The following is a 56,814-nucleotide window of genomic DNA, read 5'->3' on the forward strand; positions in this document are numbered from 1 at the left end:
AACTCAATTTTAAAGGTTCTTTTTCTTTTTGTCTTTTTTCTGAAATCAAAAAGCGATCACTCTTTCGAGCTACCGCCAATTATTTTACACTTATAAGAAGTAAGACTCACAGTTTAACAACCCAATCATTCTAAAATCTGATAAAATAGGGTTAAAATATTATTAGAACGTCAAACTTAAGTTCAACTTGCTTGGCGCTGTATGGAGGACAAATGCCACATCTTTACCAAGACGATAGTTTAGCTTTGCACACGGATTTGTACCAAATCAATATGATGCAAACCTATTTTGAACTGGGACGACACCAACGTAACGCAGTTTTCGAAGTTTTTTTTCGAGACATGCCTTTTGACAATGGCTATGCAGTTTTTGCAGGGCTTGAACGTATGGTGGATTATCTGAAAAATCTCGCATTTTCTGAGACAGACATTGCATATTTACGTGAACTTTCTTACCCAGATGCTTTTCTGGATTATTTGAAAAATCTTCGGTTTACGGGAACTGTCCGTGCAATGCAAGAAGGCCAACTGGTTTTTGCTAATGAACCAATTGTGCAAATTGAAGGTTCATTAGCTGAATGTCAATTGGTCGAAACGGCGATTTTAAACATTATCAACTTCCAGACATTAATTGCGACCAAAGCTGCCCGGATTAAATCGGTAATTGGAGATGATCCCTTACTTGAATTTGGAACGCGGCGTGCGCAAGAAATGGATGCGGCAATTTGGGGGACACGTGCAGCCATTATCGGAGGAGCTGATGCCACGTCTAACGTTCGTGCGGCCAAAATTTTTGGGCTTAAGGCAAGTGGCACACACGCTCACTCATTAGTACAAAGTTATGGTAACGATTATGAGGCCTTCAAGGCCTACGCAAGCACACATCATGATTGTGTATTTTTGGTTGATACCTACGACACCTTACATTTTGGTGTACCTGCGGCAATAAAGGTGGCACGTGAATTTGGTGACAAGATTGATTTTCAGGGAGTGCGAATTGACTCGGGGGACATGGCTTATATTTCTAAGAAAGTTCGTCAACAATTAGATGATGCCGGATTTATGGATGCAAAAATCTATGCATCAAATGATTTGGATGAATCCACGATTCTCAGCCTGAAAATGCAAAAAGCAAAGATTGATGTTTGGGGGGTAGGAACAAAACTTATCACGGCTTATGATCAACCTGCTTTGGGTGCTGTTTATAAACTTGTTTCAATTGAAGATAACAATGGTATCATGCAAGATACCATTAAACTTTCAAGCAATGCTGAGAAAGTTTCAACGCCTGGTAAAAAACAAGTATGGCGAATTACTAAAAAAGCTGATGGTAAGTCAGAGGGAGATTATGTTGCATTCAGTGACGAAAATCCTGATTTGGATGAGGAAATATATATGTTCCACCCACTCTATACTTATATCAATAAAAATATTCGAGAATTTAATGCAAAAGCACTTTTAAAGCCAATTTTTGTGAAAGGAAAGTTGACCTATAAATTGCCTACCTTGCAAGAAATCAAAGATTTTGCAAGAGAAAATTTGAATGAACTTTGGGATGAATATAAACGTGATTTGAATCCTCAGCCTTATCCCGTGGATTTATCACAAAAGTTATGGGATCACAAAATGGGGTTAATTTCAGAGTTACGACAAGCAGTGTCAAAGATAAAACTGGATTGAACATTGTCATAGATATGAGCAAACTTGAATTATTCAGCTGACAAATGGACTATTAACTAGCAAGGATTTATCAAAGAAATTTGGAGAAAGAATGAGCTTACAAGAGCAAATTATTAAGGAACTCGGTGTGAAATCCGAGATTGATGTGAAGGCTGAAATCCGTGTATCGATTGACTTTTTGAAAAGTTATTTAAAAAAATATCCTTTCTTGAAGGCTTTTGTTTTGGGAATTTCAGGTGGCCAAGATTCAAGTCTGACTGGACGTTTGGCTCAGCTTGCAATGGAAGAAATGCGAGATGAAACGGGTGATGTGGCTTATCAATTTATAGCTATCAGATTACCTTATGGTGTTCAGGAAGATGAAGTTGATGCGCTACGAGCCCTTGATTTTATTAAGCCTGATAAGAGTTTAACCGTCAATATTAAAACTGCAGTTGATGGGCAAGTTGAAGCTTTGAGATTAGCTGGAATTGAAATTTCCGATTTTAATAAAGGAAATATCAAGGCACGTCAAAGGATGATCACACAGTATGCAGTGGCTGGGGAATACAAAGCAGCTGTACTTGGCACTGATCATGCGGCAGAAAATATCACAGGTTTTTTCACAAAGTTTGGGGACGGCGGGGCTGACTTGTTGCCAATTTTTAGATTGAATAAACGGCAAGGAAAAGCTTTATTGGCAGAATTGAGCGCAGATTCAGCAATTTATGAAAAAATTCCGACGGCGGACCTTGAAGATGGTAAACCGGGCTTAGCTGATGAGGTTGCACTAGGTGTGACATATCAGGAGATTGATGATTATACTGAGGGAAAAACTGTTACTCCTGAATCTCAAAATAAAATTGAGGCATGGTGGAATAAGACTCAACATAAGCGTCATCTACCAATTACTATTTTTGATGATTTTTGGAAATAAAGCAATATTATATAATACATTAATCTTTTATACTGTGTTTAAACTTTTGCTACAAATCTTTGTTTTCAATGTGTTGTTTTCTCAGCAAGCCTTATTGTGCAGTTGAAGGATGTTAAAAACCTTTAGAGAAATTATCCATTTCTTCACTTAAGATTCAATTATATTTGAAAAAATTAATTGTTAACGCAATCATAGAAGGAGAACTGCTCGCTGGCGACAAAATAAGTTTATTATATCTGTCAGGTTGGCTATATGCTATAATGTACGAATGGAAAAACAAAAACTGTAGAACATCTGTGTAAGGTATTCTACAGTTTTTGTTTTTCTTATATAACTTAAAAGGGGCAAAAAAGGGGCAATTTAATTTAAGTTATCAAGTGCCTCGATCACGCTTTTCTTTGCTTTTTGGGTTACGTGATTGTAAATTTCAAGCGTCGTCTTTGAATTTGAGTGACCAACTCTTTCCATAATTGCCTTGATTGGAAGATTCAGCTCAGCTAAAAGCGATACATGTGAGTGTCGGAAAATGTGAGTTGAGAGATTCTTATCTATTTTTAGATTTTTCCCAGCTTTTTTTAAAGCCAAGTTAAAAGCTTGCATTGAAATTGGAATCTTAGACGAGTGTGAAATAAAAATATAGTCGTCACCATTAACACTTTTATGATTCAAAGTATCTTTTTTTTTAACCTCTTCAAGTAGCTCAATTGCTCTTTTAGAAAGATCAACTGTCCTAAATGATGAACTATTTTTCGGCGATTGTTTAACATGTCTTTCTAAGTTCTTGATATATGGCCCTAATGTTCCTGTAACCTCTATAGATTTCCCGTTAAAGTTTGACCACTGAAGTGCTTGGAGTTCTCCAAATCGTAACCCCGTTAGATATAGAAACTCTGTAATCAAAGCGTACATGATTGAGTTTCTGCTATTAAAATAATTAACGATATCTAGTACTTCATAGCGTTCAAGATAGTCCGCATGCACTTTTTTATCTGAACTTTTCCGTTTAAGCGTTATTTTTTCAATTGGGTTTGAATCAATATACTCGCGTTCAACAGCATAGTTAAACATATTTGAGAGCATTGCTTTAATTAAATTAGAATAGTTTAAAGAGTAGGTTCCGAGAGTGTAAATTTTATCGAAAAAATTCAAAAATGCTTGTTTATCTGCTTGCTTAATTAATGTATCTTTATCAATAATTTCGAAGACCTTTTTGAAAGAAGTCTTGGCTGAAACAACACTACGAGGTTTCGAAGTTTGCTCATATCTTAACAGCCATTCATTGTATAGCTGCTCTAATGTCATCTTAGCAAGATTAGAAGTGCTAGTCGAATACTTATCTATTTTCACATTTAATAGTGCTAGCGCTTGTTTCTTTGCTTGTGGTGAATCCTTTTCTAAAGTAACAGATACTTTCCTTGCTTTATCTGTATATGGGTCAATCACTCGCTCAACGTATTTAAATTTTCCATTTTCTAGCTTTTCAATCCACATATTTTTACCTCGTTTTGTGATAAAATAAGTACAGTAAAACGCACAGCCATGTGTGTGATACGTACCATTAGGTGAAACCGCTCTCCGTCTCTAAACTGAAGCGGTTTTTATATTACCAATTGCCTTGCTTATACTTTGCATCGACAGAAGTTAACCCATCAATATGTAAAGCTAATGAATCTTTTATTGGATGACCAAGAGGATCTAACACAAAATCTATTCCTTCTCGTCTCGCAAGCTTTGCTGCTGGGACAAAATCACTATCACCAGCAATCAGAATAATTTTGTCAACTTGATGTTTTAAACTTAAAGTTGCTATATCAAGTCCGATACGCATATCTACGCCCTTTTGTTGTACACTAAAAGATAGATTCTTTTGTTTTAAATCTTCTATTTTTATATGACCATTAAATAAAGCTTTTGTAGTGTCTTTATTTATAGAGTAACCTGCATTACCGTCACTTAGTTCTCCAAATCTTAGCGCAACTTTTCTTTTGTGTGCCAGTTCTTCGAAGAAGTCTCTTGCCCACTTACTACTCTCTAATTTTAAAAAGTCAACATTTTCATGGGTTAATGGGTTATAGATTACCTTATCACTAGGTTGGCAGTCATAATAAAAAATTCGATATAACTCATCATAAGTTTTTATACCATAGTTTTTATCAGATAAGTGTCTATTACAGTAACTATAAAGTTCGTCTGCTCTCCCAGATGAGCTCTTAGGCCCCATTACTTTATTAGAAACTTTTCTATAAAATCCGCCATCAATTAATATTGCCACTTTTTTCATTTTATCTCCATGTATAAAAAAATCTCTTGACCTTAACTGATCCCATAAAGTGGGGAGTTGACTATCAAGAGATACTTTAACATATTAAGCATACTTTGTATGCTTTTATATTCTAACAACTCTTGATTAATTTGTCAAACAAAAAGGTTGATTTTTTTTGCTATTATTCTTTAAATCGTTACTTTAAGTAATATCTTGCAACAAAATATTACTTGTTTTTTAAAAACAACTTATTGGACTAATATTTCATAATTCGTCGTTTCAAATTTAAGCCAATTTTTTACATTCTTTCAAAAACTAGTGTAGCTTGGATACGATCACCACCACCAAAGCCCTTGCTTCCACTACTTGTCGTTGAAATAGTATGTAATCTATAACCTTGTGCTGCTTGCTTATTCAAGATATCTTCAAGCTCACCAAGATTTTTTGAGCCTTTTCCGATAAGTTGCTCTTTTAAAACAACTTGTAAAACTTTGTAATCCATTTTTATATCTCCTAAGCTTTTATCGTGAATCCAGTCTGCACGTTTTTAACTAAAGTTATAATTTTCAACCCACTTTTCCTCTAAGGCTGCACGGATTTTTAAAATAGAAGTTTTTATCTATGGTTGAGCATACTCATTACCTTTTGGTGCGAGTTGGTATCCAGATGTTTCAGCGTCACTTTGGCTCATGTAACCATAATTACCTGGATTAGTAACTTTCGAATAGTACAATCTACTTGTGCTTTTAGTAAATACCATACCATTTCCAGCTGTTGACCAACCATCACTAATAGTATATGAATTATTTGCAGGATCCGGAGCAGCGGCTGGAGCTGGATCCGGAGCAACAGTAACAGCGGGTGAAACAGTTGCCGCTACAGGATCTGAGCTAGGAATAGTTGTTGAACTAGGTGCAGGTGCAGAAGAAGTTGAAGATTCTGATGATGAGGTACTTGAACTAGCCTCAGAACTTGAACTACTTGAAGAATGCTTAATTTTAGAGCTAGAGCTAGAACTTGATACTTGTGAACTTTTAGCGGATGAATTATTTTTCCCATTAATGGTACTAGCATATCCAGAAAATCCAATTATGGAAAGCAAAACAAGTGGAATAATGGCAATAAGCCATAGCTTATTGTTGGTTTTTCTATAATTAACAATTACTAAATAGACGCCAACTAGACATGTAATTGGGAAAAAAATGATAGCTAAAACCCAAAACCACCACTTTTTATTGATCGGTGTTTTTTTCATAAATTACTCCTTGCCATTTTAGTGGTGGCAAACACATGTTATACATAATCAAGACTATAAAAGCTTTATGCTAATATTTCTCTGATTATCACCAAGTAAGATAATTTTATCAAGGTTAAAATTAAAACTACTTAGCTCCTCCTAATTAAGAATAGTTCCTCCTAGCCAACCAAGGATTGGTTGAATTTATTTATTTTTATTTAAACTACGAACAACCGTAGTTGTAATAACACCATTAATATAGCCAATTGTGGCAACTCCTATAATCATTAGAAATATTCCTAATATCTTTGTTGACGCATGAGTTGGAGTGATGTCTCCGTATCCAACAGACGTCATTGTCTCAACGAGCCAATAGATGCCATCAATAATAGACTTATGCTCAATCTCATCAAATATATATACATTAGCAATAAAGTAAATTAATAAATAAATGGCAAGCTGTTTGATGGTACCTATGCTGAAGAAGTTCTCAACATTTATCTTGGCTGAAGTTTCTTCAAGTCGTTTTAGCTTGACTAGACGTGAAACTCGAATTAATCGAAATATTTTAAGAATTCCAAAATTTGCCACTGGAATACAAGCAATAATATCAAGAGTGAAATGCTTAAAATAATTATTAATTGATTTTTTATCTTCTGAATTTATCCAAATTCCGGTACCTACAACCAAATCAAAGATAAATACTCCATATACAGACCAATCTAAAATTCCTGGTAGCTGCTCAAAAAGTGAAATTAAAGCGAGAATAACAACTGAAATGATGTAATAGGGACTATTATAAATTTTTGTAATCATGCGACCACCATATCTCTAACAATCTCAAGCGGATTGTGAATGTCATAATCACAAATTCGATGACTATCTTTGAAATAAACTTGAAGCGGATTTTTTATTACATTTTTTCAAAGACCATCGTCGCTTGGATACGATCACCACCACCAAAGCCCTTGCTTCCACTACTTGTCGTTGAAATAGTATGTAATCTATAACCTTGTGCTGCTTGCTTATTCAAGATATCTTCAAGCTCACCAAGATTTTTTGAGCCTTTTCCGATAAGTTGCTCTTTTAAAACAACTTGTAAAACTTTGTAATCCATTTTTATATCTCCTAAGCTTTTATCGTGGATCCTTTCTACACGTTTTTTAACTAATTAGTAATTGCTTAAACTCTCGTTCAGCAAGTTCGTAAAAATTAACATCAAGATTGAAGTATTTAAGGAAACTCTCAATGTTAATCGAATCTGGTTTATTGTCATATGCAGACAAGTAAGCCTCACAACGTTTATGAATCATGTATTGGTTAGCTTTAGCTTCCTGAATCATTTTCAAATGCTCGGAGGATAACTTTGTAAGAATATCTTTATTTAAAGCATGAGCGGTTTCATGTAAAATAAAGTTAATAGTCTCCTTTTCTGTTAAGTTATCAGATAGGAAAATAATCTTATACTTGTCTATGTAAATGCCAAATTTTTCATCCTCAAAATGGCACCAAAATATTTTTACTCCTAAAAAATTGAGTAAATCCTTATACGTCATAACATTCCATTCTCCAAAAGTGATTGTAGTTGGTCTTTGACAACTTTTTTAGCACCTTCTGATAATTTATTTCCTTGCCACGCGACATTACGATCTAAAACATCATCAATTTCAAGAAGTTTATCTTGGCTAACTTTAATTTTTCCATAGACTAAAGTGTCCATTTCAACATCTAAAACTTTGGCAAGTTGCTCAATTTCTTCAAGTTTTGGAGAATTTATACCACTCTCCCATTTAGATATTGCTGACTCTGACTTTCCCATTTTTAAACCGAGCTCTTTTTGAGTAAGTCCTGCTTTTTCTCTGTAGAATTTAACGTTTCTATCAAAAATCATTTTTCTTTGTTCTTCTGTCATGAAATTATTATATTCTTAACTTGATTTATTTGCAATAAAAAAGTTGCGAAAATATCACTAAAAATAAAATATCTTGATTTTATTGCAACTTTTGACTTGCGAAAAAATCAAGTTTATGATAACATTAATTCATCAAGCTAAACAGCTTTCTTAGCAAATCGGTAGTTCGACTGCAAATAAGATGACATATAAGGTTTCTTCGGAGTAAAAGTGCCCTTTGCTAATAACTTGAAATAATAAAGAACCGAGGAATGCGATGAGCAAGACTTACAAGCCTTTAGACGACCTTCTAGGTGAGTCTGGAATGAAATTTACGACCATTTCAGAACGAATCGGATTAACTTCTAATGCGTTTTACAGGGTTCGCGTGAATCCACGCAAGTTGACTCTTGAAAAAATCCAGCGTCTAGGATCTGTTACAGGTATAGATCCCGATAGGATTTATCAAGTATCAAAAAATTTTACAGAATAACTTGATATTATCGCAAGTTATAAAAGATAAATATGATAAACCCAAAAGAACCTAATATCGAATGTACCCAAAAATGAACAATAGAAAGGAAACGAAAAGAAGCCCGATTTTTGGGCTTCAAAAATACGAAAATAATTACATTAAGAATGAAAGGAAGAAAAAACTATGTCAATTAACTTATATGAGCTTAATTCAGACGATTGGGCAAGCGATTCAAGGCTAGCTGAAACATTCGGTGTAAAGATAGACACCATGCGAAAAAAGGTTAGAGCATTCGAAGCAAACGATCCAGAGCATGTCATTAAGATAGGCAGTCGGCTTACATTCGTTCCAGCGTTCATCGCTTGGTCGGAGTACGAAAGGAAATATCGAAATGTATCACGAAAGCCTAAGTTTGAGTTTGAAAAATGACAACAAAAAAAGCACCTCTGCAAAGGCGCTTCAAAAACAACTAGATAAGGATATTTTAACAGAAATGAGAAACATTATCAAATCAGACAAGGACTTCATGAAGAACCTTGTTAACGAATATGCAGAAAGCCTAATGGCTCACGGTATGACTTATGAATATGCAAAGAATGCAGCTCGACTAAAGTATTGGTACGCATGTGAATTCTATGATGGCTTAAAGTATTGGCAGAAGAACAATACCGCTCAACTAAAACAAGACATTCGCCGAATTTTCATGGGCGAACAAAAAATATTAAAACGTGAATTGATAGGAGCTTAAAATGGCAAATGAAATTGATATTTATGATGCAAAACAGCTAAACACTGCAACAATAAAGAAATTCTTAAAAGGTGGCGGGAATGCTAGTGACGAGGAACTTGCAATGCTATTAGCAATTTCTAGAAATCAAAACTTGAATCCATTCATGAAAGAAGTCTACTTTGTTAAATATGGTTCTTCTCCAGCACAAATCATAGTGAGCCGTGATGCTTATCGAAAACGTGCGCAAGCTAATCCAAATTATAAGGGGTCAGAAGCAGGTGTGATCGTACTTTCAGAATCAGGCGAAATTAAGGAACGAAATGGAGCATTCAAAGCACCTAATGAGGAACTGATTGGTGCTTGGTCAACTGTCTATTTGGCAAATGCGGACATACCTATTCATGTGGCTATCTCTTATGATGAGTACGTTCAAATGAAAGACGGTAAACCTAATTCAATGTGGGCAAATAAACCAATGACAATGCTTACTAAAGTTGCAGAATCACAGGCATTACGCATGGCGTTCCCGAGTGAATTCTCAGGTACGTATGGAGAAGAAGAGTTTGACATTCCAAAAGATGTTACGCCTACAGATGACGATCGTTACAATCGTATGGAAGAAATTAAGAAAAATCTTTCAAATGCTAAAACACTTAAAGATTTAAATGATTTTCATAAAAGCTTAACAAAGCAAGAAAAATCTACTTACGATTCTCGATTCGAAGATGCAAGAGAAAGAATATTGAAAAGCTCAGAAGTTCTAAGTGGAGAAGTTATTGATTCAGATTCTGATGTTCTTAATGTGGAGGACTTCTAATGCAAGAAATAGCAGTGAATTATATTGCAGCAAAGATTGATGTTGTTGACCGTGAAAGTTTTGAAAAACAGATAAATGAAATAGTCAAACGATACAAAGGTTACCAAGTATCAGTCGAATCAATCAAAGATGATAAGGCTACTCGAGCAACGCTCAATAAGTTAATTAAACAAATCAGCGATCGACGAATTGAAATTAAAAATGAATTTAATATACCACTTAAAGATTTTGAATCATGGGTAAAAAAAGCAACTGATCCGCTTGAAAAAGTAGTTGAATCAATTAATTCGGGAGTGAAAGAAGTTGAAGAAAATATTCGACAACTTTTGACAGGTATTATCCGCGCTCAATTTGAGATTGCTACGAAAGATACACAGATTGACCCTAGAATCTTTGAAATAAACATACCAACGCTTTGTAAGTCAAGCTATTTTAATAGTTTAAACGAGCCAAAACAAGCCTTATTGGATGAAATCAAAGTGTTAGTTGACCGCGAAAAAGCAAACATGGCACGTTTAGAATCAGATAAAAATACAATTACTAGTTTTGCCTTTGATAATAACTTACCTGATACGCCATATCTGACAATGCTTGATCAGGGTGAAGAACTAAACTTCATTCTTGAAATTTTGCAAAAGGATATCAAGGCTGAAAAAGCTAAGAAGGAATCAGAGGAAAAGAGAGCAGTTGAAGAGGCAAAGCGAAAAGCTGAACTGTTAGCAGAACAAGAACGAGAATATGTAACAAAACAGCTTGAATCTGAAATGGGAATGGTTCCAGAAGAATCCGAAAATGATGTAAAAAATGCCGAATTCAAAGAAATTGTACCTGAAAACGACCCAATCGTTTCAAAAAGTATTGAAAAATACCATTGCACAATTGACATCATTTTCGATTCAATTGAAGAAAAAAATCGGTGGAAAGAAGTAATGGTCGCAAATGGTTTTGGAGACTTCCATGCCTTGAAATTTGAGAAGGTACAGGTAACTGAATGATTAATAATGTAACGCTCGTTGGACGATTAGTAAGAGATCCAGAGCTTAAATACACAGCTTCTAATATCGCTAACACAAAAGTAACACTTGCGGTTAACCGAAGATTCAAAAATGCGACAGGTGAACGTGAAGCTGACTTTATCAATCTTGTTTTGTGGAAGCAGAACGCTGAAAACTTTGCGAATTGGATGCATAAGGGTGGACTTGTCGGAATAGTCGGATCTATCCAGACTCGAAATTATGAGAACCAGCAAGGTCAAAGAGTTTACGTGACAGAGGTACTCGTAGATCACTTTCAAAGCCTTGAAAGTCGTCCTGAAAATCAATCTAATCAACAACATCCTAGGCAACCAGCACCAGTACAAAGTCGACAGGAAAATCCATTTTCAAACAGTAAGCCTATGGATATCTCAGATGACGAGCTTCCCTTCTAATAATTTTTGATAGGAGAAAATATGAATTACCAAAAATATAAAGAAATAATTTCTACACACAATAACTATGCACAGCCAATTATCTGCCTTATTCACCTGACAGCTCATGAGAAAACAAGTGCTTATGAATTAAGAGAACTATATGGATTCCTTGACCCAGCAAAGCAGATAAGCATTTTGAAGACTGCTTATGGGATCAAAATTTATAAACACAATATTCAAGTGGTAAACCGTTTTGGACGTAAGGTACATACAAAGGAATACTCACTTGAGCAACTTGATGGATTCACGGAGGACATAAATGGTTAGGCCTGAAAAAATTGGCCTTGACTATTTCCCGCTTGATGTTGATATATTTGATGACGAAAAGATAGAAGCTATTGCTGGGGAGTTTGGCTCAAAAGGTGAAATTGTAGTTGTAAAGCTGCTGTGCGCGATTTATAAAAAAGGATATTTCGTACAGTGGAGTGATTTAACACAAGCTCAACTTTTAAAGCGACTCCCAGATATTACAGATGAATTGCTAAAAAAGATAGTGAACCGCTTGGTTAAATGGGAGTTCTTTGATAAGGACCTGTTTGACTCGGAGAACGTACTAACAAGTTTGCATATTCAAGCTAATTTTTTCGAAGCAACAAAGAGAAGAAAAACACCAAGACCGACTCAATATATCATTAATGTTAACAATAATTCAGTTAATGTTAACAATAACCACGCTACAACTGGGGTTAATGTCAACATTAGTACACAAAGTAAAGTAAAGAAAAGTAAAGTAAATAAAAGTAAAGAGAAAGAAGAAGAACCTTTAAAAACAAACTCGCTCTTTTCAAATTATTTTGACTTATTTACTTCTCTTTCGAAAAAAAATCTAAGTAAAAGAGCAATGGCTACGCAAGAGTTTTTGAAGCTCCCTAGCTTTGATCAAAACTTTGCAGTAACAGGAGCTAGAAATTATTTGACTTGGTACTTGAAATCAAATCCTGATGATGTAGACGGTACGTATAGTATTAATGCTTACCAGTTTATTAAAGAGATGGAATTCAAAAATTATCAGACAATACCCGAGATTAAGAAAAAAAAGACCGGCTACGATTCTGCACGTGAGAAAGTGATACCAGTACCTGAATGGTCAAATCCAGACTATGCTGAAGAGGCAACAGATGAAGAAGTAGCAGAATTTAAGCGTCAACTTGAAGCGCTAGGAGATAAAAATGAAAGCAAATAAAAAAATCACAGGTGAATTTACACAAGGATACCCCGAGGCTGTCCGTCCGATGGCCGAGTGGCTGATGGATAATGACTTTGCGTTTAAAGTAGACGGCCTTAAATTTACCGTCGCAAACATGTCAGATACTACTTTCGATAAAGTTTACTCAAAAGGTAAGGAATTTGACAATTCTGCAAGTCCACAAATGGATTTATTTGAACAATCTGAACCAAAGGACGTTACACCAGAACTAGAATTACTTGAAACTTCTGACGATACGATTGATGGAGATTTTGAGGAGGTCGAATGAATAGACCTGATATTACAAAAAGTCTGAGTGATCTTGTGAGGACTAGGTTGAAAAATACATGCAACTTTTGGGCAGAAGAAGTGAATTTAGATTATTCAACTAAAAGAGTTGATTTTGTTGGGTTTTCTGCAAGAAATGGTGTATTTGCAAGAGTTTCAGAAATTGAACATGGGGCTTTTGATTTTTATGAAGTAAAAAGTTCCATGAATGATTTTAATTCAGGACACGGAAAAAATTGGGAAGGTGATCGTAACTACCTTGTTTGTGAGAGAGAATTAGCAGATGAACTTTACTCAAAAATGCTTTTACCACAAAATACAGAAGTCCTTTGTCCTAACAAGCCTCGTACAGCTCTGGTTACAGCTTACAAAGATTATCAATCATCAAAACGAACAAAAGCAGCAAGTGAGATCCTTTGGAATATGATATGCGCTAGAAGTAGTAACAAGATTGAGGTGGTCAAGTGAAATTTACTTTTAAGCTCTACCGTGCGACAAGCAAATCGAAGGACGTGCCAAGAAGCCAAAAACTAATTCTTAACTCAAACGACCGCATGCACTTTCATCAAAAAGCTCAAATCGTATCAAAGGTAAGGCAGATAGCAAAGCACGAAGTAGAAAATACTATTTTGCTAGATCTTGGAGACAAAACTAAAAATATAAATGTAAAAAATCACTTTAGCGAGAATAATCCATGCGGAGTAACGTTAACAGTTTTCACCCCAACGAAGCGCAGAAGTGATCCAGATAACTTGCAGCCTACACTAAAGGCAATCATGGACGGATTTACAGAAGCGAAATTATGGACGGATGATAATCACGATGTCGTGAAGTACACAAAATATCAATTTGGTGGGTTATCTGAAACTAAAGCATACCGACTTGAAGTAGATGTAGAGGAAATAAACTAAGGAGAGCGAAATGGATTTTGCAAAAAATAAAGCCCTACAGCTAAATGAAGAGCTGAAGGACTTGTAAGCTAAAAATTAAAATCTTGGCAATCTTAGTAGATTATCTTGCGTAGTAAAATTTTTGACGGTACGAATGAATGGAGCGCGATTTGTTGGATGGACTGACTCAACATTTGCCCTTATTCCATAGGTATTTGTGTAGTAATATTCCATATGACCATCAATATATTTTACTACTTGTGGGACAGTTTCAACCGTTCCGTCTTCAAGTTTTACTTTTTCAATTTTTTCAGTTGAAGTAGCATTGTGATCAATTAAATGAATATGTGTAATTCTGTATGACATACTTTTTCCTTTCTAATTTATTTCAATAGTCTCAGAGCTTGATCGTTTGCGAATCTGGGTTAAGGGGTGAGTCGCTTTGATAAGAACATAATATCATAAAGTGTCTAGATAGTCAAGAGGATAGTACTATATATAGTCAAAATTAATTTAATCAGTAAAGGAAAGCACAACATGTGGTCAAAAATTGAAAAAATAATAAAAGCTAAGAATATAAGCGTTTACCAGTTAGCTAAAATGACAGGAATTAGTCGTCAGGCATTATCTCAGATGAAGCTAAAAGAAATAAAAAATCCTAGTTTTGACAAAATGGTTAAAATTGCAGACGCACTAGATGTAAGTCTAGATGAGTTTAGATGAAAAAGGAGAAACAAAATGGATAAAGAATTTAATGACTTTGTAAAAAATGAAATAGCTTTTAGACTTAGCTGTAAACCAGAACATGTTTATACAGTATGGCAATGCAAGACATTGCAAAACATCAAGGGGCTGTTTTCAAGTGATGTAGAATCTGCAAAAGGATTATATTTTGAAGCGACTTACAACGGAGATAAAGAAGAACTTTATCTTGATATGTATTCAAAAGTTAGCAATGAAGCAATTGAAGTAACTTTTTAAGATTTAATACATCTCGGTGCTCGCGCGGAAATCGAGTTAAATGACTGATCGAGCATGACTCAACCAGCACAGCCGAGACAGCGCACAGTAAATAGTCAGGCAGGAAGAGCCTAAATCTATCCAAAAGGTCAGTTTAGACCAAATGACTATTTACTGTATTTAAAAAAGGGAAGCCAGAAAGTGAATCATTTGAAGAGGTCATCAAATGACAGATAAAGATAAAGTCATCTTTAAATAACAAAAAAACTCCGATGTGCTCGAAGTTGTCCTAACTCTATTTTAGCACATAGGAGGTGCATTTGTGGCAAGTAAAATTGACATTTTACTCGAAAATTATTTTTTAGGAAACATACAAAAATGGATAGATGCACGTATCCACCAGATAACATACAAAGAAAAAATGGATAATCTTGGAATCAAATCTCAATCGACTGGAATATCACCTCAAGAGTCTCAACTAATGGCTAAAGAAGAGTTGGAGAAAAAGATAAATAGTGATGTTGATATTATGAGATGGCGTGATCAGATCTATTGGATTGAGTATTGGTTACCGAGTTATCCAGACGTTGAAAGGATATATCGAACGTATTATTCTAAACAAGAGAAATACTTAGGTGTCTCATTAGATCTTGATATGAGCGAGCGTTCAGTTTACTCACGTCGCAGTCTCTTCAAGGAGACTCTGTGCCAGTGGATTAGGTGAAATGCTCCCCGATTTTGTGCAGTTTTTGTGCAGTTTTGTTTCCGATTGTTTGCCGATTCTTTGCAGTTTTTAAGCAGAAAAGATTGGTACACTATTAACATGGATTAATTTAAAAAGCGTTTGTCACTGACAGGCGCTTTTCTTGTTGGTGTGGCGAATGAAGTCCATTAAATGCAGAGAGGGATGCAGCCAATATATAGGAGTTTAGATCAACGGTAGATCAACAGTCTCCAAAACTGTTAATGCAGGTTCGAATCCTGTGATTCCTGTTGGGACGTTGGACAGAAATATTTATACATTCAGCACATTTAGATGTGGCGGAAACTTATTAATTTGATCTTACGAGTTCGATTCTCGTAGTCCCATTAGTTTAGAAGTTTAGAAAGTGAGGTGTCTCATGCCAATGACTGGCAGATGTCGTGAACCAAATTGTCACAATCTGGTTATTAGGCCACTCCACTATTGCAATACCCATGCTGATAAAGAAGTGGCATATCAAGAGAGTAGGCAACGGTGGGCGAATCAAGACAATAGTAAACGATATAAAGATTACGACAGGAAACGCAATGAAGATCCGTTGAAATCTGAACAACATAAGTTCTACCAGACAAAGCAATGGAAGTCATTAAGACGTGTCGCAATCGCTCGTGACAATGGTCTGTGTCAGTACTGTCTCTCACGAGGTAGGGTAAGGACAGGTAAGATAGTAGATCACATCGTGCCTTACGAGATACAACCATCTAATCGATCTAACTTAGACAACTTAGCATACTGTTGCAGCTACTGCCACAAACATAAGACTGAATGGGAACAGATTTATTATGGCACGGGATTTGGGAACAAACATAAGGATGTCGTTTTAGTTAGAAAAGTTAGTGACATCCCTGACTTAAAAACGCCCTGATATTTTGCACCCCCGGGTTACTAATACTATGGAGAAACCACGCACATAAGGGTCATCTTACGAAAGACTTCATTTTTTTATTTTTTTTACTAGGGGGGGTACCCCAAAACAGGAAAGGAGAGCTATGACTAAAAAAATGTTTAAAGATATCAACGACGGGCATTTAAGCTATCAGCCTCCAGACCACCTTGGTAGGAAAGCAAAAGCGATTTGGCGTAAAGTTGTCCTTTTTTTAGAAACACAAAAACCAATTGAGCGAATAGATCAGACACTGGTTGAAATGTATTGTACTCAATATGAAATCTATCGAAATTCTTATGAACACATAAAAGAGCATGGCGAAGTTCAAGCAATGTATAAACCTATTCAAGATATGACTGGAAAAATAATTGATAAGTCCTTCCAAGGATATAAACGAAATCCAATGACTCAAATTTACTCTGACTCAATTAAGAATCTGGCAAAGATTGGATCTGAACTGGGCTTGTCTCCTAAATCACGTTCGGAATTAATGGGATTGAATGTTCAAGAAGACAATGAAGAAGATGATGGAATGGGTGCGTTCTTTGATGACTAAGAAGATTGATTTAACACAAACACATGATGTCTTAGGCGATTATCATTCAATTGACTATTCTGGATTAAAAGAAAAATATCCTGATCCTGGTACGAAATATGCTTTTGATGTTTTAGATGAAAAAATAGTGACTGGATATTTAATGAAGCTTGCTTGCTTCAGGCATTTACAAGATTTGAAACGAATAGGCAGCAGTGATTTCCCATATGACTATTCATTAAAACATGTTAAGCGTTTAATGATGTTTGCTAAAATGTCTCCAAACGTAGACACGATGGAGCCGACAAAATTAATGCCATGGCAAGAGTTTATGCTCTCATCATTAATTGGTTGGCGAAACAAAGAAGGCAGTAAACGATTCGGCCGTGCGGTTATTTCAGTTGGTCGTGGTCAAGGTAAAACGTATATGCTAGCCATATTAATGGCTTACTCATATTTTGTAGAAAGTCGTGGTTTAAGTAACCAGGACTTTTTGGTTTCTTCTATTAATGCCAAACAAACTGGTAAGCTTTACGGCTATTTAAAATCAATGATCAATGTGATTCAAACAATAAATCCATGGAAAAAAATAGCAGATAAGAATGATTTGAGTTTGCAAGCCGATAAGATCATTATGCGAAACACAAACAATGTGATTCGACCTATTTCTTATGAGTCTGGCCAATACGATTCTTACCATTTCACAACCGCTATTTTTGATGAAATCGGAGAAATTAAAAGCCGAGAAAAGATATCTAAGATTGTTTCTGGTCAAGTCAAAGTGCCTAACCGACAGTTCATTCAGATTTCAACTGCTTATCCAGACCCTACAGTGCCTTTTCACGAAGATGAAAGAATGTTACAGCAGGCAATGGAACAAGATTGGAATAGAGATGCAGATACTTACCTTTGCTTAATCTGGTCAAATGACAGCCTTGATGAAACTTATAAGCCTGAAACGTGGGTAAAATCAAACCCATTATTAGACTTGCCAACTGAACATGACAATCTCATGCAGGGGTTGCTTGATAAACGAGATACCGATTCAATGACGGGTGCGATTGCAGACTTTCAATGTAAAAATCTTAATATGTGGCTGTCTTCGGATGTAGATAGTTATTTGAATCTTGCAGACGTAGAGCGTGCAGTCATACCAGAATTCAAAAAATATGGTCGGAAAGTATACATTGGCATTGATTATTCAATGTTTTCTGATAACACAGCGATTTCTTCTGTTTTTCCCTATCTGGATGAAGAAGAAAAGCCAAAATGGCACGTTGAAGAACATTCATTTATTCCGTGGCAGGCAGCAGGCTCTATTGAAGCTAAGGAAAAGCAAGACGGAATAAACTACCGGGAACTTGAAAAGCAAGATTTTTGTACGATTACAAGTCATCCACAAGGCTTGATTAATGATGATGAAGTCTATGAATGGATAGTTAACTATATTGAAGATAATAACCTTGATGTGATTTTCTTTGGTTATGATGCCATGGGAATTACAAAAGTGATTCAAATGCTTTTAAACAATACCGGATTCAATTTGAATCCAATCCGGCAACGGACAAGCGAGTTAAAAGACCCCACGAAGTTTTTACAGAAAATATTTGTTGAAAGCACAATTAGCCGACTGGATGATCCAATCATGGAAAAAGCATTGCTACACGCTGTTTTAAGAGAAGACTCAATCGGAATCCAAGTAGATAAGCGTAAAGCAACCTTAAAAATAGATGTAGTTGATGCGATTATTGATGCACTGTATCAAGGCATGAATCATTTTGAGGACTATGGCATGGCAAATGACAAGAGTTGGCAAGTTGAACATATGACACCGCAAGAAGTTTTGGACTGGTTTAAGAACCAAGAATCAGGGCTTACAGATGAAATAGATGAAGAGGACTGGAACGATGAAGATTTTTAGGAACTTGTTTTCCTTAGTTTGGCAAGTATTTGATGTACTGATGTTTATTGCCTTTGCAATCACAATATCAATCACAATGTTTAAGTGGAATGCAACGGCAGGTGGAATCACTCTATCTGTTGTTTTTATTTTGGCTGGGATAATCTCAGAATTTATAGGTAAAAAAGGAGGTGATTAAGTTTGCCAATATTTAATTTTGCTGAACTCAGCAAAAATGACATCGTCAATCAAACAGGTGATCCGCCACTTGGATCAATGGATAGTTTTTTCCCAGACGGGAACGATGCATTAATCATGGATAGTTTTCTGGGAAGTAATCAGTGGGTGTCTGCAAGGGCGGCCTTAAAAAATCCTGACTTGTTCTCAATTATTAACTTAATGTCGAATGATCTCGCAAATGTCATGTTGAAAGCAGATAAGAGCAAAGCCCAAGGTATCATCGATCATCCAAGCACGAATGCAAGCTATCATGGCTTTTGGCAATCTGTATGGGCGCAACTCCTTATAGGCGGCGAAGCATTTGCCTACAGGTGGAGAAACGCAAACGGAAACGACGTGAAGTGGGAGTATTTAAGACCTTCGCAAGTCAGTACATTCTACTTTGAGTACGAAAATGGCATGTATTACAACATAACATTTGAGGATCCAAAGATACCGCCTCTCTTTCAAGTCCCACAATCAGACATTTTGCATTTCAGATTATTCTCGATTGACGGAGGAAGAACTGGAATGAGTCCCCTCATTTCAATGAATGATACTTTATCAATCAAACGTGAATCAAATCGATTAACGATGAGTTCACTTCGGAATGCGATGAATGCAAATGGTGTTTTGAAAGTCCAAAACGGTGGATTGCTTGACGATAAAACGAAGGCAGCTCGCTCTCGTAGATTCATGAAGACGGTTAGAAATAGCAATGGCGGCCCATTGGTGCTTGACGATCTTGAAACCTATACGCCTTTAGAAATTAAAACGAATGTTGCTCAATTGCTCAGCCAAACAGATTGGACTTCTAAGCAGTTTGCAAAAGTATATGGCATTCCAGATACCTATGTTGGTGGTCAAGGTGATCAACAAAGCTCGCTCGATCAAATCAAAGGATTATATGCGCATGCATTGAAACGTTACCTGAGTGCTGTAGTGAGCGAATTAGAATACAAGCAAGGTACGAAGATTACAACAGATATGCGACAAGTCGTTGACCCACTTGGTGAATCAATGATGACCTCTATTGCAAATCTTGTAAGATATGGCACTTTAGCCCAGAATCAAGGGCTTTTTGTTTTGCAGAAAGCAGGGTTTGTCGAAAATGATTTACCCGAACCTAAAAATATGAACCCTGTCATCACAAACGTGAAGGGAACAGATTTAAATGAAGTTTCAACACCACTGAAGGGAGGTGATTAGATGACTAATCTTAGAAAGGAGGTAATAAATGACGATTGTAATTGACGTCAAAGGCGACATCGTTGACAACGACACTGCAAATTATTTTGAGATGATCAACAATGAATTAGGAATCTCTCTTGATTATTGCAGCCCATCGAAAATTAATAAAGCCTTGTTATCCGATGATGACGAAGTCGAACTTAATATCGCTTCAAACGGTGGGGAAGTGTTTGCGGCAAGTGAGATTTACACAGTTTTACGCTCCTCACACAAAAATATTATTGCAAATATTCAAGGGTTAGCCGCTTCGGCAGCTTCTGTCATAGCAATGGCTGGCGACACAGTTAATATTTCTCCGACCGCACAAATCATGATTCATAAAGCTCTGAGTAACTCGGTCGGGAATGCGGATGACTTTGAACACGAAGCCAGTGTATTGAATGGAGTGGATCAATCTATTGCAGCAGCTTACGAGTTGAAAACTGGGATGAGTGAGACAGAGATTTTACAGTTAATGTCAAATTCGACTTGGATGAATGCTAAAACCGCGGTTGACAAAGGCTTCGCAGATAACATCATGACTTTTTCGGAAGTATCTCCAGTAATAATGAACTCATTAAGCGCAATTCCTACTAAAAAATCAATGAATAAATTTATTGATTTGATTAAAAATCAAAAAGTTAAAAATAAAGCAACATGTTCTAATTGTGGATCTTCTGCAGATCCAGTCACTTGTCCGGAGTGTGGTAACGATACTTGTTGTCCAGACTGTGGATACTGCTCAGATTGTGGAAAAACCACAATGAATAAAAAAACTAACAAAGCCGATTTACGTTCCCGTAAGTTGGCTATTTTATTAGACCAAAAAGGAGAATAAAAAAATGGGAATCAAACTTACCCTCAACCAACTTAACGATGCATGGATTGCATCAGGAAACAAAGTCACTGACCTGAACGACCAAATTAATATGTCGCTCAATGATGACAAATTCTCAGCCGAATCAATGACTGAACTTAAAAATCAACGTGATAATGAAAAGTCACGTCGTGATGCACTACATGAACAGCTTATCGAATCGCAAGCTGAACAAGTCATTAATATGCGTGATGAAGATGTTAAGCCACTGGATAAAAAAGAAAAAGGCTTGAAAGCTAAATTTGTTTCTGATTTCGTCGCAATGGTGACTGATCCAATGGGCTTCCGTCTGAAAAATGCTGTTGGCTCTGCCGATATGGGTACTGGTACTGATTCAGGCGCTGGGCTTACAATTCCTCAAGATCTTCGCTACGAAATCAACCAATTGGTTCGCCAATACGATTCATTGCAAAAGTATGTACGTGTTGAAAATGTAACGACTCAATCCGGATCACGTGTTTACGAAAAATGGGCTGACGTTTTGCCACTAACTATGCTTGACGATGAATCAACATCTATTCCAGATCTTGATAATCCAAAATTGCAGGTTATTAAATACCTTATTAAGCGTTATGCAGGTATCATCACAGCAACTAATTCACTTTTGAAAGATACTGCTGATAACATTCTTGCTTGGTTGACTTCTTGGGTGGCTAAAAAAGTAGTAGTGACTCGTAACCAAGCAATTATTGCAGTAATGGATGCAGCGCCTACTAAACCAACACTTACCAAGTTTGATGACATCATCACCATGATCAATACGGCTGTTGACCCAGCTGTTATTGCAACATCAAGTTTAATGACTAACCAATCAGGCTTGAATCAACTTTCACTAGTTAAAACAGCAGTCGGTAAGTATTTACTTGAACCAGACCCAACACAACCAAATACTTACTTAATTAAGGGTAAAAAGATCATCGTAGTAGCAGATCGTTGGTTGCCAAGCAAAGGAACTGTTAATGTCCCTGTTTATCCACTCTACTATGGCGATTTGAGCCAAGCAGTTACTTTATTTGACCGTGAAGACATGCAACTCACAACGACTAACGTTGGTGCAGGTGCGTTCGAAAGCGATACTACAAAGATTCGTGTCATTGATCGTTTCGATGTTAAAGCAACTGATTCTGATGCTTTCGTGGCTGGATCATTCGCTAAGATTGCAGACCAAGTAGGTAACGTTATATCTACACCAGCTTCTTAATAGACTGATAGAAAAAATAGAGGAGGGATAGAATGAGCGTTGCACTTGATGATTTGAAAGAGCAACTTAGAGTAGATGGAACTGATGATGATACGTCGTTACAGGCATATCTTGATGCTTCAAAATCTTGGATACAGAATGCAGTCACTTCAGACAGTGCAGACGTTCTTTTCTTTTCTGAATCGAATGTTCAGCCACTGTCTAATATCGCAGTCGTTAGCTTGGCAATGGAAATGTGGGCGAATCGCTCACTCTCTATGCCTTTATCAACCGTTACAGATATGATGATTGGACAAATGCGCGGCCTGTATTCAGCTTGGAAAGAGGCTCAAGAAGAACTAGCTTCTACAACTAGCGCTTAGGAGGATAAATGGCAAATAAATATAGTCCAAATGATCTAAATAGGCGCTGTAAAATTGGTTCATTCAAGACTACTAAAACAAAGTCTGGAGGGAGTAAACAAGAATTAGACACGGATAACGCATTAACTGTTTGGTACGGTGCGAAGACTCGAAGTTTAGTACTTCAACTTGGGCTGTCAACAGAAGCAAAAGATGATTTTGAAATCGTTGTGAGGCACAATACCCAATATATTGATATGGGGGCTGTAATGATAGGTACTGATTTGTACGAAATCATCAATGTTTCGCCAGATGATTCAGCAAAATTGGTTACGTATGATTTCATCACTTTAAGGAAAGTCACGAAAGGAACATAATTTTGAAAAGACCAACAGAAATTGTTCAAGGATTAATAGAATCAAGTGGCTTTGCTTTTGATGAGATCTATGAAAACTCAATTCCGCCCGAAAATAGAGATGCTTCAAACGTCACCCAAATTTTACTCACTGAAAGTGAGGATATGCCATCAGATTATGGAAATTCAAACTTTGTGAGGTTTAATTACGGCGTTTACATTCAAATATTTTATTCGGTGGAGACTGAAGTAGATACGATTTCGTCTGAACTTTCTCTCATGCAGTTTCTTGAAAGTAAAGGGTGGCTCGTCACTCAATCGAAACCAAGAATGGAGGACCCAGACACGCACCAGATAATTAAGAACTTGACCGTTCAAAAATCAATGACACTCAGCGAGATAGCAAATAGCTAACTCGTTTTTTAATACAAAAGGAGATACAAAAAATGGCAGTAGTAGGTTTAAAACAAGTTACTCTTGCGTTGCTTGATGACACAGGAGCAATTTTAGCAGGGACGTCTGGTCTTTCCACAAACGGAACGTTCCCGATCACAAATGATATGCTCGGTACTAAAACCGCAAATATCACAAATATTTCAAGCGCACCAACACTGATTTATGGAAATGACGGACAAGTTGATGCTTCAATCGCAAAGGGAACACCTTCCGTAGCGTTTGATTTCAATAATCTTCCAGCAGCAGTCAAAAATAAAGTGCTTGGTCGTGTGAATGACTCTAAAGGTGGGTACACACAAGGCAAAGTGCCAAAAATTGCAGTCTTGATTCAAACAACTGAAATTGGCACGCTTGATGCGCAATACATTGGATTTGCAGCAGGCAAGATGAATGAAACTGCGTTGAACTTGCAGACAAATACGGCTACTGAAGTTCGTGTAGATGATGCATTAACATTCACTGCTTTCTCAGTTTCTAAATGGGGCGGACAAGCTATCAAATTCTTTGATGGCGGAGATGCTCAATTTACTGAAGCAACAATGATGTCAGATGTATTTACTGGTTACACTGTTCCATCAGCTGGATAAAAAATAGTTAGGAATGAAGGCGAAAGGTGGTTCGATTCCACCTATTCCTTTTCAAAAAATAAAATAGAGTTTTTAAGGAGACTACCATGAAATTAACTGTACCAGAGCTTAGAAAAGAAGCGTTTGAAATTACTACTTCAATCAAAAACATTAAGAAAATGCACAATTATCAATTAGAATTAGCAAAGTTTGATGATGATCTTTCGAAAGAACAAGGAAAAGATTTTGCAGAGTTAACCAAAGCAAATGCTATTAATATGATCCACTACCTTGAAAGTTCAGAAGCCTTTATCAAAGAACAACTCGGATTGACAGAAAAAGAAGTTGAAAAACTTGAAGAATTTGGACGTGCAGAATTTGACAGATTAACAAATAAAATCATTCTTATTTTCCAAGGTTATGATGAAAGCTTTATCGATAGAGTCTTTAAGGAAGAGGATGGTGCAAAAGACGGCGAAAAAAAAGAACAAGCGCTGGCGAAAGGATAATCTATCATAACAATCAACTGATTGATTTAAGATTGTTTGAGCAAGATGTCATTAAGAACTGGAATTGGACATTGAAAGAAGTTGATGATCAAGACTATTATGAACTCATGGACGTATTCAATGCCGATGCAAACAAGAAAATGGCATCATTTACCAATATCAAAGAAATGTTCGGGCAATAATATGGAATTTGAAGAATTATTAAATAATTTTGTTAATAATGTAGAAGAAATTAGCACTAATTTATCTATTGAAGACCAGATTAGCATTACTAAAGCTGAAGCATTGGTCTATATGACAGCGCTGGAAGAATATATCAAAGACTCCCATTACAGAGTTAGATCAACTGGAGAAGACCCACATCTAGCAGATAGTATTATGATGAAAGGTACTAATATCAACGGCATTAAGGACGGCTCTTACATCGTTGGATTTGACACGTTAAAAGCCTATATCGCACGTTTTATTAATGATGGTACAAAGTTCCCACAGTTCACTAAAGTGTCTCACAGAGAGTACAAGAACCCTGGAGAAGTAGCAATCACAGCAGACCATTTCATGGATAAATTATATGTTGATGATGTAGTTAGAACGGCAATGATGGAAGCAGGAGCTTTAGAATATCAGAAGATTGTTGCAAAAAGATTTGAACAATGAAATAATACTCGTAAATTAGTGCAATTAAGAATATAATTACTTCATAAAAAATATTTGTGGGGTAGTTATATTATGGGATTACGCATTAGGAAAAGTATTCCAATAGGTAAAACTGGAGTTAAAATAAATTTTAGTAAAAGCGGAGTTGGAGCAAGCGCTGGTGTAAAAGGAATTAGAGCAACAAAATTAACAAATGGTAGAACTAGAACTACTTTTTCATTACCTGAAACAGGAATTACTTATGTTAAAGACTCAAGCACAAATCATCAACCTGAAAAAAATGTAGAAAATATTGGCAAACCATTTAAATCAATTGATACTACTATTTTAAGTAATGGCTCAAATGGATTTCAAAATGCTTTGAATAATTTAAATACAGAGTTAAATAATTTAGAGGACATGTATAGGGAATCTGGGTATTCAGAAAAAGAAGTAAATGATATGATGATTCAAGAAAATAAAAAAATAAATGAAAGGGATGGAATTACATCCCAAAAGAGGTTTTATAAAAAGGCTACAGGATGGCAAGTTATTACTTTAATTATTCTATTTCCAGCATCTATCATATTTTCTGCGTTATTAGGAACGATTTTTATTCCTTATGATGAAATTGAAGATTATTCTCCCCTATTATTTTTAGCAGTTTTATTTTCTTCTATCATTTTCTGGATTATTTATGCTACTTTTTTTAGTAAAAAAATTAAGGTTATTGACAGAATCAGTAAAAATAATAAAGTAATGAAAAGAGTAGATTTTTATAAACTATTAAAAAATGAATTTATTTATGAAAACTATAGTTTAAAATGAGATAAAGTTTGCAAGCGAATACAATTAAGCTTATAATTTCCTTAAATAAAACAATTTTAGGAGATTGGCTTGTGAAAAAATTTTTACTTATTGCGGTTGCAATGATGTCTATTGGAGTATTAAGTGCTTGCGGGAATTCAAGTGCTTCTAGTTCTTCAAATACATCAAAATCAACATCTTCTCATGATTCTAATTATTATTATAATCAAGAAAAAGATTCTTTAAAAAATTTAAAAACTTTGGTAGAAAATGGAGCTCTTAGCAATTCTGATGCAAAACAGGATTTTGAAAAAGAACAAGCTACTGATGCCAAGAATGGCTATGCTTCAAGTCTAAAGTGGACTGATGTATCTACAGATGGAGACACTAGTTCTTCTGATTCTTCATCTAATTCAAATATAGGAACAATAGGCACAACATTTAAAGATTCATCTGACGTTTCATATACTGTGACAGCAATTACACCCAACTCTCCAAATGTGTCTCTTGAAGATGCAAATTCTGGTGAAACTGCTTTAGAGGTAGATGTCACTGTAGTTAATAACGGCAGCAGTGTAGCAGATTTTAATGCAACAAGATTTGATGCATATGATTCTCAAGGTAATACTCTAAATTTAGACTCAGCAACGTATGGAAATGATGTTCCAGATACAATACCTCCTACTATAACTGCAAAGATAGAAATATTTTTTGATAATAGTGGAACTGGTCCTTATAAAATAACTTTAAATAATGTTGTTTGGTCTAGCCAATAATATTTAAGCTAGTTAAATTAAACTAATTTAGGAGATTATTTAGTGAAGAAAATATCATTAATTGGAGTTATTATATTATCAATCAGTTTGCTAACAGCTTGTGGTAATTCTACTGTTAAAAAATCTGATTCATCAAAAATCAGTTCAATAAGTTCAAAATCATCATCATCAGAATCTGTATCATCAAGTAGCTCAGACATACCAGTGCAAAGTAGCTCAGATGTTCCCGTATCAAGTAGCATTCAACCAGTAGATACAGGTGATCAATTAGCTTTTGGAAATATTACGCCATTTAAAAATCCTAATAGTGGAAATGTAATTAATGGAATGGGATTTACAGTTACAAATATCATACCCGACTCTAAAAAAGTAGATGATTTAGACCATATGGTTGAAGTTGATATTGAAATAGGAAATAACTCACAACTTACACCATTTTTTAATTTTGTTGATGGAATTAAAGTAACATCTTCAAGTGGAACTAAACTTATATTTGACAGTGGGAGTGATAATGTAATGGGTGGTGTTGTAAATGTAGACTCAGGAACAAATGATTACCAGGTATATTATGAAAATAACAGTGGAAGTTCTGGCCCATTTAAGGTGAAATATGGTAACTTATATTGGTCTAACTAACATAAAAAATGAATAATTAAAAACGTCTAAAAACATTTAGGCGTTTTTTCTATGCCTTGAAAGGAGGTTAAAATTTGCCAACAATTAGCAAAAATAGCTCAATCACACAGCCAATCGGTATTGATGCAACGCAAGCAGTCAGAAGTATCACGGAGTTAAAGTCAGCTGTTAAAGATGCAACAAACGAATGGAAAATCAATGAAGCTCAATTAAAGGCTTCTGGTAACTCTTTAGGCGCTGCCGAAGCTAAATATACAGGGCTTACATCTGCAGTTAAGGCTCAAAAAGATGTAATTGCAGAGCTTAAAACCGAACTTTCAACGCTCGACACAAAACGTGGCACAGAAGCAGGAGAAGCTTCATGGCAAAAGCTAAATAAGCAACTTAGCTCAGCTGAACGTACGCTTGGATCATATACGAATCAGATGAACAAGGCTGAGACAGCCTTCTATCGTCAAAAGTCTGGTATTGATGAGCTAAGTAACTCATTAAAAGTAAATAATGACCTGACTAAGTCACAGGTAGATTTACTTTCAGCACAAAGAAATAAAGTAGGTGCTGCAAAAGCTGAACTTTCAGGGCTTAATACTTCTTACGAAAAGCAACAAACTTTACTGTCTGCTCAGGTTGCAGAACTAAAGCGCCTTGAAACTGCTGAGGGAACAAGCTCCACTGCAATAGCAGAGCAAAAAGCAAAGGTCAATGAAGCCGGAACAGCTTTAATCGGATATCGTAACAAGATTCTAGAAGCAGATTTAGCGGTTACTAAAATGCACCCTTTCAACGATAAAAATATCCTTGGAAGTGGTCTAAATACTCTTTACCAAACATCGGAAAAAGTAACAACTGCAATGTCAGCAGGATTCGAGAAAGTGAGGCAATCAGCAATGATGGCCTCTTTTGGTATTGCAGCCATTGGTGCAGTTGCAATTAAAGGCGCTCAAGATGCCTCGGCTCTTCAGAATCAATATAAAACAACGTTTAACTTACTAGTTACTGGTGGTGAGCAAGCAGCTGAAGCTCAAAAAAATGTTAACAAAATGCAGTCCGAAGGTGCTGATTTATCTGTCAAATATGGTAAAACACAGAAAGAAATTGCAGATGGATATCAAGAATTAGTTAAAAGAGGCTATTCAAGCGCTCAAGCGTTAGGCGCTTTGCCAACAATGCTTCAAGCCTCAGTCGCTTCTGGTGATGATTTTACAGATGTTGTTCATAATTCAACAGCAGCGCTTGAAAGTTTTGGTAAAAAGGCAACTGATGTTACCGGCATGACTAAAAATACCAAAGAAGTCGTCAATGAAATGGCTTATGCAGCTGATATGACTGCTACAGACTTCTCAAGTTTAGGTATAGCGATGGAATACGTTGGCGCTACAGCTCATCAAAATAAGCTGAGTCTCTCTGAAACTGCATCGGCAATTGGTATTCTTTCAAATAACGGTCTTGAAGCAGATAAAGCAGGTACCGGACTTAGAAAAGTGATGGTTTCATTACAATCTCCAACAAATGACGCTGCAATCGCATTATCAAGTATTGGCTTAAGCACTAAAGATTTCGTTGACCAAAGCGGAAAAATGAAATCAATGACTGATATTTTTGGGCTGTTGAATCAACATACCGAAAAACTTAGTTCATTCGAGCAAGGACAAATCTTCCACGCTCTGTTTGGTACTACTGGTCAACAGGCAGGCTCAATTCTTTCAGCTAATGTAAAACAATTAGGCGAATTAAACGATAAAGTTAAAGAAGCTGCAGATGGTCAAGGATATGTTGTTAGGCTTGCAAACAAAAATATGCAGTCTACTCAAAATGAATTAAAACAATTTAAAGCAGCTGGCGAAGCTGCTTTAATTATGATTGGTCAAAGATCCTTACCCGCCTTAACTGATGCCGCCACTTCGATGGCTAAAGCATTTAATTCAAAAGAAGGAAAACAAGGGCTTGAAGATATCGCCGATTTGATTGCAAATATCTTCCAAGGCACTGTTGATATCGTTAAATTCATTGGAGCGCATAAGCAAGAAGTTATTACTATTGGTGAGATATTCGCTGGGATTTGGGCGGTTAATAAAATTGGTGATGCATTGATCATGGTCAAGAAAATCAACAATGAGCTTAAAATCATGTCAGGGTATAATGCTCTTTCAAATGCATTAGCAGGTAGACCAGTGTCGGTTGCTACAGCTGTTGAAAAAGAAGCTACTACTGATGTTGTAGCTGAAAGTGAAACAATTGCCAGCACTGCTACTAAAACTAGTATTGCTTCTAATGCTTTGAGCAAAGTAACTTCATTAATTCCTAAAATTTTAGGATTAGTTGGGAGTACGACTGGAAGTACAGTACTATCTGGTGGAGTCAATGCAGGCATTGAGTTAATGAGTAAAGATAACTCAGAGCAAAAGGCTGGTGGTGTTCTTGGCTCACTGAGTGGAGCAGCTGCAGGCGCAGCAATTGGATCATTCTTCGCTCCTGGGATTGGAACCGCAATTGGTGCCGCACTCGGAGGGATTAACGGATCTAAGATTGGTAAAGCTTTTAATAAAGAAATTTCAGATATGATAAAAGATGCAAGTCTGAAATCTGAGGGTTATGCCCCTACGCATGAAAATGCTGGGCCAACTCAGGCAGCCAAAGACGTTACAAAGCAAAATACAAGTTTCCAAAACGCTGTTAATACGAGTGCAATAATTGATAACTCTAAAAATAGTAATATTGATGCAGTGGCTAACACAACAACGACTGCCTATGCAAAAATGGGAAAAGGCCTTGATGAATTTTATTCTAATCAGGAAAAAGATTCTAATAAGCAAATCCAAACCCTTTTGAAAAACGGTGCTATCACTCAAGAACAGGCAGATAATCTACTTGCACGCCAAAAAAATGGCGATAAAATGCAAAGAGAGAGTCAGCAAAAGACTTTGGATAGCATGCAGTCTAATAGTACTAACTACTTTAAGACAGTTAAAGTAGCGAATGATAAGTATAACTCTGATTCACAAGCAGCTGAAAAGTCACATGCTCAAAAGATTAAAGATATTCAGTCCGGCAATACAGATGCCTTAAAATTAATTGAACAAAGATATGGTAAAAATTCTACTGAATATCGCCAAGCTAAAAATCAAGAGCTTCAAAATGAAGATGATACATATCATAAATCAAATGAAGCATCAGAAAAGGCTCACTTAGCGACTCTTAAAAAACTCCAAGAAGATTATGCCAAAAAGACTACTAAGGACGAAGATAAATTCAATCAAGAGCTTTCGGTTTCTACAAAAATTGCGCAAAATAAACAAAAAGATTTACTTGAAGAAGTCAAAAAATCTAAGAGCAAACTTAATGCAAAGCAACTACAAGACGTTGTTGAAAAATCAAATAGTGAATATCAAGCTGTTGTAGACAGTGCTAAAAAGGCAAAAGACGGATCAATTAAGTCAGCAAATGAGAAATATCAAAAAACTGTAGAAGCGGCAGATAAAGAACGTGCTGAAAATACATCAATTACTAAAGATCAGTACGATAAAATGATTTCAAAAGCCAAGGATGCACGTGACAGTACTGTCAAAACAGCCAAAGACGGATACACTCAAACTACTCAAATGGCTGGTAAAGATAGAGACGATACGGTTACTGCAGCAACTGATAAAGCTGATAAGTATGTTAAGGCGGCAGCTAAACAAGCAGGTGAATCAACGAAAGAATATGCTAAAGGATTCGCCGATACTGATAATTTCTACAATATGTTTATTGATGGAATTAATAATGTACTTAACTTTATTAGCAAACCATTTGGTCAAAAATGGGGATCAATTAAACATGTAGACGTGCCAAAATACGCAACTGGTACACGAGGCTTGCCAACTAACGAAATGGCACTAGTTGGTGAAGAGGGATTTGAACTTGCTCACGATCAAAATAGAGGTATCTTCCCAGTTGGTTTACAAGGTCCTGAAGTTAGACCCTTGCAAGCAGGCACCTCAATTCTTCCCCACTCCATGTCTAAAAAATTCTTGGAAATGACTGCTGATTTGCCAAAGCATAAGGACGGTGTATCGGGATTTCTTACAGATGTATGGGATACCATTAGCAACGGTCCGGAAAAAGTAATTAACGACACTTATAATTCGCTTGGGATAGGTAAGATAATTGATTCAATGCCTTACTCACTATCAAAAGTGGCGAGTGGTTCAGGGGATATATTAAAAGATGACTTAACTAAATTTGCTAAGTCATTTTTTGATAAAGCCGAATCAGAGGGGACACAAAATGCACCTTCTGGATCTGGTGTACAACGTTGGAAAGATCAAGTTAAAGAAGCACTTAAAGCAAACGGCTTAAGTACTTCAGACAGCATGGTGAGTAAAGTCCTTCGCCAAATCGCTACCGAATCAGGGGGTAATCCAAGTGCAGTCCAACATGGCTATACGGATGCCAATACGATTTCTGGAGACCTTGCAAAAGGACTCATGCAGACCATTTCATCAACCTTTAATGCTTATAAATTCCCAGGGCATGGAAATATTTTTAATGGCTATGATAACTTACTTGCTGCACTTGCTTACGCTAAAGCGAGATACGGTTCAAACCTCTCTTACTTAGGACAGGGGCATGGCTATGAAAACGGTGGGATTGTTGCAAATCATGGATTTGTTGAAGTCGCAGAAGGTAATAAAGCAGAAATGATTATTCCCCTTGACCCGCAAAAAAAGTCAAGGGCGACACAACTCTTAAATCAAGCAACAAAGACAATTAAAGGCAATGAAAGTTCATCAAATAATGATATTGCTTCAGCATTGAATCAAGCAGTTACATTGCTTTCAAGCTTGCTAGGGATCAATCAACAACAATTAACATCGCTGAATAATCAGCCACCCGTCAGAGCGCTAGTTGACGGACAAAGTTTTGCAAAAGGATTAGTTCCATATATGCAAACAGCGACTACAGATTTTCAAGCACGACAAAGTAGATTAGGGGGTAATAAAGCATAATGGCTTTTTCAATTAAATTTAATGAAATTGAACTATCTGATATTGTTGATGGCTTTACCTCTATCCAACGAGATACAGGTGGAGGATTTACCACTAACTTACAGTCTTCGAATGGTGCACCTCAAACGACCCGATACGGTCAAGATTTTCTATTCAATACAGTCAATACTAAAACGATCACGGTGAATTATGTTCTCCATGGGAATTTATCAGACTGGACGTTAAAGAGAAATCGGATTGCTTCAATTCTGAACGTTACAACGCCCTCTCCATTGATCTTTGGAGATGAGCCAAACAAAGTCTGGTACGCAGTTGCTGACGGAAATCAGACACTGGCTGAAGACCTTACCACAATGACAGCTACCGGGGTGCTTACATTCTTGGTACCGTCTGGGATATCCGAATCAACTTATACTCAAACGCTTAATTCTGAAAATTCTGGCGGAGAAAATGGAACCATTACAAAAAATAGTGATGGTTCTTATAGTGCTTTGATAAATAATCAGGGCTCACTTGAAACATTTCCTACTGTCAAAATAAAGTTCCCTTCTGACAATGGCTATGTTGGAATAGTTGGTCAAAGTGGACTGATCGAAGTTGGAAATAAAGAAGAAGCAGACACTCAAAGTTATCTTTACAACGAAAAAATGTTAGATGCTTCTGGAAGTACACTGTTTTCAAAACTCACACAAGCTTCGATTACACAAAGCCCAGCTAACAATGGCGTTGCTTTAAACGGAACTTTAAAATATGACGGTGATGGTATACGCCTTGGAAATTATGGAACTGGATCCAGTTATCATGGCGGTGTACTTAAATTTGATGTCCCAACCGATTTGAGCGGCCATAAAGGCGCTAAAAACTGGTACTCATGGTTTAATATCTTTTTCTGGGCGCAGGCTTTTGGTCAAACAGGTATTATTCAGCTTTGGTACATGGATAAAAATGATGTACCAATCATCATGAATGAAGTTGTGAAATCTGATATGTCTGGCAATACTGCTTACTGGAAAGGCTGGGTTGCAGATGGAAAAGGTGGAATTAGGTTAATTACGCAGGCTTCATTTCAAGCAAACAACGCTGAATCTAATCAATCGTCCCCTAACGCTATGTATTGGCAAGGTGGGGGCGCACAAGATCTATTAAAAAATGGCGCTAATATCGGGTTTTATTGGTATGGCAGGCATAATTTCTATGTTCCTGAAATTGAAAATATGGAAGTTGATCATATCTATGTTGACTTAGGCGCTTATAGTAACAAGTCAATGGTAAGTAATATTTCACTTCGGAAACTAACTTTTGAAGAACAGAACGAAACTTTATATAAAGATGTTCCTAATAAATTTTCTGCTAATTCAGAACTTAACATCGATATGAATAATGGAAAGATCATTAAAGACAGTCTTCCAACAAATAACTTATTTGTTTTAGGCTCGAAGTTCTTTTCACTCCCACCAGGACAAAGCGAGCTAAAGATTATTCCTTCCAGTTGGTTTACAGGAGATCTTGATATAGAAGTAACATGGATTGAGAGGAACCTATAATGCAATTGAATATCCATGGAACTAATTTGAAAATTGTTGGATTTATTGACAATGATATTCCAGGGTTGCCTTCATTTTTTAATGATAACTTCCATACTTATCTCGCTGAAGGCGCCGCAACCTTTGATTTTACAGTCAACAAATTTAAAAAAGGTGTCTTACAAGATTATTGCCAATATCTTAATGAGCAATCTTACATTAGTCTTAATTACAACAGTAGAGATTATTTATTTTACGTGGCGAATTTAATTGATAACGATCAGTTTATCACTTTATCTTGCGAATCATTGAATCTTGAAATGATCAACGAAAACGTGAATCCGTTCACTTCAACGACCGCTCAAACGATTGAGTGGTACATTGCTTCAATGGGTATCTTATCCTATGCAAAAATCACTTTAGGGATTAATGAATTATCAAGTTTGACTAAAACATTAAGCTATGACAGTCAAGATACGAAGCTTGCTCGATTGCTTGCTTTAGTTGGTGATTTTGGCGGTGAGTTTGAATTCATTACAGCTTTAAATAGTGATGGCACTCTTCAGAGTATTACGCTCAATCTTTATCGAGCAAATGACGGAAATCAAATCCAAGGAGTAGGGAAAAAGCGTGATGATGTCACGCTTTTTTATGGCAAAAATGTTGTTGGGATAGAACGACAGGTTGATAAAACGCAGATTTTTAACGCAACAACCGTAACTGATTCTAACGATGCAGTCAATTGGAACGCCTCTGCTTGGTCGGTTAACAATGCGAACGGCCAAGAGGAATTCTATAAGAGAGCTGGAAGTGATACAGCTTATGCACCACTTTCGAATGTAATGTATCCATCTCAAACCTCTTCTGATTCCTCAGATACATGGATCAGAAAAGACCTTTCGGCTAGTGCAACGAGCGCGGATGATCTCTGGGCTTATGCGCTTAGTCAGTTTAAACTTTATGCTTATGCAATTGTTACATATGTAGTAACCGCAAGTAGCAAGCTCCTGTCTGAAACTGTAGGCAATGGAACACCTCTCGCGATTGGTGACACGATAATTATTCAGGACGATAATTTCCCAAGTGGTTTGATCTTATCTGCTCGAGTGTCTGAAATGCAAATTAGTTTTTCAAATCCAGCGAATAACGTTATTACTTTTTCTAATTTTACGAAACTTCAAAGTCAAGTTTCAGACGATTTAATAAGTCAAATGAATGCTTTGGTCGACGCAGCCACTCCTTATCGTTGTGAGGTCTGGACGACAAACGGAACAAGCTTTAAAAATGGTACTGGCTCAACAGAGTTACAAGCGCATGTCTTTAAAGGTTCTGATGTTACTGAGGTAACCCCTGATACTATTCAGTGGATCGCAGATGGTACGCCTATCAGTTCTGGAAATGGCGGTAACTCACCTAATTTAACAGTCAATGCAAGTGAGATATTTCAAAAATCAGTGATCAGTTATCAAGCAACTTTTGGAACTAGAACTTACAACAGCCCTGATATCACAATGCTTGATGTTTCAGACGGTACAAGTCCAATCAATCTAGTTATTGAATCGAGCAATGGTTACCAGTTTAAAAATAATATCATCAATACTGTTTTAACTGCAAGGCTTTATCAAGATAACAACGAAATTGATACTGATGGGACTGAATTTGTCTATGTATGGACAAAAATTAATGCAGATGGCGCGGTTGATACTACTTGGAATTTACAACATCAAGCAGGGTCAAAATCAATCACAATCACTAATAGCGATTTACAACAAAGGGCAACATTTGATTGTGTTGCAACCTCACTATTTTAAAAAGGAGAAAATAAATGACAATTGTTTCAAGTGGTCAAATAACAATGACAGATTTGACAGATGGAATGCAATTAAATGCTTTCATCACAGCAAGTGGTGTAACTACGCAAACTTATGATGCAACCGCTCAAACGTGGTCACCCAGTTATGCAACAACAGCTCAAGTGCTTACGCTTAATCTTACTAAAGCAGGTAGTGTTACTTCAGTATTAAGTGGATTGTCTGGTGCAATCACATGGACTCGGACAGACGGGACAACGGCAACGACTATTACTTCCACTGTTACGACAGATACGCAATATCTTGGCGGTACGGGTAACAGCGTTCTAACCACTAAAGTTAACGTTCCTATTGCTAACTCAGCTTCACGGTTTACTGCTTCGGGTCTTTGGGTAGATCCAATTACTGGACTTAACGTTCCATTTTCAGCAGTGCTTGATTTAACAGTAATGCAACTCGCTAAGTCTGCAATACTTGTTAATGTTTATGCAGGGAATGGCGGTGCATTTTACAATAGCCTACCAGCTAGCTTAACAATTAATGCAGATCTTTATAAAGGTGGAGCATTATCTGCAGGAAATAAACAAATCTTCTTCGGATATGCAGATAGTACTGTCACAACAACAGGTTCAACTGGCTATAATGCGAATCTTGGTCTTGGCTGGCACTTATGTAGCGCATCTACAACAGGTCAAACCCCTAATGTCGTAGCAGGTACAAATACTACCGCACAGGGAATTCTAACAGTTACACCCACAGTTATTACAAATGCTCAAAGTTTCAAAGCAGTAATCATTGACGAAGCTGGCGGAACTGCAGGAACTGTAGTCAGTGGTATCACTACACTTTTAGATTATTCAGATCCTATCACTTGCACTATTGATAGCACAGCTGGAAGTATATTTAAGAATGGTGCAGGAACTACAACACTTACTTGTCGGGTATTTCAATCAGGTGCAGAGATTGATACAGGTGGAACTACTTATACTTATAAATGGTCTCAAAGAGATCAAAACGGAACGTTAAACGCTAACTTTGGCGGTACAGGTGTGCAGTACAAAACTGGTAAAACGATCAGTGTTGCTGCAACAGATATCACTGTTAAGGCTCAATACACGTGTGAGGTGAATCTATGATGACTAGTAAATTTTATGCAAATATCGAACTGGGCGGAGAGATTACACAAGTAAGTTTTGAAGCTAAAGATGCAAGCGACGTGATCGAGCAGATATGGCGCACTTATGGAATTTCTACTCCTATTATTGAAATATGGGAAGAGGTAGTAGCAAATGACGATAGTAGCGAGCAATAACTATACGATCAGTAAGGTTTCTGATGGTTCTCCAGGTTCACCAGGTCCAACTGGTGCGCCTGGTCAAATCTATCAGCAGACGACAGAGCCAACGACTAAAGTAGTGAATATGCTTTGGCAATATACTGGAACTTCTTCAATCACTGCTAGTGGCGCGACAATAGCGCCTAGTAACATCTATGTCTGGACTGGAACGACTTGGATACTTTGGTCGATTACAGTTGCTAATTTAATTGCAGATAAACTTTCGTCAATAGTATCTACACTTGGTGATGTAACTTCTGGTAGTATTACTAACGAAATTAATGTTGGAAGTAATAATGGGGGGAATAATGTATTAGACACAGGAACGGTCGTAGTTGATAACTATGGAATCACATTTAATTTTGATCATCTTATCAATTCAATAAAAGATAGTTCACAACAAAATAACTTTGGGACAGATGGAATAATATTATCCAAGTTTGATACAAGCGGGTATGTCACTAAATCAATATCTGCAAATGTAAATACGGGTATTGATGTTAATGATGGTAACGGTAATCAAACGGATATAGATAGTTCCTCTTTTAATATTTTAGATAGCAATAGTAATTCTACAAAAATAACTTCCACAGGAATAACAGTAAAAGGTAAAGATCTTTCTAATACTTATAGTACTTCAGAAATTGCTGTAGGAACTTGGATAGATGGAAAAACCATTTACAGAAAAACTTTTTCTATAACAGGCATATCAGCTGGAACAAATTATAATCATGGGATTGCTAATATTGATCAAATTGTAGAGCTTCATGGATTGTTTAATAATGGGACAACATTTACCATGCTTCCACTTATGGGCTATGCTAGACAGGTTCAAGCTACAAGATCACAGTTTCAATTTAATGGCGGAAGTGAAGCAACAGGGGATAAATATACAATCACTATTTCTTACACTAAAACAGTTTAAAAAAAAAATAAAAAAGGACAAAACAAAAATGGAAAAATCAATTGATTTAATCGTAGTACTTTGGAATACAGGCGTAATTAGCGCTATCGCAATCTGGGCTATCCGTCTACTGCAGGCACACACTAAAAACCAACGACTAAAAGTACTTGAAAGTTATGCAGGACAGGCAGTATCAGACGTCAAGGATCCAGCAAACGTAACTGATGATGAAATGCAGGTTGCAACGATCAAGCTTATTAGTCTGATCAATCAAAGTGGGTTAAAACTTAAAGTTCCCGAAGATCAAGCACAAGCATTGCTCAAAGGCGCGGTTAATGGCTTGAAATCATTGCTCAAAGTAGCTTAGAAATCGGGTGAGTATGAATGACTGGACAAGTAAGTTGCAACTCATTGGCTTAATATTTACTGTTATTGGAGGAACGTTCGGAGGGTTTGCAATAATCCTCCGAATGCTTAAAGGCTACATTTTAAATGATTTCAACAATACAATGGAAAAGCTTGATATGACTATGCAAGAATTAAGAAATGATTTAACAGAATCTCGTATTGAACGTAAAGAAAATGATAAAAAGCTCTTTGATATTTCAGATGTTCATACTAAAGAAATTTACGCTATTAAAGGTCGTGTACAAACCCTTGAAGTCGTAAATCATATTGGAAAAGGAGAAAAATATGACTAAAAATATAAATGAAAATATTTTTAAGTTTCATGATCCAATAAAATTTTCAGATAGGCAAAAAGTGAGTATACCTGTGAAACAATCAGATGAGCTAAATGTAGACTATATTAGCATCAATGGGAATATCAAGAAGCTCGAAAGAATAGAAGGAGAATCATAATGGCTTTAAACGGAATCGACATCTCGAGTTGGCAGGCAGGAATAGACTTATCAAAAGTACCCGCTGACTTCGTGATCATCAAGGCGACAGAGGGAACGAATTACGTTAACCCTGACTTCAAACGTGCTGCAGACCAAACTATAGCAAGTGGTAAACTTCTCGGTATTTACCACTTTGCAGGTGGTGGAAACCCACAGCAAGAAGCAGACTACTTTATTAATGCTGTAAAACCGTACATAGGTAAAGCTGCACTCTTTCTAGATTTTGAAGCAGGCGCAATCAACGCTTGGGGTGCAAATGGAGCGAAGCAGTGGCTTGATTACGTGGCGAGTAAGACGGGAGTTAATCCAATCCTCTACACGTCTGCTAGTGTAACTCGTCAGTTTGACTGGACAGAAATTGCTAAAACCTATGGCTTGTGGCGTGCGCAATACTCAGATAATGTACCCGGTGGATATACGGACCCATGGACAGACGGAAAAGGTCAAGGTGCTTGGCCAGCTGTAGCAATTTACCAGTACGAGAATCTTGGCCAGTTACCTGGTTACGGCGGAAACCTCGACCTTGATCAAGCAAACATGACACGTGAAGCGTGGGGGCGATATGCAGCAGTTGGAGGGCAATACGTCGCACCAACTGCGCCAACAGCACCCGCACAACCAGTCAGATCAATCGCAGGTAAAAGCCTCGAAACGCTCGCTGGAGAAGTTCAAGCCGGTTTATGGGACTCAGGCACTGCACGATCAAATGCACTGGGGCAATATGCAGTGGGAGTACAAGCCATTGTCAACGAGCGTGCAGGTACAGTTACAGCCCAGCAATCACACGAAACCCTTACCAGTGAAACCCTTGCAGGACACTACGGGAATGGGAATGATCGTATGTTCTTGCTTGGCTCTTATTATGATGTGGTCCAAGCGGCTATTAATGGTAAGAAAGTAGTTTCAAGTTCTACATACACCGTAAAAGGTGGGGATAGTTTAAGTGCAATTGCTGCAGCACTTGGCACCTCAGTAGAACATATAGTTCAAACTAATGGTATTAAAGACCCAAACTTAATTTATCCCGGTCAGGTTTTGGTCTTTTAATATATTTAAAAAAGAAGGGGGAAATAATGACAACAAAATCAGATGTCGCTAATTGGGTAACCAATAACACTGGCAAATACTTAGATTTTGATGGGGCTTACGGAACACAATGCTTTGATCTCATCAATTTTTATGTTAATGATTTATTTAGTAAGGTTGGGGTAATCCAAGCAGCTGGAGGAGCTGCAAAAAATATTCCCGACTGGCTTCAATCACATCTTGGATGGGAAAAGTTTTATTGGAGTAATGAATCTGATCTTAAATATGGAGATATTATTACTTGGAATGCTTACCCAGGGACAACAAGTCCAGAATTTGGTCATGTAGCAATTTATATTGGTAACAGTCAAAAATTTGAGACAAATGGTGGTACTGGTTCTGGATATGGCTCAGGAGATAATGCAACAATTAGGACATTGGTCACAGGTGGGGCTTACATGGCGGTAAGGCCACCAATTATAGATGATACAGACAATCCCTCAAACAACACTAATAAAAAAGGAGAAACAACAATGCAATGCACATTTACTACAGGAGACGGTACAATTTTCTATTTCAATGGTTATGATAAAATCATTGCTTTAAATAATTTAGACCAACTTACAATGATTAATGACCTTTACCTTAAAAATAATGGTCAGGCAATGCCTCATTATGCATGGACTCCACAAGCTGCTTGGTACAAACGCCTAGTTGAAGCAACTGGTGCAAAATGCGTAAGCACAGATGGCACACCTTATGGAATGTATTAAGAAAGAAGGTGAAAACCCTCGTTTTCTATTATTAGCCCTGACAAAAGTTGGGGCTTTTTTTAATGCTCTGTTAACATTTTTATTAAAAAAAGGTAAACTATTAACATTGTATGACCAATGTTAATAGAAGAAGTTTCCGGAATAGTAGCTTTTTTGCTATAATGACTTAAAATGAACAATAAAAATAAAGTATATTAATAAGGGAGACGCATGGTATGAGCTATTATAATCACATGAACGATCAACCGGATAAACGGTTAAAGTGTAGTAGTTGTGGAAAACCATTTAATTACACAATTAGCGATGGATCAATGTCAGGAGAACATGACTGGGCACCTATAGTTTGCCCTTGGTGTGGCTCTCATAATGGTAAAGTTCATGGAGGAGCTACTATATCTGTATGGACTAGTAAAATTGAATAGTTTAGAAACAATAAAAAAATAATAGATTAAAAGGCCTCTCTTGAGGCTTTTTAAAGGGGGCAAAAAAGGGGCAAAAAGAGTAAAAAAGTGAACTTTTATATACTTTTTAAACTATTTTAATTGTCATAGATTGCTTGATTTACCTATAATTTGCAACAAATTGCGAAGATATATATCAACCGTGGTATAATGTACGAATGGAAAAACAACTTCTAAACAGGTTGCGATATTTGCGCCAAAATTATGATTATTTGAGCCCACGTGAACTAAAAGAGCTGGCAAATCTAGAGGCAAGATTTGCTGCAGAAGAGAACTTTAGAACTCCAAGTACATCTCAGCAGCGTTTCAATGACGGGCTGGATGAAGATGAATATCAACCAGGCCAATTTTTAAAACCAGATTATCAGAATTATTATCGTGGAGATGAAGAAGATTGGGAGGGGATTGACGATTCACCCTATATTGACAATGGGTTTGAGGACTATGAAGATTCTGAGCATAATGAAAATCAAGATGAACAATCCACACAAAATAACACCAGACTAAGTAGGCAAAGTTCTAAAAAAGCAGGGTCTTCAAGACGTCAAACTATATCTTCAAAAAACAGTAAGCCAAAGCAAAAGAAGAAGCACCATTGGATACGTAATATCTTCTTGCTTTTCTTAACAATCCTCCTTGTGTTAATTGGCTTCTTCATTTATGGGTATGCTCAAGGAAGTAAAGAAGCTGGTGGAGCCGTAAAGACTGAGACCTTTAATGGCCAAAAAACCAGCTCAGGCGCCATAAATATCCTTGTGATGGGAGCTGACCAACGTCCAAACCAGTCTTCACAGGTTGCACATACTGATTCTATTATGATCGTTCAGTTTAATGCGAAGGACCATAAAGTTAAAATGTTGAGTATAATGCGTGATACTTTAGTCAATATTCCTGGCTACAGCAATGGATCAGATGATGACTTGAAGATTAACACAGCATTTACTCTGGGTGAACAAGAGGGTGGAAAAGGACCAGAGTTGCTCCGTGAAACCATTCAAGCAAATTTTGGTATTAAGTGTCAATACTATGCATTAACTGACTTCTCAAGCTTTGCATCAATCATTGATACCCTTTTCCCCAGTGGGGTGCCAATTGATGCTCAATTTGGTACAATTGGAGGTCAAACTTACAATGAAGTACCCGTGCCAGATGACCTATCAGCTACTGATGGAATTGTGGCAAGTGATAAAACCCTGTCTGATGAAGAGGCAACTGCTTATGGATATGATGCAGGTGGCATATTCATGATGATTAAGCAAGGACAGCAGAAGATGGATGGTCGAACTCTACTAAATTATTCTCGTTTCCGCCATGATGATAATAATGATTTTGGTCGTGTTCAGCGTCAACAACAAGTGATGTCAACTTTAATGTCAAATCTTAAGAATCCTCTTTCATTATTTACAGGAGCTTCTGCGCTAGGTAAAGCAAAAGCTTTGACTGAGACAAACATTCCGAATAGCTTTTTCCTATTAAATGGGCCTGGAGCTGTTTTGGATTTCAAGAATGGAACGTCAAAATACTCAGTTCCAGATCCAACTTTAAATGACTGGCAAAATGCATATGACCAGTATTATGGTCTCGGTTTGGAAATTGATATCCCAACATATAGTCAGAGAATTGAAAATTTTTTTGGAAATTAATGACTTTAAATTTATTTAGTAAAAAAGATTGAAATATTAATTTTCAGTCTTTTTTTGACTTAAAAGTACGATTTTGGAAAAATCACAATGAAAGCCCTTACGCTTTTCTTGATAAACGGAAATGATTTCAGTATAATTAGGCTATTGTTGAAGTAGTCCTAAAAATTTCAATGATAATACACATAAATAAACCGCCTGGGATGCAGGCAAAGAAAGGAAAATTATAGCATGACTACGCTTAATTTGGAACACATTTTTAAGAAATACCCTTCTGCCACACAGTACGCAGTTGAAGATTTCAACATTGACATCAAGGACAAGGAATTTATTGTCTTTGTTGGTCCTTCTGGTTGTGGTAAATCGACGACACTTCGTATGGTTGCTGGACTTGAGGACATTACAGAAGGAACTCTCAGGATTAATGACAAAGTTATGAATGATGTCGCTCCAAAAGATCGCGACATTGCTATGGTTTTCCAAAACTACGCTTTGTATCCGCATATGACTGTGTTCGATAACATGGCCTTTGGTCTCAAATTAAGGAAGTTTGATAAAGCTGAAATAAAAAGACGTGTTGAAGAAGCAGCTGAGATTCTTGGTTTGACTAATTTACTTGACCGCAAACCGGCTGATTTGTCTGGCGGTCAACGTCAACGTGTTGCCATGGGACGTGCCATTGTTCGCGATGCTAAAGTTTTCCTAATGGACGAGCCTTTGTCAAACTTGGATGCTAAACTCCGTGTGTCAATGCGTGCTGAAATTGCTAAGCTCCACCGTCGGATCGGTTCAACTACAATTTATGTTACACACGATCAAACTGAAGCTATGACTTTGGCAGACCGCATTGTGATTATGTCATCTTCCCCAAATGCAGATAATTCGGGAACTGTAGGGAAAGTAGAACAAATCGGTACACCATCAGAGCTTTATTTGGAACCAATAAATAAATTTGTCGCAGGGTTTATCGGTAGCCCAGCTATGAACTTCTTCAAAGTAACTTTTTCTAATGGAAAATTGCAAAATGGAAATGGGCTAGATTTGACCCTTCCAGAAGGTCAAAATAAGCTTTTGAAAGCAAAAGGTTACGAAGGTAAAGAAATTACTCTTGGAGTTCGTCCCGAGGATGTTTCAGCAGATCCGATTGTTCAAGATACTTTCCCCGAGTCGACAGTTCATGCAGAGGTAGTCGTTTCTGAATTGCTAGGTGCTGAAACAATGCTTTATAGTAGGATTGGAGAAACAGAATTTGTTTGCCGTGTTGAAGCACGTAATTTCCGTCAACCTGGTGAAAAAGTTGACTTAACTTTCAATTTGAATAAAGCGCATTTTTTTGACCTTGAGACAGAAATTCGTGTTACTAATTAATTAAAATATCAAAGGGCTTATCGCCCTTTTTCATTTTAAACTATTAATAGCTGTAGTATAATTTGCGTATGACAGAATATGAATGAATTCTTAAGATAATTAAATTTGACATGGGTCATTATATAACTAGTAAATTAGTAAGAATAAAATTAAAATATAGTAGATTGCAAAGGAACATTTAATTTTGAGTATACAATTATGTTTTTTATTCCTTTTATTGATATGGAATATCATTGTTTTTATCTTTTATGCTAAAGATAAATGGAGGGCGACACATGGGTACTGGCGAATACCTGAGAATGTATTGCTAGTAGAAACCCTTTTAGCTGGAGGATTTGGTGCAATTTTGGCAGGGATGCTTGTTCATCATAAAACTAGAAAATGGTACTTCTGGCTTTCATGGATTATTGGCTTATTTGTTGATGTTTCACTTATTTATTTGATGCTAAAATATCTAAAATGAGAAAATTATAGGGTATTATTAATAAATCTTAAGGTTCAAGAAAGTCGTAAACCTTAAAATGATGTAGAATTAATATAATAAAATGAAGGTAGTGTTGAATCTATGGAGATAGTTTAAACGCATACCTATAAATTTGTTAAGCAACTTGGAGGATTTATATCATGATAAAGCTACTTTTGGTCGAGGATGATCTCGCCCTATCAAACTCTGTTACAGATTTTTTAGAATCTTTTGCGGAAGTAACTCAAACTTTTGACGGTGAAGATGGGCTTTACGAAGCTGAACAAGGGGTTTACGATATGATCTTACTTGACTTGATGTTACCTGAGTTGAATGGTTTTGATCTATTAAAGCAACTCCGTGAAAAGGGAGTAAATACTCCTGTTCTAATTATGACAGCCAAAGAAGGACTGGATGATAAGATGCGTGGCTTTGAAATAGGGGCTGATGACTACTTGACTAAGCCTTTTTACCTTGATGAGTTGAAGGCTAGGATTATGGCCCAACTAAAACGTGCAGGTAAGCTGGATGATGATAATATTTTGAACTATGCTGATTTAAGGCTTAACATGGCTAATCAAAATGTGACAATTGGTGATCAACCTGTTGAACTCTTAGGTAAGGAATTTGACCTTGTAGTTTATTTGCTTCAAAATCAAAACGTCATATTACCTAAAGAGCAAATTTTTGATCGGATTTGGGGCTTTGACTCCGATACAACAGTCACAGTGGTTGAAGTATATATGTCCAAAATTCGTAAAAAACTGAAAGATACCGTGTTTGCAAGTAAATTGCAAACCTTGAGGAACGTAGGTTATATTCTTAAGTGATAAAGTTGATAAAAATAGAGAAATACTGGGAATTGTTTCGGCAGAAACTTAATAAATTTATAAAAGGGAGTGGTAAAAATTTTTCTCGCTTCCTTTTGGCCTTTACTGGTATTTTCTTGGTACTCGCTGCTTTAATAATTCAAACAACTCGGGCTGGAATGTATAGTTCAACTGACAATGATTTGCGAAGCAAGGCAATGGATCAGGCAGGACTGATTTATCAAGGGCAGAATTCATTTGCAAATTTTGGAGCACACGCGGCTTTACCTAATGATCAAAATAACTCCTATAATAATGTAGTTAGTGATCGTCCTCTTCACAACGCAGGAAATTATGTTGTACTTTATGATCCTTCGGGTGCTGTAATTAACTATGAATCTGACCCAATGGCAGCCGCGGTTAAAGCAGAGAACCGAAAGGTCGATACAAGTTTTTCAGATGATGTGGGTTCTTACCATTTAGATGGGCAATCTTTCCGGACAATTGTTGTCAAATTAGATAGTCTACAAGCCACAAATGGTAGCGTTATTGGCTATATCCAAATTTTCCAAAATGTTAATCAAATTGAAGATAGTCTTAATATAATTACCTTTGAAGTTATTATTACAATGATTGCCTTTTGGTTTGTCTCACTGTTTGTTTCAGTCTATTTATCTCGGGTTTCACTAAGACCAGTTGAAGCTGCATTGGAGCGACAAAAAGCTTTTGTTTCAAATGCTAGTCATGAGCTTCGAACACCGTTAGCAATAATGCAAAATCGTTTGCAATTACTTTTTCAAAATCCTGACGCGACAATACTTCAAGAGTCTGAAAATATTTCTGCTAGTTTGAATGAAGTGCGAAATATGAGAGTTCTAACCTCCAACTTACTTAATATGGCTAAATCGGATGGAGCGATTGAGCCTCAGCCTGTTGATACGAACAAGATCTTCTTTGAAGAAGTTTTTGAAAATTATGGTATTTTGTCCCATGAGCGTCAAAGAACTTTTAATAGTTCAATTAATTTTGGGAAAGATCATCAGGGGGATAATGAGAAATTTAAACTTGATCAAGATCTTTTTAAGCAAGTGATGACGATTCTATTTGATAATTCAACAAAATACACGGATGAGGGAGGCGAGATTGATATGTCGCTAACTCTTTTCAAGAGCAAGAATGAATTGCAGTTGGTAGTAGCAGACAATGGTCTCGGAATTTCTATTGCGGATAAGAAGAAAATATTTGATCGTTTTTTCCGTGTTGATGAAGCTAGAACTCGAGGTAAAGGAGGTCTGGGTCTTGGGCTCTCTCTTGCAAATGAAATTGTCACGGCTATGAAGGGAAAAATAACAGTAGAAGATAATAAGCCAAAGGGAACAAAATTTATTGTAAAAGTAAAGATCTGATATAATTGGAAAGACCACTGAAGGTCTTTTTTTAAGATGGAAGCCTATTTTAGATTTAGAGAAGAGGTGTTATCTTTTTAGTTGTAAGAAAATTTAATGCTTATTGATGGAAAACATGGGGTTTGTATTTAGATTTATTGTCGGGATCGTGCATGTTAACTCTTGCTAAGGAAGTTTACTACAACCATGATTGTAATTTCTTTAAGATATTTAAAAAGAAAATTGTGATATTGATTGATCATTAAAAAGGAAGTCTCAATTAGGAGTTGAGCTGGACAAGTCTAAGCAGTGTAAGATATCTCCAATTTTGTAGTAAAATAGAGTGATCAGAAATGAGGAAAAAATGTTAATTTTAGATAAAGTAAATTCGCCTGAAGATGTGAAGGCTTTAGCTTTTGAAGAGCTTGAAGGATTGGCTCAGGATATTCGCGATACAATTCTTCATAAGGTTTCAACAGTGGGTGGACATGTGGGGCCAAATCTTGGCGTAGTTGAAATGACGATAGCTCTGCACCGTGTCTTTGAAAGCCCGAAGGATAAAATTATCTGGGATGTCAGTCATCAAACATATCCCCATAAGATTCTAACGGGCCGTAAATTTGGATTTATGGAAGGTCATTTTCATGATATCAGTCCTTATAGTAGCCAAGATGAATCTGTTCATGATTTTTTCAAGGTTGGACATACTTCAACTTCTATCGCCAACGCTTTAGGACTTGCTAAGGCAAGGGATTTGACAGATGGAGAAGGAAATATAATTGCCATCATCGGAGATGGTTCTTTATCAGGAGGACTGGCATACGAAGCCCTAAACAACGCTGGTGACTATAAAGGAAATTTGATTATTATCGTCAATGACAACGATATGTCAATTGCTGAAAATCATGGAGGAATGTATAGAAACTTACAGGATTTGAGAGAATCTCATGGTTTTGCAGAAGATAATATATTTAGGGCCTTTGGTTTGGAATACTTCTACGTTAAAGAAGGAAATGATATTGCAAAGTTAGTTGAAGTATTTGAAAAATTTAAAAATATTAATCACCCAATTTTAATTCATATTAGAACTGAAAAAGGGCATGGTTATTTGCCTGCAGTTGAAAATAAAGAGGCTTGGCACTTCAAAGGTGCCTTTGATCTTGAGACAGGTAAATTAGCAAGCTTGCAACCGGCTGTTCGTAACTATAATGATGTGATTCATGAAGTTATGGAGAAAAAAATTGCCGAAGGTTCTCCAATTATTGCTATCAATGGTGGAATTCCTGGAAGCTTTAAATTGAAAGATTTCGCAGCCAAACATCCAGATCGTTATTATGATGCCGGAATTGCAGAACAATTTACTATCACTTTTGGTGGTGCTGTTGCAGCCGGTGGCGCACGACCAATTATCTTCCATAACTCAACTTTCCTCCAAAGAGCTTACGATCAAATGGTGCATGATTTAGCAGCCAATAATGAACCTGCTCTAATTATGTTGCATGGTGGGGTTATTTCAGACACTGCAATTACCCATCAGGGAACTTTGGCAATGACATGGATTTCTAATATTCCAAATCTGGTTTATTTGGCTCCAACTTCAGAAGAAGAGCTTATTGCAATGATGAACTGGGCCTTGAGTCAGAACGAACATCCTGTGGTTATCCACCTTCCTGAGCATGGGATTGAACATCGTCCTTCGGCTTTTTCAAGTTTTTCAGAGACACATTACCAAATAACGAAATATGGGAAAGATGTTGCTCTTTTAGGACTTGGAGGTTTGTTTAGCAACGCAGAAAAAGTATCAAGCCAGCTGGATAAGCTTGGAATTACTTCAACTCTAGTAAATCCTCTCCATATTAGCAAACTTGACAAATCAACCCTAAAATCATTGGCAATCACACATAAGGTTCTGGCTACTTTTGAGGATGGTATATTAGATGGGGGATTTGGTCAAAAGGTAGCGGGATTCCTTGGAAATTATGAGATCAAGGTATTGAATTTTGGAGCAGATAAGGAGTTTAATGAAGAAGTTCCAGTTCCAGAATTATATGAACGCTATCATCTTTTGCCTGAATTGGCAGTAAAAGATATCATTGGAGCATTAGCATGAAAAGGTTGTTAACTGCACCTGTAAAAGTTTATCAAAAATTTATTTCACCAGCTATACCACCAAGCTGTCGTTACTATCCAACCTGTTCAAATTATATGATTCAGGCCATTGAAAAACATGGTGTAAAGGGAGCTTTGATGGGAATTGCAAGGATCCTGCGATGCCATCCTTTTGTGCATGGAGGAATTGATTACGTACCAGATCATTTTTCTCTAAGACGAAATCCGAATGAAGATGAAGGACAATAAAAAATCTTAGTCAATATTGACTAAGATTTTTTATTGTTATATTTTGGAAGGTTTAACCAACATAAAAATAAATTGAGAACCAGATTAGCATTGCAGCTACTAGAACAAAGATATGCCATAAGACATGAGAGAAGAAAAATTTGTAGCGATAAATCAAGGCACCTACAGTATAAATGACACCACCGGCAACAAGTAGCCAAAAACCAGTAGCTGTCAAAAGGTGGTATAGAGGAAGAAAAGCTAATAAAATCAACCAGCCCATAACAACATATAATACGGTCGAGAATTTAGGAACTTGCTTAGCTCTAGGTAGAAAAATTGCTGTAAATACAATTCCTAGAATGGCACAAGGCCAAACTATAGATAAGATGGTCCAGCCAATCCAGCCATTTAAGGTTATTAAGCAGTAAGGTGTATAAGTTCCAGCAATTAAAAGAAAAATTCCTGCGTGATCAAAGACTTGGAAAACCTTATGTGCTCTCGAGAAATATAGACTATGATGCAAAGTCGAAAAGAGGAATAGCAAAACTAACATGGCACCATATATTGTAAAGCTTACAACCTCTATTGGTGATGAATTGTGGACACCTTTGAGAATAAGAAGGATCATACCAGCTATAGCTAGCCCTGTTGCTATTCCATGTGTTGTTGCATTGAAAATCTCATTAACGATGAGATAAGTTTTAGAAGTTTGTTTTTTCATAATTTTTTAGTTCCCGACTCATTTAAGAAGCTAAATACCTTAGTACGAAGAATGTCAACTGCGACCTCATTGTCAATCCAATTTGGTACGATGATATTTGCATAGCGCTTTTGTGGTTGGACAAATTGATGATGCATGGGTTTAACTGTTCGAAGATATTGTTCAAGAACGGAGTCCATGGAACGGCCGCGCTCTTGAATATCTCGGCGGATACGGCGAATCAAACGAATATCATCATCTGTATCGACAAAGATTTTAATATCCATCAAGTCGCGTAGTCTTTTATCTTCAAGAACTAGAACGCCTTCCACAATCAATACTTTGGTGGGTTCCTGGATAACTGTTTTGTCTGATCGATTTGAAATCTTATAGTCATAAACTGGAACTTGAACTGAATTGCCTTTGAGCAATTCAGTTAGGTGGGTAATTAATAAGTCTGTATCAAACGCTAACGGATGATCATAGTTGGTTTTGTGCCTCTCTTCAAGTGTCAAATGAGTTTGTTCCTTATAGTATGAATCATGTTGAATCATTCCAACACTCTCATCAGGAAAGCTATTAAAGATTTCTTCTGCAATTGAAGTTTTTCCTGAAGCAGATCCACCTGTAACACCGATAATAATCATTTTTTCACTCATGTTAATATTTTAACAGATTTTTTTCAGAAATTTTACTTTGAATGATATAATTATAGACATAACAAGGAGGCTAGGATAAAATAATGTTAAAATTAGGTGTGATTGGGACAAGCTGGATTTGTCGCCAATTTATTGATGCGGCTCATGAAACTCAAGAATATGAGTTAAGAGCTGCTTACTCACGTTCAATTGAAAAGGGGCAAGAATTTGTAGCAGACTTTTCAAATGTCGTTGTATTTAATGATTTATCAGACTTTGTCAATGATTCTGAAATTGATGTCATTTACATTGCTTCACCAAATTCACTTCATTTTCAGCAAGCCAAAGCTGCAGTTGAAGCAGGGAAAAACGTCATTGTTGAAAAACCTTGTTTCTCTAATCCAACTGAATTTAAAGAGATTTTTGATCTTGCGGAAAAGCACGGTGTCTTTGTTTTAGAAGCTGCTCGCCATATTCATGATGAGGCCTTTGCAATTGTTAAAGAATTTTTGTCCAATAAGACTATTTTGGGTGCAAATTTGACGTATGCAAAATATTCATCCAAAATGTCGGCTCTCTTGGCTGGGGAATTGCCCAATAAATGGAACCCAAAGTTCTCAGGAGGTATTTTAGCCGACTTAGGCGTATACCTTGTTTATTGGTCAATTGGTCAATTTGGTCAACCGCAGGTTGCGAAATATAATGCTCAACTCTTACCTTCAGGTGTTGATGTTTCAGGTGTTGGACTTCTTAGATATGATACCTTTGATATCAACTTGTTTAATGCTGGAAATCTTAATAGTTACTTGACAAGTGAGGTCTATACGAGTGAAGGAACATTGGTTCTGGATAGTGTAGCTGGAACTGAAAATGCAACTTTTATTAAGTTAAATGGAGAAAAGGAAGAATTTACAATCAATCAAATTGAAAATCCTCTTTATGATGAAGCAAAAGCATTTTCAAATCTTTTAAATAATAATGATCATGACAAATATAGTTTGCTACTAACATTAGCCAAACAAGTAAATGATACTCTCTTTGAAATGAGAAAAACAGCTGGAATTGTATTTGATGCTGATAAACAAGAAAAAATTTGATAGAATAAGGAAGTGTTTTTAATACTTCTGGGCTCCTTAGTTAATTTGGATATAACAAGTTCCTCCTAAGAATTAGTGGCTGGTTCGAATCCGGCAGGGGCCATTTTAAAAGCTTTTAACGATTTTACACGATCCTGTAAAACCTTATATATCAATGTTTTAAGATTTAGAGAATCCCACGTAATCATAAAAAATCTTAAAATTATTACCAGACAAATCACATAGAGTCAAAAACTTCTTTAACTTTATCGCGATTTTTTCTTTGAGCGCTTCAATCTGGTGAGCATAAACTTGGAGTGTAATTGCCAAATCTTTATGGCCTAAAATATTTGAAATAGTAATCAATTCTACACCTTTAAAAATCAAATAAGATACAAAAGTATGCCTTAGTGAGTGGATATGAAGTCTTCAACCAGGTAATCGCCTTAATGTTTGAATAACTCCGTTCCCTGAAATAATATTGCTATATAGTCTATTTTCATCATTCTTTTCCCAATAAGTCAATTCATAATCTTTCAAAATTTCGACTGTATAATTTGAAAGTGAGATATCTCGAATTGAGTAATTATTTTTTTGTTTTAACAAATTCATGAGTATAAGTCTGATCATGGATACCAGATTTGACAGCCTCTCGAATTGTTATACTAAGACCTATTGTTTCTTGTAATTTTTGAGATGGGAATATCACCCAAAATTGATCAATACTGCTAAAGGCTGAGATACATTTTTCCCAGGTTCTAAGCATTACATGAGCCTCTTTATAAACTTTTGCTCAATTTTCAACAAACTCTCTTAAAGTTTGATTCTTAGCTAATTTTTCTGGGTGTTCGATTCCTAATTGTAACCTTATTGCTGCTTGCTCAGCTTTCTTCTTAGTTCGAAAGTCTTTACGAACTCTTTGCTTATATTTTCCGTCTTCTGTTTTATATGGAACTCTGACTTCCCAACTGGTTTTTAATTTCTGAAATGACACCATATTGTACCTTCTTTCATTTTCTGGTAAAATAGGTGCAGTAAAACGCACAAATGTGTGTGTTTACTACCTTTAGTCAAAACCGCTCTTCGTCGCCAAACTGAAGCGGTTTTTATTTGTTTAATATTAGAATTATAGTTTTATTCATGGATGGCACACTGATTGCCTCTTGATGCAGGGTGAGTCCCCTTGTGTGTCCGTTTGACTTCTGCTCGTTTATTTATAGTTATTTGGGTTAGTAACCCTTGAGTAGTATGAATTACTGTCAGAAACAAATACCATACAGCTTGCAGCTATTGACCATCCATTACAAGTAGTATAGGAATTATCTGTAGCAGTAGTAAAGCGGGTGAAACAGTTTCCGTTACTGAATCTGAGCTAGGCGTAGCTGTTGAACTAATCTCAGAACTTGAATCAATTGAAAAAAACTCAATTTAGAGCTAGAGTATGATAGAATATGATACATGAAAGACGGCAGGGGAAATCAAAGAAAACAATTAAAAATGAAAGAAGTAAGGCGTAGGAGAAAATTTCTACGCCTATTTTTAATTTTTATCCTTTTATTTCTTGAACTAATAGTCTCAAAAGGGACCCCAGAATCATATAATTCAGCCTTTTTAGAAAATCAGTTAGAAGTATATAAAGAATATAATTTTATTCGGAAAATTGCACCGATGGCCAAAGCCAAACAAAACAACTATGGATTACTTTCAAGCATCACAATTGCCCAAGCTTGCTTAGAATCAGATTTTGGAGAAAGCAGTTTGGCTTCAAAATATCATAATCTTTTTGGTGTAAAATCCTACTTAGGAGAAAACAGCGTTACTTTAAGTACTAAAGAGTTTCAAAACGGCAAATGGATTACAATAAATGGAACTTTTAAAGTTTATAGCAGTTGGGAAGATTCAATTGATGCACACACTCAACTCTTAGTGAACGGGGTTGACTGGGATCCCGTGCATTATTTAAATGTTCTAGAAACAAACGATTATAAAGTGGCTGCTCAGGATTTGCAGAACGATGGCTATGCGACAGATCCAAATTATGGTAAAAAATTAATTGGACTAATTAACGAATATCATCTGTCGGAATATGATTATTAGGATTGAGTTAGCGACGCCACAGATCAGGCTTTGTGGTATAATTACAGAGTAGAATGGCGCTTACAAAGCAAGTGCAAGATATAAAGGAGAAACTATTTAATGGAACTTTTTGAATCACTAAAGGTAAAGATTTCAGGTAAAAATTTGAAAATTGTCTTCCCAGAAGGAACAGATATTCGTATACTTGGTGCAGCTAATCGCTTGAGTGCAGATAAATTGGTGACACCAGTTTTTATTGGTAATATTGAAGAAGTGACAAAAGGCTTAATCGATCGTGGAATTAATCCCGAAGGTTTTGAAATCTATGATCCGAATAACTGCGTTCGTTTTCCTCAAATGATTGAAACCTTCGTAAGTCTTCGTAAAGGTAAAGTAACAAAAGAGCAAGCTGAGAATATTCTTAAAGATCCAAACTACTTTGGCACAATGTTGGTTCAAATGGGAATTGCAGATGGAATGGTTTCTGGTGCCATTCACTCAACAGCCGATACGGTTCGTCCAGCTCTCCAAATTATCAAGACTAAACCAGGCGTTAAATCAGTTTCAGGTGCTTTTGTTATGGTTCGCGGACGCGATGATAATGAGAAATATCTTTTTGCAGATTGTGCAATTAACATTAAGCCAGATTCTGCGACATTGGCTGACATTGCCGTTGCATCTGCTGAAACAGCAAAACTTTTCGATATTGAGCCTAAGGTTGCGATGCTTTCATTCTCAACAAAAGGTTCTGGTAAATCAGAAGATGTTGACCGTGTCGTTGAAGCAACCGCTATTCTTAAAGAAGCACATCCTGAAATTGAAGTTGATGGCGAACTTCAATTTGATGCTGCCTTTGTTCCAGCTGTTGCTCGTCAAAAAGCTCCTGACAGCCCAGTTGCTGGGAAGGCAACTGTCTTTATCTTTCCTGAAATTCAATCTGGTAACATCGGTTACAAGATTGCTCAACGTCTTGGAAACTTCGAAGCTCTTGGCCCAATTCTTCAAGGATTGAACAAACCAGTAGCTGATTTATCACGTGGCTGTAACGAAGAAGATGTTTACAAACTCGCTATTATTACAGCTTCACAAGCCCTTTTATAAGTTTGGAAAACCTTCGTTTGCTTTTGCTTAACTTTTCTGAGTAAGCTAGGGAAAAGGGACACTTGTTTTTTCAATACTTTGCGCTCCTGCTCAATTATTCAATTTGTTAAGAAAGAGGTAAGATGTCAAAACCTAAAATTTTTGCATTGATTGGTAATATTATTCGAACGATTACCTTTGTATTGGGAGTTTTTTCACTTTTTCAACTCTTTTCTGACAAAAATTACATAACAAGCCAACTGCCTTCAAACATGAACTTGTCAAGTGCTGAAATTGAAGCAGCTAGATCTTTTGCAGGGACCTTCTCGATTGTGGCTCAACTCATAACCTTGATTGTTTTGATTTTTACATGGATTGCTTATACTAAGATTGACACTCCAAAAGAAAGAGGCTGGAAGATTTACCTATTGGTGATGGGTATCCTTGGTTGTTTCTCGGTCCTTGGAATTATTGGGAATCCAGTTGAATCAATTTTTTCAACGGCTGGTGCGATTTGTTTGATTTTAGCTTTTGCCCTAAAGGGACCACATGCGGACGATGAAGAAGAAGTGCCTGTTATTTAAAGTACATAAGTTTTTAAAAATTAAAATTAATTTTCTTTAAGAAAACCCAAATTTGGGTTTTTGTTTTAATTGAAAAATTTATAAATAATATGGGTTTTCATAAGAATTTTGAAGCTTATGAATTAATTTGGAAGACTTGAATTATACTCTTGTTGTAATAATGGGCATGGTTCTAGCGCACGATAAAAAATTCTTTAGTAGTATTTTACAATTAATGGGGATATTTTCGTCGAAACGCACTTACCTGAAATAATAGAAAATATATGATACAACTCCCAAAAGTAGTACTTAATCCAAGTGTTTTTGGGTAGCTGAGTGACTTAACTTATCGAGCGCGTTTCAAATTATGAAGGGGATGTGGACATTTTCATGTCATAGCCGTTGGTTTTAGAGTTTAAATATTAGTAAAACTTCGATGGCTGACAAAGGAATGTTGTTTACTGGTATAATTAAGGAAAATGATCGAAAAAAATATATTGAGTTTAGAGAGGTGGTTTTAGTTAACTAGCAATATCATATATGAAGATAAAATACACCAAATAAAGTTAACAGCGGATGAAAAAGGCCGAAAAAAAGATAGGAGTATAAAATGGTTAGATACGGTTCAGTTGAAACTGGTGGAACGAAGTTTGTCTTGGCAATTGGAGATGAGAATTTCAAGATTATAAAAAAATTACAGATTCCAACAACTACACCAGACGAAACAATCGAAGGAGTGATTAGATTTTTTAAGGAGAATCCAATTGACTCACTTGGTATTGGTTCTTTTGGACCAATTGATATTAACTTGAATAGCTCAACCTATGGTTATATTACGACAACCCCTAAAGCTGGCTGGGCACAGGTTAACTTGCTTAGTCGAGTCAAAGAAGTTCTGAATGTTCCAGTCGCATTCACAACAGATGTTAATGCCGCGGCTTATGGAGAAATGATTGCGACAGGGAAACAGTCATTGGTTTATTTTACAATAGGTACTGGCATTGGTGGTGGCGCTGTTCAGGATGGAAAATTTGTGGGTGGCATTTCTCATTCTGAGATGGGGCATACTTTTGTGAAAAGACATCCAGATGATTTGGATTTTACAGGTATTTGCCCATTCCACGGAGATTGCTTAGAAGGGCTAGCGGCAGGACCTTCTATTGAAGCACGTACTGGTATCCGTGGTGAGGACCTTCCGTATGAGAGCCCTGTTTGGGATATAATAGCATACTATATTGCTCAAATGGCTGTTAATACGACCCTTAACTTTGCCCCAGAGAAGATTGTTTTTGGTGGTGGTGTTATGGCTCAAAGTCACATGATGATTAGAGTTCAAGAGCAGTTCCTAAAGCTACTTAATGACTATGTCCAAATTCCCGGTCTCATAGATGAATATTTGGTTACACCAAGTATTGAAAATAATGGATCAGCTACGATCGGGGGCTTTGCAATGGCG

Annotated in this window: 67 protein-coding genes, 2 tRNA genes and 1 pseudogene (1 of these 70 only partly in view); 56 read left to right on the plus strand and 14 right to left on the minus strand. The window is 36.5% G+C overall.

What is annotated here, in order from left to right:
* Nucleotides 1-212 precede the first annotated feature (212 nt).
* Both HNQ37_RS02835 and nadE read left to right on the plus strand, forming a co-directional pair.
* Entirely contained in the window at nt 213-1,679 is a 1,467-nt protein-coding gene (locus HNQ37_RS02835; protein ID WP_183539140.1) for a nicotinate phosphoribosyltransferase, read from the plus strand.
* 91 nt (nt 1,680-1,770) lie between these two features.
* Nucleotides 1,771-2,595, plus strand: coding sequence for an ammonia-dependent NAD(+) synthetase (gene nadE, locus HNQ37_RS02840; RefSeq protein ID WP_183539142.1), 825 nt, complete (start codon nt 1,771-1,773; stop codon nt 2,593-2,595).
* Nucleotides 2,596-2,955: 360 nt separating this feature from the next.
* Here the strand turns inward: nadE and HNQ37_RS02845 are convergent, their stop codons facing one another.
* From HNQ37_RS02845 to HNQ37_RS02880, 8 genes are all read right to left on the minus strand, one after another.
* A complete protein-coding gene (locus HNQ37_RS02845; protein ID WP_183539144.1) occupies nt 2,956-4,086 on the minus strand; it encodes a tyrosine-type recombinase/integrase in 1,131 nt (376 codons plus the stop codon).
* A 112-nt stretch (nt 4,087-4,198) separates the two neighbouring features.
* Entirely contained in the window at nt 4,199-4,876 is a 678-nt protein-coding gene (locus tag HNQ37_RS02850) for an NYN domain-containing protein (protein WP_183539146.1), read from the minus strand.
* Between the two features lie 280 nt (nt 4,877-5,156).
* The gene (locus HNQ37_RS02855) at nt 5,157-5,360 is read right to left on the minus strand and encodes a DUF4177 domain-containing protein (RefSeq protein WP_183539148.1); all 204 of its coding nucleotides are present in this window, start codon (nt 5,358-5,360) and stop codon (nt 5,157-5,159) included.
* A 117-nt stretch (nt 5,361-5,477) separates the two neighbouring features.
* Nucleotides 5,478-6,113: a hypothetical protein gene (locus HNQ37_RS02860; RefSeq protein ID WP_183539150.1), complete on the minus strand. Its 636-nt coding sequence runs from the start codon at nt 6,111-6,113 to the stop codon at nt 5,478-5,480.
* 186 nt (nt 6,114-6,299) lie between these two features.
* A complete protein-coding gene (locus HNQ37_RS02865; protein ID WP_183539152.1) occupies nt 6,300-6,911 on the minus strand; it encodes a potassium channel family protein in 612 nt (203 codons plus the stop codon).
* A gap of 97 nt (nt 6,912-7,008) precedes the next feature.
* The gene (locus HNQ37_RS02870) at nt 7,009-7,212 is read right to left on the minus strand and encodes a DUF4177 domain-containing protein (RefSeq protein WP_183539154.1); all 204 of its coding nucleotides are present in this window, start codon (nt 7,210-7,212) and stop codon (nt 7,009-7,011) included.
* 46 nt (nt 7,213-7,258) lie between these two features.
* On the minus strand, nt 7,259-7,651 hold the full coding sequence (locus HNQ37_RS02875) for a hypothetical protein (protein ID WP_183539156.1): 393 nt from the start codon (nt 7,649-7,651) through the stop codon (nt 7,259-7,261).
* Nucleotides 7,648-8,007 carry a helix-turn-helix domain-containing protein gene (locus HNQ37_RS02880; protein ID WP_183539158.1) on the minus strand — a complete coding sequence of 120 codons (360 nt, stop codon included), beginning with the start codon at nt 8,005-8,007 and terminating at the stop codon, nt 7,648-7,650. Before HNQ37_RS02880 ends, HNQ37_RS02875 begins: the two co-directional genes overlap by 4 nt.
* Nucleotides 8,008-8,852: 845 nt before the next feature.
* Here HNQ37_RS02880 and HNQ37_RS02885 point away from each other — a divergent pair.
* From HNQ37_RS02885 to HNQ37_RS02925, 9 genes are read left to right on the plus strand one after another with little or no spacing between them, the layout of a single operon-like run.
* On the plus strand, nt 8,853-9,209 hold the full coding sequence (locus tag HNQ37_RS02885) for a hypothetical protein (RefSeq protein ID WP_183539160.1): 357 nt from the start codon (nt 8,853-8,855) through the stop codon (nt 9,207-9,209).
* 1 nt (nt 9,210) lies between these two features.
* Nucleotides 9,211-10,008, plus strand: coding sequence for a phage recombination protein Bet (gene bet / locus HNQ37_RS02890; protein ID WP_183539162.1), 798 nt, complete (start codon nt 9,211-9,213; stop codon nt 10,006-10,008).
* Nucleotides 10,008-11,003, plus strand: coding sequence for a DUF1351 domain-containing protein (locus HNQ37_RS02895; RefSeq protein WP_183539164.1), 996 nt, complete (start codon nt 10,008-10,010; stop codon nt 11,001-11,003). Before bet ends, HNQ37_RS02895 begins: the two co-directional genes overlap by 1 nt.
* Nucleotides 11,000-11,437, plus strand: a complete 438-nt coding sequence (gene ssb, locus HNQ37_RS02900; protein WP_183539166.1) for a single-stranded DNA-binding protein — start codon at nt 11,000-11,002, stop codon at nt 11,435-11,437. The genes HNQ37_RS02895 and ssb overlap by 4 nt, the downstream gene beginning before the upstream one ends.
* Nucleotides 11,438-11,458: 21 nt before the next feature.
* A complete protein-coding gene (locus tag HNQ37_RS02905) occupies nt 11,459-11,746 on the plus strand; it encodes a hypothetical protein (protein WP_183539168.1) in 288 nt (95 codons plus the stop codon).
* On the plus strand, nt 11,739-12,662 hold the full coding sequence (locus HNQ37_RS02910; RefSeq protein ID WP_183539170.1) for a phage replisome organizer protein: 924 nt from the start codon (nt 11,739-11,741) through the stop codon (nt 12,660-12,662). Before HNQ37_RS02905 ends, HNQ37_RS02910 begins: the two co-directional genes overlap by 8 nt.
* Nucleotides 12,649-12,954 carry a hypothetical protein gene (locus HNQ37_RS02915; protein WP_183539172.1) on the plus strand — a complete coding sequence of 102 codons (306 nt, stop codon included), beginning with the start codon at nt 12,649-12,651 and terminating at the stop codon, nt 12,952-12,954. Before HNQ37_RS02910 ends, HNQ37_RS02915 begins: the two co-directional genes overlap by 14 nt.
* Nucleotides 12,951-13,421 carry a hypothetical protein gene (locus HNQ37_RS02920; protein WP_183539174.1) on the plus strand — a complete coding sequence of 157 codons (471 nt, stop codon included), beginning with the start codon at nt 12,951-12,953 and terminating at the stop codon, nt 13,419-13,421. Before HNQ37_RS02915 ends, HNQ37_RS02920 begins: the two co-directional genes overlap by 4 nt.
* Complete coding sequence (locus HNQ37_RS02925; RefSeq protein WP_183539176.1) at nt 13,418-13,864, plus strand: RusA family crossover junction endodeoxyribonuclease; 447 nt, start codon at nt 13,418-13,420, stop codon at nt 13,862-13,864. Before HNQ37_RS02920 ends, HNQ37_RS02925 begins: the two co-directional genes overlap by 4 nt.
* A gap of 75 nt (nt 13,865-13,939) precedes the next feature.
* Here the strand turns inward: HNQ37_RS02925 and HNQ37_RS02930 are convergent, their stop codons facing one another.
* The gene (locus tag HNQ37_RS02930; protein WP_183539178.1) at nt 13,940-14,209 is read right to left on the minus strand and encodes a DUF3892 domain-containing protein; all 270 of its coding nucleotides are present in this window, start codon (nt 14,207-14,209) and stop codon (nt 13,940-13,942) included.
* A 171-nt stretch (nt 14,210-14,380) separates the two neighbouring features.
* Between HNQ37_RS02930 and HNQ37_RS02935 the strand changes: the two genes are divergently transcribed.
* The 39 genes from HNQ37_RS02935 (at nt 14,381) to yidD (ending at nt 49,243) form a co-directional block, all read left to right on the plus strand.
* Entirely contained in the window at nt 14,381-14,566 is a 186-nt protein-coding gene (locus HNQ37_RS02935) for a helix-turn-helix domain-containing protein (protein ID WP_183539180.1), read from the plus strand.
* 15 nt (nt 14,567-14,581) lie between these two features.
* A complete protein-coding gene (locus HNQ37_RS02940; protein ID WP_183539182.1) occupies nt 14,582-14,824 on the plus strand; it encodes a DUF6275 family protein in 243 nt (80 codons plus the stop codon).
* Between the two features lie 301 nt (nt 14,825-15,125).
* Entirely contained in the window at nt 15,126-15,527 is a 402-nt protein-coding gene (locus HNQ37_RS02945) for a DUF722 domain-containing protein (protein WP_183539184.1), read from the plus strand.
* A 198-nt stretch (nt 15,528-15,725) separates the two neighbouring features.
* Nucleotides 15,726-15,796: transfer RNA gene (locus HNQ37_RS02950), tRNA-Trp, on the plus strand.
* Between the two features lie 128 nt (nt 15,797-15,924).
* Entirely contained in the window at nt 15,925-16,431 is a 507-nt protein-coding gene (locus HNQ37_RS02955; protein WP_183539186.1) for an HNH endonuclease, read from the plus strand.
* Between the two features lie 124 nt (nt 16,432-16,555).
* A complete protein-coding gene (locus HNQ37_RS02960) occupies nt 16,556-17,008 on the plus strand; it encodes a phage terminase small subunit P27 family (RefSeq protein ID WP_183539188.1) in 453 nt (150 codons plus the stop codon).
* Nucleotides 16,953-18,908 carry a terminase large subunit gene (locus tag HNQ37_RS02965; protein ID WP_246415582.1) on the plus strand — a complete coding sequence of 652 codons (1,956 nt, stop codon included), beginning with the start codon at nt 16,953-16,955 and terminating at the stop codon, nt 18,906-18,908. The genes HNQ37_RS02960 and HNQ37_RS02965 overlap by 56 nt, the downstream gene beginning before the upstream one ends.
* Complete coding sequence (locus HNQ37_RS02970; protein WP_183539190.1) at nt 18,895-19,086, plus strand: DUF1056 family protein; 192 nt, start codon at nt 18,895-18,897, stop codon at nt 19,084-19,086. Before HNQ37_RS02965 ends, HNQ37_RS02970 begins: the two co-directional genes overlap by 14 nt.
* A gap of 2 nt (nt 19,087-19,088) precedes the next feature.
* Nucleotides 19,089-20,315 carry a phage portal protein gene (locus HNQ37_RS02975; protein WP_246415583.1) on the plus strand — a complete coding sequence of 409 codons (1,227 nt, stop codon included), beginning with the start codon at nt 19,089-19,091 and terminating at the stop codon, nt 20,313-20,315.
* Nucleotides 20,316-20,343: 28 nt separating this feature from the next.
* The gene (locus HNQ37_RS02980; protein WP_183539192.1) at nt 20,344-21,174 is read left to right on the plus strand and encodes a head maturation protease, ClpP-related; all 831 of its coding nucleotides are present in this window, start codon (nt 20,344-20,346) and stop codon (nt 21,172-21,174) included.
* Nucleotides 21,175-21,178: 4 nt separating this feature from the next.
* Nucleotides 21,179-22,414, plus strand: coding sequence for a phage major capsid protein (locus HNQ37_RS02985; RefSeq protein ID WP_183539194.1), 1,236 nt, complete (start codon nt 21,179-21,181; stop codon nt 22,412-22,414).
* 32 nt (nt 22,415-22,446) lie between these two features.
* Nucleotides 22,447-22,776, plus strand: a complete 330-nt coding sequence (locus tag HNQ37_RS02990; protein WP_183539196.1) for a head-tail connector protein — start codon at nt 22,447-22,449, stop codon at nt 22,774-22,776.
* Between the two features lie 8 nt (nt 22,777-22,784).
* Complete coding sequence (locus tag HNQ37_RS02995; protein WP_183539198.1) at nt 22,785-23,132, plus strand: phage head closure protein; 348 nt, start codon at nt 22,785-22,787, stop codon at nt 23,130-23,132.
* A gap of 2 nt (nt 23,133-23,134) precedes the next feature.
* Nucleotides 23,135-23,524, plus strand: coding sequence for a DUF806 family protein (locus HNQ37_RS03000; protein WP_183539199.1), 390 nt, complete (start codon nt 23,135-23,137; stop codon nt 23,522-23,524).
* Nucleotides 23,525-23,556: 32 nt separating this feature from the next.
* Complete coding sequence (locus HNQ37_RS03005; RefSeq protein ID WP_183539200.1) at nt 23,557-24,153, plus strand: phage tail protein; 597 nt, start codon at nt 23,557-23,559, stop codon at nt 24,151-24,153.
* 86 nt (nt 24,154-24,239) lie between these two features.
* Nucleotides 24,240-24,641, plus strand: coding sequence for a phage tail tube assembly chaperone (locus HNQ37_RS03010; RefSeq protein WP_183539201.1), 402 nt, complete (start codon nt 24,240-24,242; stop codon nt 24,639-24,641).
* Between the two features lie 32 nt (nt 24,642-24,673).
* On the plus strand, nt 24,674-24,823 hold the full coding sequence (locus tag HNQ37_RS03015; RefSeq protein ID WP_183539202.1) for a hypothetical protein: 150 nt from the start codon (nt 24,674-24,676) through the stop codon (nt 24,821-24,823).
* A 1-nt stretch (nt 24,824) separates the two neighbouring features.
* Entirely contained in the window at nt 24,825-25,298 is a 474-nt protein-coding gene (locus HNQ37_RS03020; RefSeq protein ID WP_183539204.1) for a hypothetical protein, read from the plus strand.
* 72 nt (nt 25,299-25,370) lie between these two features.
* Nucleotides 25,371-26,105: a DUF4236 domain-containing protein gene (locus tag HNQ37_RS03025; protein WP_183539206.1), complete on the plus strand. Its 735-nt coding sequence runs from the start codon at nt 25,371-25,373 to the stop codon at nt 26,103-26,105.
* A gap of 8 nt (nt 26,106-26,113) precedes the next feature.
* Nucleotides 26,114-26,860, plus strand: a complete 747-nt coding sequence (locus HNQ37_RS03030) for a DUF4352 domain-containing protein (RefSeq protein WP_183539208.1) — start codon at nt 26,114-26,116, stop codon at nt 26,858-26,860.
* A 42-nt stretch (nt 26,861-26,902) separates the two neighbouring features.
* Nucleotides 26,903-27,496 (plus strand): hypothetical protein, encoded by a 594-nt coding sequence (locus tag HNQ37_RS03035; protein WP_183539210.1) that lies wholly within the window; start codon nt 26,903-26,905, stop codon nt 27,494-27,496.
* Between the two features lie 74 nt (nt 27,497-27,570).
* Nucleotides 27,571-32,484, plus strand: coding sequence for a phage tail tape measure protein (locus tag HNQ37_RS03040; protein ID WP_183539212.1), 4,914 nt, complete (start codon nt 27,571-27,573; stop codon nt 32,482-32,484).
* Nucleotides 32,484-34,028 carry a distal tail protein Dit gene (locus tag HNQ37_RS03045; RefSeq protein ID WP_183539214.1) on the plus strand — a complete coding sequence of 515 codons (1,545 nt, stop codon included), beginning with the start codon at nt 32,484-32,486 and terminating at the stop codon, nt 34,026-34,028. The genes HNQ37_RS03040 and HNQ37_RS03045 overlap by 1 nt, the downstream gene beginning before the upstream one ends.
* Nucleotides 34,028-35,818, plus strand: a complete 1,791-nt coding sequence (locus tag HNQ37_RS03050) for a phage tail spike protein (protein ID WP_183539216.1) — start codon at nt 34,028-34,030, stop codon at nt 35,816-35,818. Before HNQ37_RS03045 ends, HNQ37_RS03050 begins: the two co-directional genes overlap by 1 nt.
* A 14-nt stretch (nt 35,819-35,832) precedes the next feature.
* The gene (locus HNQ37_RS03055) at nt 35,833-36,954 is read left to right on the plus strand and encodes a hypothetical protein (protein ID WP_183539218.1); all 1,122 of its coding nucleotides are present in this window, start codon (nt 35,833-35,835) and stop codon (nt 36,952-36,954) included.
* Nucleotides 36,951-37,130 carry a hypothetical protein gene (locus tag HNQ37_RS03060; RefSeq protein ID WP_183539277.1) on the plus strand — a complete coding sequence of 60 codons (180 nt, stop codon included), beginning with the start codon at nt 36,951-36,953 and terminating at the stop codon, nt 37,128-37,130. The genes HNQ37_RS03055 and HNQ37_RS03060 overlap by 4 nt, the downstream gene beginning before the upstream one ends.
* Nucleotides 37,108-38,079: a hypothetical protein gene (locus tag HNQ37_RS03065; RefSeq protein ID WP_183539221.1), complete on the plus strand. Its 972-nt coding sequence runs from the start codon at nt 37,108-37,110 to the stop codon at nt 38,077-38,079. The genes HNQ37_RS03060 and HNQ37_RS03065 overlap by 23 nt, the downstream gene beginning before the upstream one ends.
* 28 nt (nt 38,080-38,107) lie before the next feature.
* Nucleotides 38,108-38,425, plus strand: a complete 318-nt coding sequence (locus HNQ37_RS03070) for a holin (RefSeq protein WP_183539222.1) — start codon at nt 38,108-38,110, stop codon at nt 38,423-38,425.
* Between the two features lie 13 nt (nt 38,426-38,438).
* On the plus strand, nt 38,439-38,759 hold the full coding sequence (locus tag HNQ37_RS03075) for a hypothetical protein (protein ID WP_183539224.1): 321 nt from the start codon (nt 38,439-38,441) through the stop codon (nt 38,757-38,759).
* On the plus strand, nt 38,752-38,919 hold the full coding sequence (locus tag HNQ37_RS03080; protein ID WP_183539226.1) for a hypothetical protein: 168 nt from the start codon (nt 38,752-38,754) through the stop codon (nt 38,917-38,919). The genes HNQ37_RS03075 and HNQ37_RS03080 overlap by 8 nt, the downstream gene beginning before the upstream one ends.
* Nucleotides 38,919-40,007 (plus strand): GH25 family lysozyme, encoded by a 1,089-nt coding sequence (locus tag HNQ37_RS03085; RefSeq protein WP_183539229.1) that lies wholly within the window; start codon nt 38,919-38,921, stop codon nt 40,005-40,007. Before HNQ37_RS03080 ends, HNQ37_RS03085 begins: the two co-directional genes overlap by 1 nt.
* Nucleotides 40,008-40,033: 26 nt before the next feature.
* Nucleotides 40,034-40,759 carry a CHAP domain-containing protein gene (locus HNQ37_RS03090; protein ID WP_183539231.1) on the plus strand — a complete coding sequence of 242 codons (726 nt, stop codon included), beginning with the start codon at nt 40,034-40,036 and terminating at the stop codon, nt 40,757-40,759.
* 619 nt (nt 40,760-41,378) lie between these two features.
* The gene (locus HNQ37_RS03095) at nt 41,379-42,863 is read left to right on the plus strand and encodes an LCP family protein (RefSeq protein WP_183539234.1); all 1,485 of its coding nucleotides are present in this window, start codon (nt 41,379-41,381) and stop codon (nt 42,861-42,863) included.
* A gap of 228 nt (nt 42,864-43,091) precedes the next feature.
* Nucleotides 43,092-44,228 carry an ABC transporter ATP-binding protein gene (locus HNQ37_RS03100; protein WP_183539236.1) on the plus strand — a complete coding sequence of 379 codons (1,137 nt, stop codon included), beginning with the start codon at nt 43,092-43,094 and terminating at the stop codon, nt 44,226-44,228.
* A 190-nt stretch (nt 44,229-44,418) separates the two neighbouring features.
* Nucleotides 44,419-44,691 (plus strand): DUF1294 domain-containing protein, encoded by a 273-nt coding sequence (locus HNQ37_RS03105; protein WP_183539274.1) that lies wholly within the window; start codon nt 44,419-44,421, stop codon nt 44,689-44,691.
* A gap of 161 nt (nt 44,692-44,852) precedes the next feature.
* On the plus strand, nt 44,853-45,521 hold the full coding sequence (locus HNQ37_RS03110) for a response regulator transcription factor (protein WP_183539237.1): 669 nt from the start codon (nt 44,853-44,855) through the stop codon (nt 45,519-45,521).
* Between the two features lie 5 nt (nt 45,522-45,526).
* Nucleotides 45,527-46,906, plus strand: coding sequence for a sensor histidine kinase (locus HNQ37_RS03115; protein WP_246415584.1), 1,380 nt, complete (start codon nt 45,527-45,529; stop codon nt 46,904-46,906).
* Between the two features lie 343 nt (nt 46,907-47,249).
* Complete coding sequence (locus HNQ37_RS03120) at nt 47,250-48,995, plus strand: 1-deoxy-D-xylulose-5-phosphate synthase (protein ID WP_183539238.1); 1,746 nt, start codon at nt 47,250-47,252, stop codon at nt 48,993-48,995.
* Nucleotides 48,992-49,243: a membrane protein insertion efficiency factor YidD gene (gene yidD / locus HNQ37_RS03125; RefSeq protein WP_183539239.1), complete on the plus strand. Its 252-nt coding sequence runs from the start codon at nt 48,992-48,994 to the stop codon at nt 49,241-49,243. Before HNQ37_RS03120 ends, yidD begins: the two co-directional genes overlap by 4 nt.
* 52 nt (nt 49,244-49,295) lie before the next feature.
* On the opposite strand, the gene trhA is transcribed toward yidD, so the two are convergent.
* Nucleotides 49,296-49,946, minus strand: a complete 651-nt coding sequence (gene trhA / locus HNQ37_RS03130) for a PAQR family membrane homeostasis protein TrhA (protein WP_183539240.1) — start codon at nt 49,944-49,946, stop codon at nt 49,296-49,298.
* Nucleotides 49,943-50,584, minus strand: a complete 642-nt coding sequence (udk, locus tag HNQ37_RS03135; protein ID WP_183539241.1) for a uridine kinase — start codon at nt 50,582-50,584, stop codon at nt 49,943-49,945. The genes trhA and udk overlap by 4 nt, the downstream gene beginning before the upstream one ends.
* An 83-nt stretch (nt 50,585-50,667) precedes the next feature.
* Here udk and HNQ37_RS03140 point away from each other — a divergent pair, with 83 nt between their 5' ends.
* Both HNQ37_RS03140 and HNQ37_RS03145 read left to right on the plus strand, forming a co-directional pair.
* Nucleotides 50,668-51,660, plus strand: a complete 993-nt coding sequence (locus tag HNQ37_RS03140; RefSeq protein ID WP_183539242.1) for a Gfo/Idh/MocA family protein — start codon at nt 50,668-50,670, stop codon at nt 51,658-51,660.
* 30 nt (nt 51,661-51,690) lie between these two features.
* Nucleotides 51,691-51,763 (plus strand) — tRNA-Arg (locus tag HNQ37_RS03145).
* Nucleotides 51,764-51,819: 56 nt separating this feature from the next.
* Here HNQ37_RS03145 and HNQ37_RS03150 read toward each other — a convergent pair.
* The 3 genes and pseudogenes from HNQ37_RS03150 to HNQ37_RS03160 form a co-directional block, all read right to left on the minus strand.
* Nucleotides 51,820-52,065: pseudogene (locus tag HNQ37_RS03150) on the minus strand (tyrosine-type recombinase/integrase); the annotation flags it as partial.
* 160 nt (nt 52,066-52,225) lie between these two features.
* Nucleotides 52,226-52,405: a hypothetical protein gene (locus HNQ37_RS03155; protein WP_183539244.1), complete on the minus strand. Its 180-nt coding sequence runs from the start codon at nt 52,403-52,405 to the stop codon at nt 52,226-52,228.
* Between the two features lie 27 nt (nt 52,406-52,432).
* The gene (locus tag HNQ37_RS03160) at nt 52,433-52,684 is read right to left on the minus strand and encodes an Arm DNA-binding domain-containing protein (RefSeq protein ID WP_183539246.1); all 252 of its coding nucleotides are present in this window, start codon (nt 52,682-52,684) and stop codon (nt 52,433-52,435) included.
* A gap of 413 nt (nt 52,685-53,097) precedes the next feature.
* Here HNQ37_RS03160 and HNQ37_RS03165 point away from each other — a divergent pair, with 413 nt between their 5' ends.
* The 4 genes from HNQ37_RS03165 to scrK all read left to right on the plus strand — a co-directional run.
* A complete protein-coding gene (locus HNQ37_RS03165) occupies nt 53,098-53,736 on the plus strand; it encodes a glycoside hydrolase family 73 protein (RefSeq protein ID WP_246415586.1) in 639 nt (212 codons plus the stop codon).
* A 99-nt stretch (nt 53,737-53,835) separates the two neighbouring features.
* A complete protein-coding gene (pta, locus tag HNQ37_RS03170; RefSeq protein WP_183539249.1) occupies nt 53,836-54,816 on the plus strand; it encodes a phosphate acetyltransferase in 981 nt (326 codons plus the stop codon).
* Nucleotides 54,817-54,938: 122 nt separating this feature from the next.
* Nucleotides 54,939-55,379, plus strand: a complete 441-nt coding sequence (locus HNQ37_RS03175; RefSeq protein WP_183539251.1) for a DUF4064 domain-containing protein — start codon at nt 54,939-54,941, stop codon at nt 55,377-55,379.
* A 589-nt stretch (nt 55,380-55,968) separates the two neighbouring features.
* Nucleotides 55,969-56,814 carry the 5' portion of a fructokinase ScrK gene (gene scrK / locus HNQ37_RS03180; RefSeq protein WP_183539253.1) on the plus strand. The gene runs 30 nt beyond the window's last position, so only the first 846 of its 876 coding nucleotides appear in the window; the start codon lies at nt 55,969-55,971; its stop codon lies off the right edge, out of view.

Origin of the sequence: Lactovum miscens, assembly GCF_014202895.1 — a bacterium.
In the GTDB taxonomy this organism is placed as follows: domain Bacteria; phylum Bacillota; class Bacilli; order Lactobacillales; family Streptococcaceae; genus Lactovum; species Lactovum miscens.

Excerpts from the sequence above, each read along its gene's own strand:
- HNQ37_RS03070 (WP_183539222.1), top strand. The coding sequence starts at position 38,108 with ATGGAAAAATCAATTGATTTAATCGTAGTACTTTGGAATACAGGCGTA.
- HNQ37_RS03055 (WP_183539218.1), top strand. The coding sequence starts at position 35,833 with ATGACAATTGTTTCAAGTGGTCAAATAACAATGACAGATTTGACAGAT.
- HNQ37_RS03100 (WP_183539236.1), top strand. The coding sequence starts at position 43,092 with ATGACTACGCTTAATTTGGAACACATTTTTAAGAAATACCCTTCTGCC.
- HNQ37_RS03075 (WP_183539224.1), top strand. The coding sequence starts at position 38,439 with ATGAATGACTGGACAAGTAAGTTGCAACTCATTGGCTTAATATTTACT.
- HNQ37_RS03085 (WP_183539229.1), top strand. The coding sequence starts at position 38,919 with ATGGCTTTAAACGGAATCGACATCTCGAGTTGGCAGGCAGGAATAGAC.
- HNQ37_RS02835 (WP_183539140.1), top strand. The coding sequence starts at position 213 with ATGCCACATCTTTACCAAGACGATAGTTTAGCTTTGCACACGGATTTG.
- HNQ37_RS02955 (WP_183539186.1), top strand. The coding sequence starts at position 15,925 with ATGCCAATGACTGGCAGATGTCGTGAACCAAATTGTCACAATCTGGTT.
- bet (WP_183539162.1), top strand. The coding sequence starts at position 9,211 with ATGGCAAATGAAATTGATATTTATGATGCAAAACAGCTAAACACTGCA.
- HNQ37_RS02995 (WP_183539198.1), top strand. The coding sequence starts at position 22,785 with ATGGCAAATAAATATAGTCCAAATGATCTAAATAGGCGCTGTAAAATT.
- HNQ37_RS03025 (WP_183539206.1), top strand. The coding sequence starts at position 25,371 with ATGGGATTACGCATTAGGAAAAGTATTCCAATAGGTAAAACTGGAGTT.
- HNQ37_RS02930 (WP_183539178.1), bottom strand. The coding sequence starts at position 14,209 with ATGTCATACAGAATTACACATATTCATTTAATTGATCACAATGCTACT.
- HNQ37_RS02865 (WP_183539152.1), bottom strand. The coding sequence starts at position 6,911 with ATGATTACAAAAATTTATAATAGTCCCTATTACATCATTTCAGTTGTT.
- HNQ37_RS02880 (WP_183539158.1), bottom strand. The coding sequence starts at position 8,007 with ATGACAGAAGAACAAAGAAAAATGATTTTTGATAGAAACGTTAAATTC.
- HNQ37_RS02970 (WP_183539190.1), top strand. The coding sequence starts at position 18,895 with ATGAAGATTTTTAGGAACTTGTTTTCCTTAGTTTGGCAAGTATTTGAT.
- HNQ37_RS03165 (WP_246415586.1), top strand. The coding sequence starts at position 53,098 with ATGAAAGACGGCAGGGGAAATCAAAGAAAACAATTAAAAATGAAAGAA.
- HNQ37_RS02850 (WP_183539146.1), bottom strand. The coding sequence starts at position 4,876 with ATGAAAAAAGTGGCAATATTAATTGATGGCGGATTTTATAGAAAAGTT.
- HNQ37_RS03010 (WP_183539201.1), top strand. The coding sequence starts at position 24,240 with ATGAAATTAACTGTACCAGAGCTTAGAAAAGAAGCGTTTGAAATTACT.
- HNQ37_RS03020 (WP_183539204.1), top strand. The coding sequence starts at position 24,825 with ATGGAATTTGAAGAATTATTAAATAATTTTGTTAATAATGTAGAAGAA.
- HNQ37_RS02905 (WP_183539168.1), top strand. The coding sequence starts at position 11,459 with ATGAATTACCAAAAATATAAAGAAATAATTTCTACACACAATAACTAT.
- HNQ37_RS02990 (WP_183539196.1), top strand. The coding sequence starts at position 22,447 with ATGAGCGTTGCACTTGATGATTTGAAAGAGCAACTTAGAGTAGATGGA.
- HNQ37_RS02875 (WP_183539156.1), bottom strand. The coding sequence starts at position 7,651 with ATGACGTATAAGGATTTACTCAATTTTTTAGGAGTAAAAATATTTTGG.
- HNQ37_RS02885 (WP_183539160.1), top strand. The coding sequence starts at position 8,853 with ATGTATCACGAAAGCCTAAGTTTGAGTTTGAAAAATGACAACAAAAAA.
- HNQ37_RS02980 (WP_183539192.1), top strand. The coding sequence starts at position 20,344 with ATGACGATTGTAATTGACGTCAAAGGCGACATCGTTGACAACGACACT.
- ssb (WP_183539166.1), top strand. The coding sequence starts at position 11,000 with ATGATTAATAATGTAACGCTCGTTGGACGATTAGTAAGAGATCCAGAG.
- HNQ37_RS03110 (WP_183539237.1), top strand. The coding sequence starts at position 44,853 with ATGATAAAGCTACTTTTGGTCGAGGATGATCTCGCCCTATCAAACTCT.
- HNQ37_RS02935 (WP_183539180.1), top strand. The coding sequence starts at position 14,381 with ATGTGGTCAAAAATTGAAAAAATAATAAAAGCTAAGAATATAAGCGTT.
- HNQ37_RS02845 (WP_183539144.1), bottom strand. The coding sequence starts at position 4,086 with ATGTGGATTGAAAAGCTAGAAAATGGAAAATTTAAATACGTTGAGCGA.
- HNQ37_RS03120 (WP_183539238.1), top strand. The coding sequence starts at position 47,250 with ATGTTAATTTTAGATAAAGTAAATTCGCCTGAAGATGTGAAGGCTTTA.
- HNQ37_RS03060 (WP_183539277.1), top strand. The coding sequence starts at position 36,951 with ATGATGACTAGTAAATTTTATGCAAATATCGAACTGGGCGGAGAGATT.
- HNQ37_RS03065 (WP_183539221.1), top strand. The coding sequence starts at position 37,108 with ATGACGATAGTAGCGAGCAATAACTATACGATCAGTAAGGTTTCTGAT.
- HNQ37_RS02895 (WP_183539164.1), top strand. The coding sequence starts at position 10,008 with ATGCAAGAAATAGCAGTGAATTATATTGCAGCAAAGATTGATGTTGTT.
- HNQ37_RS03140 (WP_183539242.1), top strand. The coding sequence starts at position 50,668 with ATGTTAAAATTAGGTGTGATTGGGACAAGCTGGATTTGTCGCCAATTT.
- HNQ37_RS02940 (WP_183539182.1), top strand. The coding sequence starts at position 14,582 with ATGGATAAAGAATTTAATGACTTTGTAAAAAATGAAATAGCTTTTAGA.
- HNQ37_RS03155 (WP_183539244.1), bottom strand. The coding sequence starts at position 52,405 with ATGCTTAGAACCTGGGAAAAATGTATCTCAGCCTTTAGCAGTATTGAT.
- HNQ37_RS02910 (WP_183539170.1), top strand. The coding sequence starts at position 11,739 with ATGGTTAGGCCTGAAAAAATTGGCCTTGACTATTTCCCGCTTGATGTT.
- HNQ37_RS02870 (WP_183539154.1), bottom strand. The coding sequence starts at position 7,212 with ATGGATTACAAAGTTTTACAAGTTGTTTTAAAAGAGCAACTTATCGGA.
- HNQ37_RS02960 (WP_183539188.1), top strand. The coding sequence starts at position 16,556 with ATGACTAAAAAAATGTTTAAAGATATCAACGACGGGCATTTAAGCTAT.
- HNQ37_RS02985 (WP_183539194.1), top strand. The coding sequence starts at position 21,179 with ATGGGAATCAAACTTACCCTCAACCAACTTAACGATGCATGGATTGCA.
- nadE (WP_183539142.1), top strand. The coding sequence starts at position 1,771 with ATGAGCTTACAAGAGCAAATTATTAAGGAACTCGGTGTGAAATCCGAG.
- HNQ37_RS03005 (WP_183539200.1), top strand. The coding sequence starts at position 23,557 with ATGGCAGTAGTAGGTTTAAAACAAGTTACTCTTGCGTTGCTTGATGAC.
- pta (WP_183539249.1), top strand. The coding sequence starts at position 53,836 with ATGGAACTTTTTGAATCACTAAAGGTAAAGATTTCAGGTAAAAATTTG.
- HNQ37_RS03095 (WP_183539234.1), top strand. The coding sequence starts at position 41,379 with ATGGAAAAACAACTTCTAAACAGGTTGCGATATTTGCGCCAAAATTAT.
- HNQ37_RS03090 (WP_183539231.1), top strand. The coding sequence starts at position 40,034 with ATGACAACAAAATCAGATGTCGCTAATTGGGTAACCAATAACACTGGC.
- HNQ37_RS03175 (WP_183539251.1), top strand. The coding sequence starts at position 54,939 with ATGTCAAAACCTAAAATTTTTGCATTGATTGGTAATATTATTCGAACG.
- HNQ37_RS02855 (WP_183539148.1), bottom strand. The coding sequence starts at position 5,360 with ATGGATTACAAAGTTTTACAAGTTGTTTTAAAAGAGCAACTTATCGGA.
- HNQ37_RS02920 (WP_183539174.1), top strand. The coding sequence starts at position 12,951 with ATGAATAGACCTGATATTACAAAAAGTCTGAGTGATCTTGTGAGGACT.
- HNQ37_RS03045 (WP_183539214.1), top strand. The coding sequence starts at position 32,484 with ATGGCTTTTTCAATTAAATTTAATGAAATTGAACTATCTGATATTGTT.
- HNQ37_RS03050 (WP_183539216.1), top strand. The coding sequence starts at position 34,028 with ATGCAATTGAATATCCATGGAACTAATTTGAAAATTGTTGGATTTATT.
- HNQ37_RS02915 (WP_183539172.1), top strand. The coding sequence starts at position 12,649 with ATGAAAGCAAATAAAAAAATCACAGGTGAATTTACACAAGGATACCCC.
- HNQ37_RS03080 (WP_183539226.1), top strand. The coding sequence starts at position 38,752 with ATGACTAAAAATATAAATGAAAATATTTTTAAGTTTCATGATCCAATA.
- HNQ37_RS02860 (WP_183539150.1), bottom strand. The coding sequence starts at position 6,113 with ATGAAAAAAACACCGATCAATAAAAAGTGGTGGTTTTGGGTTTTAGCT.
- yidD (WP_183539239.1), top strand. The coding sequence starts at position 48,992 with ATGAAAAGGTTGTTAACTGCACCTGTAAAAGTTTATCAAAAATTTATT.
- trhA (WP_183539240.1), bottom strand. The coding sequence starts at position 49,946 with ATGAAAAAACAAACTTCTAAAACTTATCTCATCGTTAATGAGATTTTC.
- udk (WP_183539241.1), bottom strand. The coding sequence starts at position 50,584 with ATGAGTGAAAAAATGATTATTATCGGTGTTACAGGTGGATCTGCTTCA.
- HNQ37_RS02965 (WP_246415582.1), top strand. The coding sequence starts at position 16,953 with ATGTTCAAGAAGACAATGAAGAAGATGATGGAATGGGTGCGTTCTTTG.